This window comes from Rhizobium ruizarguesonis, from assembly GCF_017357285.1.
Lineage (GTDB): Bacteria > Pseudomonadota > Alphaproteobacteria > Rhizobiales > Rhizobiaceae > Rhizobium > Rhizobium ruizarguesonis.
Genome location: NZ_CP071678.1, coordinates 1,198,130 through 1,253,666, shown reverse-complemented (window position 1 = coordinate 1,253,666; position 55,537 = coordinate 1,198,130). Strand labels below are relative to the sequence as shown.

General features: G+C 62.0%; 59 protein-coding genes (2 of these 59 cut by a window edge). 25 read left to right on the top strand and 34 right to left on the bottom strand.

The window, feature by feature from the left end; genetic code table 11:
* Window positions 1–503 carry the 3' portion of an ArsR/SmtB family transcription factor gene (locus J3P73_RS06040; protein WP_207579796.1) on the top strand. It extends 184 nt beyond the left edge of the window, so 503 of the gene's 687 nt are visible here — the last part of the coding sequence; its start codon lies off the left edge, out of view; the stop codon is at window positions 501–503.
* 3 nt (window positions 504–506) lie between these two features.
* Here J3P73_RS06040 and J3P73_RS06035 read toward each other — a convergent pair whose 3' ends face one another.
* Window positions 507–2,819: an autotransporter family protein gene (locus J3P73_RS06035; RefSeq protein ID WP_130665452.1), complete on the bottom strand. Its 2,313-nt coding sequence runs from the start codon at window positions 2,817–2,819 to the stop codon at window positions 507–509.
* An 813-nt stretch (window positions 2,820–3,632) separates the two neighbouring features.
* On the bottom strand, window positions 3,633–4,064 hold the full coding sequence (locus J3P73_RS06030; RefSeq protein ID WP_245002715.1) for a hypothetical protein: 432 nt from the start codon (window positions 4,062–4,064) through the stop codon (window positions 3,633–3,635).
* A gap of 313 nt (window positions 4,065–4,377) precedes the next feature.
* On the opposite strand from J3P73_RS06030, the gene J3P73_RS38255 reads away from it, so the two are divergent.
* Together J3P73_RS38255 and J3P73_RS38250 are read left to right on the top strand one after the other, a co-directional pair.
* Window positions 4,378–4,803, top strand: coding sequence for an IS5 family transposase (locus J3P73_RS38255; RefSeq protein WP_207579795.1), 426 nt, complete (start codon window positions 4,378–4,380; stop codon window positions 4,801–4,803).
* Window positions 4,722–5,174, top strand: coding sequence for a hypothetical protein (locus J3P73_RS38250; RefSeq protein ID WP_425328904.1), 453 nt, complete (start codon window positions 4,722–4,724; stop codon window positions 5,172–5,174). The genes J3P73_RS38255 and J3P73_RS38250 overlap by 82 nt, the downstream gene beginning before the upstream one ends.
* On the opposite strand, the gene J3P73_RS06020 is transcribed toward J3P73_RS38250, so the two are convergent.
* Window positions 5,169–6,284 carry an IS110 family RNA-guided transposase gene (locus J3P73_RS06020; protein WP_130772323.1) on the bottom strand — a complete coding sequence of 372 codons (1,116 nt, stop codon included), beginning with the start codon at window positions 6,282–6,284 and terminating at the stop codon, window positions 5,169–5,171. The two genes, J3P73_RS38250 and J3P73_RS06020, sit on opposite strands and share 6 nt — an antisense overlap.
* A gap of 117 nt (window positions 6,285–6,401) precedes the next feature.
* On the opposite strand from J3P73_RS06020, the gene J3P73_RS06015 reads away from it, so the two are divergent.
* Window positions 6,402–6,629, top strand: coding sequence for an IS5/IS1182 family transposase (locus J3P73_RS06015; RefSeq protein WP_024319366.1), 228 nt, complete (start codon window positions 6,402–6,404; stop codon window positions 6,627–6,629).
* A 126-nt stretch (window positions 6,630–6,755) separates the two neighbouring features.
* Here J3P73_RS06015 and J3P73_RS06010 read toward each other — a convergent pair whose 3' ends face one another.
* On the bottom strand, window positions 6,756–6,965 hold the full coding sequence (locus tag J3P73_RS06010) for a hypothetical protein (protein ID WP_003557162.1): 210 nt from the start codon (window positions 6,963–6,965) through the stop codon (window positions 6,756–6,758).
* 262 nt (window positions 6,966–7,227) lie between these two features.
* Here J3P73_RS06010 and J3P73_RS06005 point away from each other — a divergent pair, with 262 nt between their 5' ends.
* Both J3P73_RS06005 and J3P73_RS06000 read left to right on the top strand, forming a co-directional pair.
* Window positions 7,228–9,060, top strand: a complete 1,833-nt coding sequence (locus J3P73_RS06005; RefSeq protein ID WP_130681157.1) for a methyl-accepting chemotaxis protein — start codon at window positions 7,228–7,230, stop codon at window positions 9,058–9,060.
* Between the two features lie 187 nt (window positions 9,061–9,247).
* Window positions 9,248–9,937 carry an HAD family hydrolase gene (locus tag J3P73_RS06000; RefSeq protein ID WP_130681155.1) on the top strand — a complete coding sequence of 230 codons (690 nt, stop codon included), beginning with the start codon at window positions 9,248–9,250 and terminating at the stop codon, window positions 9,935–9,937.
* 65 nt (window positions 9,938–10,002) lie between these two features.
* Here J3P73_RS06000 and J3P73_RS05995 read toward each other — a convergent pair whose 3' ends face one another.
* Both J3P73_RS05995 and J3P73_RS05990 read right to left on the bottom strand, forming a co-directional pair.
* Window positions 10,003–10,725 (bottom strand): PDZ domain-containing protein, encoded by a 723-nt coding sequence (locus J3P73_RS05995; RefSeq protein WP_018069133.1) that lies wholly within the window; start codon window positions 10,723–10,725, stop codon window positions 10,003–10,005.
* A gap of 543 nt (window positions 10,726–11,268) precedes the next feature.
* Window positions 11,269–11,916, bottom strand: a complete 648-nt coding sequence (locus J3P73_RS05990; protein ID WP_130681153.1) for a hypothetical protein — start codon at window positions 11,914–11,916, stop codon at window positions 11,269–11,271.
* 263 nt (window positions 11,917–12,179) lie between these two features.
* On the opposite strand from J3P73_RS05990, the gene thrC reads away from it, so the two are divergent.
* Genes thrC through J3P73_RS05970 form a run of 4 tightly spaced genes read left to right on the top strand, consistent with a single transcriptional unit; the run spans window position 12,180 to window position 18,459 of the window.
* The gene (gene thrC, locus J3P73_RS05985) at window positions 12,180–13,604 is read left to right on the top strand and encodes a threonine synthase (RefSeq protein WP_130785651.1); all 1,425 of its coding nucleotides are present in this window, start codon (window positions 12,180–12,182) and stop codon (window positions 13,602–13,604) included.
* A gap of 3 nt (window positions 13,605–13,607) precedes the next feature.
* On the top strand, window positions 13,608–14,906 hold the full coding sequence (locus tag J3P73_RS05980) for a M16 family metallopeptidase (protein WP_017963152.1): 1,299 nt from the start codon (window positions 13,608–13,610) through the stop codon (window positions 14,904–14,906).
* 29 nt (window positions 14,907–14,935) lie between these two features.
* Window positions 14,936–15,550 (top strand): GNAT family N-acetyltransferase, encoded by a 615-nt coding sequence (locus J3P73_RS05975; protein ID WP_024323039.1) that lies wholly within the window; start codon window positions 14,936–14,938, stop codon window positions 15,548–15,550.
* Window positions 15,547–18,459 carry a sensor domain-containing phosphodiesterase gene (locus tag J3P73_RS05970; RefSeq protein ID WP_024323038.1) on the top strand — a complete coding sequence of 971 codons (2,913 nt, stop codon included), beginning with the start codon at window positions 15,547–15,549 and terminating at the stop codon, window positions 18,457–18,459. The genes J3P73_RS05975 and J3P73_RS05970 overlap by 4 nt, the downstream gene beginning before the upstream one ends.
* A 25-nt stretch (window positions 18,460–18,484) precedes the next feature.
* On the opposite strand, the gene J3P73_RS05965 is transcribed toward J3P73_RS05970, so the two are convergent.
* The 5 genes from J3P73_RS05965 to J3P73_RS05945 all read right to left on the bottom strand — a co-directional run bounded on the left by J3P73_RS05965 (window position 18,485) and on the right by J3P73_RS05945 (window position 24,672).
* The gene (locus tag J3P73_RS05965) at window positions 18,485–18,994 is read right to left on the bottom strand and encodes a DEAD/DEAH box helicase family protein (protein WP_130760547.1); all 510 of its coding nucleotides are present in this window, start codon (window positions 18,992–18,994) and stop codon (window positions 18,485–18,487) included.
* A 376-nt stretch (window positions 18,995–19,370) separates the two neighbouring features.
* Entirely contained in the window at window positions 19,371–19,997 is a 627-nt protein-coding gene (locus J3P73_RS05960) for a class I SAM-dependent methyltransferase (protein WP_024323036.1), read from the bottom strand.
* A 517-nt stretch (window positions 19,998–20,514) separates the two neighbouring features.
* Complete coding sequence (locus tag J3P73_RS05955) at window positions 20,515–21,759, bottom strand: phosphatase PAP2 family protein (RefSeq protein WP_245002714.1); 1,245 nt, start codon at window positions 21,757–21,759, stop codon at window positions 20,515–20,517.
* Window positions 21,760–22,566: 807 nt separating this feature from the next.
* Complete coding sequence (locus tag J3P73_RS05950; RefSeq protein WP_130691466.1) at window positions 22,567–23,760, bottom strand: IS91 family transposase; 1,194 nt, start codon at window positions 23,758–23,760, stop codon at window positions 22,567–22,569.
* Between the two features lie 3 nt (window positions 23,761–23,763).
* On the bottom strand, window positions 23,764–24,672 hold the full coding sequence (locus tag J3P73_RS05945; RefSeq protein ID WP_130691464.1) for a tyrosine-type recombinase/integrase: 909 nt from the start codon (window positions 24,670–24,672) through the stop codon (window positions 23,764–23,766).
* A 335-nt stretch (window positions 24,673–25,007) separates the two neighbouring features.
* Between J3P73_RS05945 and J3P73_RS05940 the strand changes: the two genes are divergently transcribed.
* A complete protein-coding gene (locus J3P73_RS05940) occupies window positions 25,008–25,358 on the top strand; it encodes a DUF2200 domain-containing protein (RefSeq protein ID WP_130664140.1) in 351 nt (116 codons plus the stop codon).
* A 76-nt stretch (window positions 25,359–25,434) separates the two neighbouring features.
* On the opposite strand, the gene J3P73_RS05935 is transcribed toward J3P73_RS05940, so the two are convergent.
* Window positions 25,435–26,133 (bottom strand): TetR/AcrR family transcriptional regulator, encoded by a 699-nt coding sequence (locus J3P73_RS05935; RefSeq protein WP_024323033.1) that lies wholly within the window; start codon window positions 26,131–26,133, stop codon window positions 25,435–25,437.
* Window positions 26,134–26,325: 192 nt separating this feature from the next.
* Here J3P73_RS05935 and J3P73_RS05930 point away from each other — a divergent pair, with 192 nt between their 5' ends.
* The 3 genes from J3P73_RS05930 (at window position 26,326) to J3P73_RS05920 (ending at window position 27,828) form a co-directional block, all read left to right on the top strand.
* The gene (locus J3P73_RS05930) at window positions 26,326–26,814 is read left to right on the top strand and encodes a RidA family protein (RefSeq protein ID WP_024323032.1); all 489 of its coding nucleotides are present in this window, start codon (window positions 26,326–26,328) and stop codon (window positions 26,812–26,814) included.
* Between the two features lie 142 nt (window positions 26,815–26,956).
* A complete protein-coding gene (locus J3P73_RS05925) occupies window positions 26,957–27,382 on the top strand; it encodes a hypothetical protein (protein WP_032989569.1) in 426 nt (141 codons plus the stop codon).
* 137 nt (window positions 27,383–27,519) lie between these two features.
* Window positions 27,520–27,828, top strand: a complete 309-nt coding sequence (locus J3P73_RS05920) for a Dabb family protein (protein WP_003557126.1) — start codon at window positions 27,520–27,522, stop codon at window positions 27,826–27,828.
* 38 nt (window positions 27,829–27,866) lie between these two features.
* Here the strand turns inward: J3P73_RS05920 and J3P73_RS05915 are convergent, their stop codons facing one another.
* The 9 genes from J3P73_RS05915 to J3P73_RS05875 all read right to left on the bottom strand — a co-directional run bounded on the left by J3P73_RS05915 (window position 27,867) and on the right by J3P73_RS05875 (window position 36,503).
* The gene (locus J3P73_RS05915; protein WP_024323030.1) at window positions 27,867–28,766 is read right to left on the bottom strand and encodes a metal ABC transporter substrate-binding protein; all 900 of its coding nucleotides are present in this window, start codon (window positions 28,764–28,766) and stop codon (window positions 27,867–27,869) included.
* A gap of 16 nt (window positions 28,767–28,782) precedes the next feature.
* Complete coding sequence (locus J3P73_RS05910) at window positions 28,783–29,655, bottom strand: metal ABC transporter permease (RefSeq protein ID WP_207579794.1); 873 nt, start codon at window positions 29,653–29,655, stop codon at window positions 28,783–28,785.
* Complete coding sequence (locus J3P73_RS05905; protein WP_024323028.1) at window positions 29,652–30,401, bottom strand: metal ABC transporter ATP-binding protein; 750 nt, start codon at window positions 30,399–30,401, stop codon at window positions 29,652–29,654. Before J3P73_RS05905 ends, J3P73_RS05910 begins: the two co-directional genes overlap by 4 nt.
* A 566-nt stretch (window positions 30,402–30,967) precedes the next feature.
* The gene (locus J3P73_RS05900; protein WP_011650777.1) at window positions 30,968–31,660 is read right to left on the bottom strand and encodes an amino acid ABC transporter permease; all 693 of its coding nucleotides are present in this window, start codon (window positions 31,658–31,660) and stop codon (window positions 30,968–30,970) included.
* Window positions 31,661–31,679: 19 nt separating this feature from the next.
* On the bottom strand, window positions 31,680–32,387 hold the full coding sequence (locus tag J3P73_RS05895) for an amino acid ABC transporter permease (RefSeq protein ID WP_024323027.1): 708 nt from the start codon (window positions 32,385–32,387) through the stop codon (window positions 31,680–31,682).
* Between the two features lie 56 nt (window positions 32,388–32,443).
* A complete protein-coding gene (locus J3P73_RS05890) occupies window positions 32,444–33,268 on the bottom strand; it encodes an amino acid ABC transporter substrate-binding protein (RefSeq protein ID WP_130664139.1) in 825 nt (274 codons plus the stop codon).
* 16 nt (window positions 33,269–33,284) lie between these two features.
* Window positions 33,285–34,025 carry an amino acid ABC transporter ATP-binding protein gene (locus J3P73_RS05885; RefSeq protein WP_024323025.1) on the bottom strand — a complete coding sequence of 247 codons (741 nt, stop codon included), beginning with the start codon at window positions 34,023–34,025 and terminating at the stop codon, window positions 33,285–33,287.
* The gene (locus J3P73_RS05880; protein WP_207579793.1) at window positions 34,018–35,508 is read right to left on the bottom strand and encodes an NAD(P)-binding domain-containing protein; all 1,491 of its coding nucleotides are present in this window, start codon (window positions 35,506–35,508) and stop codon (window positions 34,018–34,020) included. The genes J3P73_RS05885 and J3P73_RS05880 overlap by 8 nt, the downstream gene beginning before the upstream one ends.
* Window positions 35,505–36,503 carry a LysR family transcriptional regulator gene (locus tag J3P73_RS05875; protein WP_018069118.1) on the bottom strand — a complete coding sequence of 333 codons (999 nt, stop codon included), beginning with the start codon at window positions 36,501–36,503 and terminating at the stop codon, window positions 35,505–35,507. Before J3P73_RS05875 ends, J3P73_RS05880 begins: the two co-directional genes overlap by 4 nt.
* Before the next feature lie 161 nt (window positions 36,504–36,664).
* On the opposite strand from J3P73_RS05875, the gene J3P73_RS05870 reads away from it, so the two are divergent.
* From J3P73_RS05870 to J3P73_RS05845, 6 genes are all read left to right on the top strand, one after another.
* Entirely contained in the window at window positions 36,665–37,147 is a 483-nt protein-coding gene (locus J3P73_RS05870; RefSeq protein WP_130721596.1) for a CMD domain-containing protein, read from the top strand.
* Window positions 37,144–37,719, top strand: coding sequence for a peroxidase-related enzyme (locus tag J3P73_RS05865; protein ID WP_018069116.1), 576 nt, complete (start codon window positions 37,144–37,146; stop codon window positions 37,717–37,719). The genes J3P73_RS05870 and J3P73_RS05865 overlap by 4 nt, the downstream gene beginning before the upstream one ends.
* A gap of 75 nt (window positions 37,720–37,794) precedes the next feature.
* On the top strand, window positions 37,795–38,382 hold the full coding sequence (locus J3P73_RS05860) for a TetR/AcrR family transcriptional regulator (protein WP_207579792.1): 588 nt from the start codon (window positions 37,795–37,797) through the stop codon (window positions 38,380–38,382).
* 110 nt (window positions 38,383–38,492) lie between these two features.
* A complete protein-coding gene (locus J3P73_RS05855; protein ID WP_018069114.1) occupies window positions 38,493–39,227 on the top strand; it encodes an SDR family oxidoreductase in 735 nt (244 codons plus the stop codon).
* 143 nt (window positions 39,228–39,370) lie between these two features.
* Window positions 39,371–39,760 (top strand): nuclear transport factor 2 family protein, encoded by a 390-nt coding sequence (locus J3P73_RS05850; protein ID WP_018069113.1) that lies wholly within the window; start codon window positions 39,371–39,373, stop codon window positions 39,758–39,760.
* Window positions 39,761–39,771: 11 nt separating this feature from the next.
* The gene (locus tag J3P73_RS05845; RefSeq protein WP_130654794.1) at window positions 39,772–40,143 is read left to right on the top strand and encodes a DoxX family protein; all 372 of its coding nucleotides are present in this window, start codon (window positions 39,772–39,774) and stop codon (window positions 40,141–40,143) included.
* Window positions 40,144–40,437: 294 nt separating this feature from the next.
* Here the strand turns inward: J3P73_RS05845 and J3P73_RS05840 are convergent, their stop codons facing one another.
* Both J3P73_RS05840 and J3P73_RS05835 read right to left on the bottom strand, forming a co-directional pair.
* On the bottom strand, window positions 40,438–40,923 hold the full coding sequence (locus tag J3P73_RS05840; protein WP_011650769.1) for a peroxiredoxin: 486 nt from the start codon (window positions 40,921–40,923) through the stop codon (window positions 40,438–40,440).
* A 105-nt stretch (window positions 40,924–41,028) separates the two neighbouring features.
* Entirely contained in the window at window positions 41,029–41,880 is an 852-nt protein-coding gene (locus J3P73_RS05835; protein WP_131712382.1) for a protein-disulfide reductase DsbD domain-containing protein, read from the bottom strand.
* Window positions 41,881–42,021: 141 nt separating this feature from the next.
* Between J3P73_RS05835 and J3P73_RS05830 the strand changes: the two genes are divergently transcribed.
* The 3 genes from J3P73_RS05830 to J3P73_RS05820 all read left to right on the top strand — a co-directional run bounded on the left by J3P73_RS05830 (window position 42,022) and on the right by J3P73_RS05820 (window position 44,172).
* On the top strand, window positions 42,022–42,627 hold the full coding sequence (locus tag J3P73_RS05830) for a YqgE/AlgH family protein (RefSeq protein WP_018069111.1): 606 nt from the start codon (window positions 42,022–42,024) through the stop codon (window positions 42,625–42,627).
* A 115-nt stretch (window positions 42,628–42,742) separates the two neighbouring features.
* On the top strand, window positions 42,743–42,934 hold the full coding sequence (locus tag J3P73_RS05825; protein ID WP_003546001.1) for a CsbD family protein: 192 nt from the start codon (window positions 42,743–42,745) through the stop codon (window positions 42,932–42,934).
* A gap of 152 nt (window positions 42,935–43,086) precedes the next feature.
* Window positions 43,087–44,172 (top strand): zinc-binding metallopeptidase family protein, encoded by a 1,086-nt coding sequence (locus J3P73_RS05820; protein ID WP_130661051.1) that lies wholly within the window; start codon window positions 43,087–43,089, stop codon window positions 44,170–44,172.
* A gap of 281 nt (window positions 44,173–44,453) precedes the next feature.
* Here J3P73_RS05820 and rnhA read toward each other — a convergent pair whose 3' ends face one another.
* The 5 genes from rnhA to J3P73_RS05795 all read right to left on the bottom strand — a co-directional run bounded on the left by rnhA (window position 44,454) and on the right by J3P73_RS05795 (window position 48,135).
* Window positions 44,454–44,909, bottom strand: coding sequence for a ribonuclease HI (rnhA, locus tag J3P73_RS05815; RefSeq protein WP_003545999.1), 456 nt, complete (start codon window positions 44,907–44,909; stop codon window positions 44,454–44,456).
* Complete coding sequence (locus J3P73_RS05810) at window positions 44,906–45,871, bottom strand: homoserine kinase (RefSeq protein ID WP_130666655.1); 966 nt, start codon at window positions 45,869–45,871, stop codon at window positions 44,906–44,908. The genes rnhA and J3P73_RS05810 overlap by 4 nt, the downstream gene beginning before the upstream one ends.
* A 70-nt stretch (window positions 45,872–45,941) precedes the next feature.
* Window positions 45,942–46,943 (bottom strand): 4-hydroxy-3-methylbut-2-enyl diphosphate reductase, encoded by a 1,002-nt coding sequence (gene ispH, locus J3P73_RS05805; RefSeq protein ID WP_003545997.1) that lies wholly within the window; start codon window positions 46,941–46,943, stop codon window positions 45,942–45,944.
* 63 nt (window positions 46,944–47,006) lie between these two features.
* Entirely contained in the window at window positions 47,007–47,762 is a 756-nt protein-coding gene (locus J3P73_RS05800; RefSeq protein WP_018495493.1) for an SURF1 family protein, read from the bottom strand.
* Entirely contained in the window at window positions 47,755–48,135 is a 381-nt protein-coding gene (locus J3P73_RS05795) for a DUF983 domain-containing protein (protein WP_003557084.1), read from the bottom strand. Before J3P73_RS05795 ends, J3P73_RS05800 begins: the two co-directional genes overlap by 8 nt.
* 238 nt (window positions 48,136–48,373) lie before the next feature.
* Between J3P73_RS05795 and J3P73_RS05790 the strand changes: the two genes are divergently transcribed.
* Entirely contained in the window at window positions 48,374–49,015 is a 642-nt protein-coding gene (locus tag J3P73_RS05790) for a chloramphenicol phosphotransferase CPT family protein (protein WP_024324038.1), read from the top strand.
* Window positions 49,016–49,318: 303 nt separating this feature from the next.
* Here J3P73_RS05790 and J3P73_RS05785 read toward each other — a convergent pair whose 3' ends face one another.
* From J3P73_RS05785 to coxB, 6 genes are all read right to left on the bottom strand, one after another.
* A complete protein-coding gene (locus J3P73_RS05785; protein ID WP_018069105.1) occupies window positions 49,319–50,197 on the bottom strand; it encodes a cytochrome c oxidase subunit 3 in 879 nt (292 codons plus the stop codon).
* Between the two features lie 61 nt (window positions 50,198–50,258).
* Complete coding sequence (locus tag J3P73_RS05780) at window positions 50,259–50,867, bottom strand: cytochrome c oxidase assembly protein (protein ID WP_018485480.1); 609 nt, start codon at window positions 50,865–50,867, stop codon at window positions 50,259–50,261.
* Window positions 50,864–51,004 (bottom strand): hypothetical protein, encoded by a 141-nt coding sequence (locus tag J3P73_RS05775; protein WP_018069103.1) that lies wholly within the window; start codon window positions 51,002–51,004, stop codon window positions 50,864–50,866. Before J3P73_RS05775 ends, J3P73_RS05780 begins: the two co-directional genes overlap by 4 nt.
* Window positions 51,004–51,954: a heme o synthase gene (locus tag J3P73_RS05770; protein ID WP_130666932.1), complete on the bottom strand. Its 951-nt coding sequence runs from the start codon at window positions 51,952–51,954 to the stop codon at window positions 51,004–51,006. The genes J3P73_RS05775 and J3P73_RS05770 overlap by 1 nt, the downstream gene beginning before the upstream one ends.
* A gap of 66 nt (window positions 51,955–52,020) precedes the next feature.
* The gene (ctaD, locus tag J3P73_RS05765; protein ID WP_018069101.1) at window positions 52,021–53,721 is read right to left on the bottom strand and encodes a cytochrome c oxidase subunit I; all 1,701 of its coding nucleotides are present in this window, start codon (window positions 53,719–53,721) and stop codon (window positions 52,021–52,023) included.
* 17 nt (window positions 53,722–53,738) lie between these two features.
* The gene (gene coxB / locus J3P73_RS05760) at window positions 53,739–54,623 is read right to left on the bottom strand and encodes a cytochrome c oxidase subunit II (RefSeq protein ID WP_029768350.1); all 885 of its coding nucleotides are present in this window, start codon (window positions 54,621–54,623) and stop codon (window positions 53,739–53,741) included.
* Window positions 54,624–54,939: 316 nt separating this feature from the next.
* On the opposite strand from coxB, the gene J3P73_RS05755 reads away from it, so the two are divergent.
* A protein-coding gene (locus tag J3P73_RS05755; protein ID WP_197726896.1) for an invasion associated locus B family protein crosses the window boundary here: on the top strand, window positions 54,940–55,537 show its 5' portion. Its footprint extends 71 nt past the window's final position; only the first 598 of its 669 coding nucleotides appear in the window; its start codon is at window positions 54,940–54,942; its stop codon lies off the right edge, out of view.

The window sequence follows — 55,537 nt, the reverse complement described above, 5'->3', positions numbered from 1 at the left end:
CCCAGCGCAAGCAGGGGCGCCACCGTTATTTCACGCTCGCCGACGAGGCCGTTGCCCGGCTGATCGAAAGCATGATGGGCTTTGCCGCCGGACGCGGCCATCTGCGCCACCAGCCGGGACCGAAGGAGCCGGCGCTGCGCAAGGCGCGCATCTGCTACGATCACCTTGCCGGCGATTATGGCGTGCGCATGCTCGACAACCTGATTGCCTCCGGCTCGATCGACGCGGTCGGAGACGGCCTGGCGCTGACGGAAAAGGGCGAAGGCGATCTCAAACGCATCGGCATCGATGTCGGCGACCTCAGATCGTCGCGCCGGCCGCTCTGCCGCTCCTGCCTCGACTGGAGCGAAAGACGCGCGCATCTGGCCGGCAGCCTCGGCAAGGCGCTGCTCTCAAGCTTCCTCGACAAAGGCTGGGCGCGGCGCACGGCCGAAAGCCGGTCGATCCTGTTTTCGCCGGAGGGCGACCGGCAGTTCCTGAGGCTTTTTCCGGTCGAGGGCTGATCGCTACCACTTCACGCTGAAACCGATCTTTGCGCCGATGGTGTTGCTGTCGCCGAAGTCCTTGAGGCTGGTGCTGGCAAAGGCTTCGCCGTGGGCTGCATAACGCTCATCGGCCCAACTGAGTGAACCGCCCAGGCCAAGACCGCCCCAGAGGGCTTGGTTCACGTTGACGACGCTCGTCCCCGAGATGTCGGTCTTCGAGCCGTCGAGGAAGTCATAATAGAGATTGGCGATGCCGTAGACCGTCGAGTGGCTGGTCTTTCCGGAGGCATCCTTCCAATCGCTGTCAAAATCGGCCGAAATGCCGAGGCGGCCGGTCAGGCTGTCACCATCATCGAGCGATACATCGGCGCCAAAGGCATCGGTGAAGCTGTCGAAGCGCACCGAGGAATAGGCGAGTTGCGCCTGCGGCGTCAGCGACCACTGGCTCGTCAGAGCGATGTTCTGTCCGGCTTCGACGCTGAACCCATAACCGAGGCCGTCATTGCCGTCGGCAAGCGAAGTTTGAAGTGTCGACGATTTGAGATCGCTGTCATACCAGGTGACGGCAGCCTGCGTGTCGATGTAAAAGCCGCTCTTTCCGTACCAGGTCAAGGTGCCGTCGAAGCCATAACCCGTTGTGTCGATGTCGCCCTTGCCGAAGCGCGAGGAGATATCGGCCGAAGCGGTGTTCATATGGAAGCTGATCCCGCCGATCAGGGCACCTGCCCCGCTTTCACGCAGCATTCCGTCGACTCCGGCCTGCAGCGTCCAACTATTCACCTCATAGTCGGTGCCGGTGGTCGAGCTTTCCGGCTCGAAGTGCGAACGGTTACCGCCGATGCGGGTCTGGATCCCCGTGGCGGCGGTGTTGCCGTCCTGGTCTGCGGATCGATCACCGTCGAGCATCCACCCACCGGTGCGCTGGCGTAGCGTGCCGAACTGGTTGAGGCTCTGGAGCACGCCGGCATAGGCCTCGTAGACCGGCACACCGGGCGCATAGATCGGTCCGATCGCGACGCCTGCGGCATCGAGCTCGGTCGAACGCAGATACCAGTCGCCATCGGCAGGTGTGCTGACGCCGCCCTGGTAGAGGCGGTAGGCATATGCGCCGCCGACCACGGCCTGATCACCCTCGAATAGATAGTCGCCGAGCAGCGAAAACGTGCCGGCGGATATGCCGCCGACATCGATGATCTTGATGCCCTCGACCGTCTGAGCGCCGCCGCCGCCGAGATTGATGACCGTGACATTGGTCGTACCTGCGGTATTGCCCGTCACCACCAGACGATCGGATGGCGAGGCATCGCCGCCGAGGATTGTTTCGATCTCGAGGGTGCCGCCAGTGCCGGTATAGTTGCCTGCGATCGTCAGCGTGCCGATCGAATTGCCGGGTGCGACCACGCCGGCATTGGTCACATCGCCGAAGATCGTGCCGATGCCGCCGAGAATGCCGGCCCCCGATGTCGTGACCGGGCTGGTGATCGAACCGTTGACGGCAAGCCGGCCACCGGTCACGGCCGTCGCGCCGGTATAGGTGTTGACGCCCGACAGCGTCTGATTGCCTCCGGTGACGGTCAGTCCACCCGTGCCGCCGATGACGCCGCCGAAGGTGTCGTTGGCATTGGTGATCGTCAGAGTTTGGGCGCCGAGCAGCACGCTGCCGCTGCCGGCCAGGCTCTGGATGGTCGGGGTCGTAGCGGCCGAAACGTTGAAGATACCATCCGCGACAACCCGGCTGGAATTGGCAACGGCGCCAGCGCTGGATAGCGCGAGGCTGCTGCCGAAGTCGATCTGGGTTTCGCCGGTATAGATGCTGTTTGCCAGGAGGCTGAAGACGCCGCCACCGGTGACGGTCAAGCCGCCGATGCCGGTGAACCTCGACGCCGCATCGGTTCCCACAGCAAAGCCGGCGGTATCGATCGCCAGCCCCCCAGCGAGCAGGTTGAGTTCGGTTCCGGAGAATCCGTTTATGAAGGTCGCGTTAGCGGCCGTCGCGCGCAAAATACCATTGTCGAAATTGGCCTGGCTCGCGCCGGGGCCGCCCCGAAGGGATAGCGTCTGCAAGGTGCCGCCGCTGCCGATGTTGAGCGTGCCCGACGACGCGGCACCGCCGCCCAAGATTGTATTGGATCCCGTGGTGACTTGGCCGCCATTTTCAATGCTGAGGGTGCCAGTGCCTTGAAAGCCGACATAAAAAGTTCCAAGCGGTATGGTCCATTGCGATCCTGAGCCGGTGACTGTGACGGTCCCGGAGCTTCCGGCTACGACCGCAAGCCGGGCGATGCTTGTGCTGGTCAAACGGCTGCCGTTCTGGATCGTGAGTGCGCCAGACACACCGGCGACTTGGCCCACGTTTATGGCGCCTATCGAAACGACGCTTGGCCCGCCTATCCCGAGGACTGTATCCGGCCGCGTTGCACCCGCTCCGCCGATGTTGACAGTTTGACCTGCCACCGGAGCGGTCCCGGTCGACCAGTTGCTGCCGTTCGTCCAGTCACTGCTTGACGCGCCGGTCCAAAGAGCGACTTGGGCCGATGACGCTCCTGCGGAGAGTGCCACCAGCGCCGCCCCCAAGGCACCGATCAACAGACCTCGCAGAGTCAGAGATGTGGCGGCCATCTTGTTGATGGCTCGTCCCAGCATATTGCGGCCCATGATCGTCCCCGGAATCGTTTACGGAACAATACGGTAGGTGAGGCACAGAAGGATGACAACCTGCCGGCTCAACTAAATTCTCCTATAGCTTGAACATTCCTTGCCAATTTCAGGCAAGTTGTAAGGTCCCGAAAGATCGACCCAGCTCGCAAGATGAGTTCGGTCCTGGGGCGTCCGCTCAGTTCAAGCAAACCGCCAGGCGACAGTCAAAAGTGCCGCCGGCGATGGATTGCGCCATACATTGAAGCGCAAATTCGAGCATAGGCCTTTGGCTGTGACAGCCGCCACGATCTCGATCTCATTCCAACGGCGCATGTCCCCCGAGATCGCATGCGAAGCAGATGCAATGTCGCGCCCCATTCGTTCAACCATTCCGCGACAAGTGATCAAAAGTGAGATTGCGACGTGAACCCTTTTTGGAGCCGTCCCCTTGCCCGCGGATCTTGCCCGTTCACGCCGCTTACACGCGCGCCGCCCCAGCTTCCCGAGCGCTCAGGCTCCTGCCCTCTTTTCATCTTCCTGCCGCACATGCGCCCGCAGTGCCGCAAGCGTAAGGGCCAGCGCCGCGTGATTGCTCTCGGCTTCACCAAGGATATTTTCGTCCTCGCGGATCTCGCGCAGCTGCGCACCGTAAAGCGACTCGTCTGCTGTCTGGCGACCGCGGGCAAGGTGCCAAACCGCATCCGGCCGGACTTCCCGGCACAGGTCGATGGCGTGATTGACGTCGTGTGTGAAGGGTCGCGCCATCAGGAAGCCGTGCTCTGACTTGATGCTGCTCGGCAGGTAATCGTGAGGACCGTCGAAATCGTTGGGCTCGGCCGGCCGGAGTTGCTTCAACAGAAAGGCACAGGTGATGAAGGCGTCGATCCGGCTGTCGGGCATGTCAGTCTTTTCCAGGGTTTCGATGATGTCCTCGATCGTCATGCAGTCTTCCTCTTCGTCCATTCTCTAGACATGCCGCTTGTTCTCCTCCCAAGAGCGGCGGTGGCGTCCTCCTCGATCGCCATCTAGTGCATGAGAATGCCAAAGGTAGCCCCCGGTCTGCGGTTAGTCTGGCATGAGGCGGATTTGATGGATGTCGCGCTATCCTCAACGCGGTAACTGGCTCGCCTGCTTCCAGACCATGTTCTCTCGGTACTCGTGAGCTAGCGGCGACTTGCCTCTAGGCTCCAAACCCAATCAAGCCATTGATCAAAATGGATCGCTGTGATTCATTATGATGACAATGGGAGTTTTGATGATGGCAGGAGAGTTCTGGCTTGATGATCAGCAGTGGGCGGTGATTGCGCCTCTACTTCCCACGAACCAACCTGGTGCTCATCGCACTGACGACCGTCGAGTGATTAGTGGAATCATCCATGTCCTGCGATCGGGTTGCCGATGGCAGGATTGTCCCGCTTGCTACGGGCCTTCAACAACCATCTACAATCGCTTCCATCGCTGGTCTGCGAAAGGAATATGGCGGCGGCTGTTTGAAGCTCTGGCGCAAACAACCGATCGGGATCTTCATATGATCGACAGCACCACCGCCAAAGCCCACCGATCAGCCGCTGGCGGAAAAGGGGGGCGGATGCCGAGGCAATCGGCCGCTCGCGAGGCGGCAGATCGACAAAAATCCATGCTGTTGTCGATGGTTGCGGCCGTCCAATCGCGCTGCGAATAACGCCCGGGCAGCGCGGCGACGCACCCGTTGCCGTTCCACTGCTCACGCGCTTGCCTGCGAGCCGCCTATGTGCCGCAGACACCGCTCTGATGTCCGTTGTCAATGCTTTAGGCGCGAGGAACCGACCGCCCAAACGAACGGCTGTTCATGATGATGATCGCGTATGGGTGGAGGCGGAACTCAAGGACGTCGGTGATCAAGCTCTGATGCGCGGATTGGCTACCGCATTCCCGATAGTGCGTCCGGGGCTGCTCCGATCTTACTGCGGGCGTCGGTCAAATGCCGGCCACAAAGCGTCTGACGGGTGTTCCCCTGCCGTTGTTCCGCCCCCGCCCATGCGCGAGGTGCAAGTTCGATGTGGCGATCTATGATCTGATCGCCTGCGCCTCCCTTGCAACAGCCCACATGAAGCCGGTCAGCTCACGGGCAATGGCGGTACAAACCACCGTCGTTCGCTTTCCGCGTCCGGTCAACATTCGATAACGAGCCGTCAACCGGTTCTGAGCCTTCCATGCTATCTCCCGCACTTTCGGCGGCGCTTGCTCCAGACGGTACAGCTTCCTCGCGCCGACCTTTGGCGGATGGCGATAAGTCCAGGCGCTCTCGACCAACATGTGCCGAACCCGGCCGTTGCCAGCCTTGGTAATCGCACCTCGTCGAACCGTTTCACCCGTTGATCGCTCGCCAGGTACCAGGCCGAGATAGCCCATCAGTTGGCGCGGGCTTTCAAATCGGCTCACGTCGCCGACCTCCGTGGCAAAGGTGACGGCCACGATCAGATCGACCCCTCTTAGCGTCTGTAGAGATCGGACGACCGGCGCAAGAGACCAGTTCGGTACGAATTCCTCGATGACCTTCTCCAGTCGTTCGACGCGCTCCTTCGAGACGCGCACCGCCTCGACCATTTCCTGCAAAGCGATCTGATGCGCGGGGTGATCGAATTGTTGCTCCTGCAGCCAGCACAGATATCGCATCGTCCAGCCCTTCTTGCGTGGATAGATGCGACCATGCTTGAGCATGAAGGCGCTGATCTGTTGTCGGTGAACCCGCAACGTCTCGACTGCTGCAGCCCGGGCGCGAACGAGGTCTCGCATCGCCTCATGACCCTCATCGGGAACCCACACCGCTGTGAGCTCGCCGGCCCTCAATAGCCGGGCGAGCGCGAGTGCATCTCGACGGTTTGTCTTCACCCTGTCGCCTGGCTTCCTTGGAATCAATGACGGAGCGACAACCATGCATTCATGGCCAAGGGATTGGATCAGCCGATGCAGGCCGTAACCGGTTGGGCCAGCTTCGTAGCAGAAATGTACACGATCAAACTTCGCGGCTATTCGCTGGATAATGCGGCGCATGCTGGCATAGGATGCATCAACCTCGCCGAAATAGCGGACCTCTCCTTCCCGGCCAGATTCGGCAACAGCAATTGCATTCTTCAGCTTGGCGACATCGATTCCGACAAAAGCTTCTCTATAATCTGCCACGGCTCGTCCTCCTGTGATGAGGATCGGCTCGGCCTGTCCGAGCAACCCTCGGAAAACCAGTGTAGGGCGAGCCACCTCAGGCGCGAAGACGGACATACGGCCTTATGACAGCGACACATACGCGACTTCCTCACCGCCCGCGGCACGCAGCCGGTCATTCCCAACAATCCTACTCGAAAGCGCATGCAGCCCTTCGACCCCATTGCCTACAAGCGCAGGAATATTATTGAACGCACCTTCTGCCGCCTGAAGGATTGGAGGCGCATCGCAACACGATACGACAAGCTCATGATCAACTTCGAGGCAACTTGCTACATCGCTGCTCTCGTCATTTGGTGGGCATGATTGAGTCTGGAGCCTAGAGCATGATGCCGAAAAGTGTGAGCGGTTTTCGGACGACATCATGCTCTACTTTTTTGATTTAGATCAGGATTCAGATTTTAGGCCGATCGGGCCTAAAATCATCCTGATCTAGCAGCCTTTCTTCCTCATCTTCCTTTCGATCTTGGCTCTCTTGTCGGTGCCATCCCCGGCATGTTTTCCGCCGGTCAGGGCATTATCCTTCATCGCCTGCAGCTGCGCACAGCTTCGGTGCTTGCCCTTGGCGATGACGTCGGTGGATGTGAAGGCAAACAGCAGCACTACGGCTGCTGCCGGTCGGACGAAAGCTGAAAGCCTCATGGTCCCTCTCCCATTGCGCATGCACCGTACGCCCCAGCCGGGGAAGCAGCAATCAACCTCGACGAGGCGCCTGCACTCGCTCAGGTCCGTCGTTCTATCGGCATCGGGCCTCCGCGCGACCCACAAAGAGTTCAACTTTTTGTCGAAATTGAAATATACACCACAACCTCTTGTTTTTGCGCCGCTAAGCGACATGGTGCTGAGAAAATAATTAAGCATGTTCGGCTACTCTCACGTTCTAAATTAACGAGAGAGCCCTGTCATGGCGTCGATCCAGCATAAGATCATCATTGCGAGCATCGCGATTTTCGGGTTGGCGGGCGGCGCCACAGGCGTCGGTATCTGGTCAGCCTCCATCCTTTCTGCAAACAGCGCCGATGTCAGCCAGTCAGCGCAAATTCTGCGCAATCACATGCAGGCCGACATGATGCATGACGCGCTGCGCGCCGACGTACTCGCATCGATGCTGGCATCCAACCCGGCAGCAGGCATCGCCGCTGACGCGGTGAAGGCAGATCTGGTGGAGCACGAGGCGTCGTTCCGGGAGATGATTGACGCAAACAAGGCGCTTGCCTCCGACGACAAGACCAAAACGATCCTTGCCGGCGTCGAACGTCCCCTCCTTGCCTATATGGAAAGCGCCACGAAGATGGTCGATCTCGCCGGCAAGGATCCCACCGCGGCATTGAAGGCATTGCCGGATTTCATGGCGCAGTTCTCGACGCTGGAAACGGCCATGGAACAGACCGGGGACCAGATCACGGCGGCGTCGGACGATATTTCCAAGCACAGCGCCGAGATAAAAGCTTCGGTCGATATTGTTCTGAAGGCACTTCTCGCTGCGGCCGCGCTGTTTGCGCTCGGCCTCTATTTCCTGACCCGCAAGACCGTCACCAAACCGATCCTTTCGCTTTCCAATGACATGCAAAAGCTTGCCGGCGGTGACACAGCCATTGCCTGCACCGGGATCGGCCGCACCGATGAAATCGGAACGATGGCATCGGCCGTCGAAATCTTCCGCCAGGCGGCGATTGCCAATAAGCAGCTTGAGCAAGACGCCGAGGCAGCCCGATTGCAGGGCGAAACCGAGCGGGTCACGGCGCGCAAGCAGGCTGACGAAGATGCCGCCGAACGGCTGCGGGCGGCGACATCGGGTCTCGCCGCAGGCTTGAAGCGGCTTGCATCCGGCGATCTCGCCTTCCAGATCGAAGAGCCTTTCGCCCCAGACTTTGAGGGCCTCCGGCATGATTTCAACATGTCGATCAGGCAGCTCGATCAGACGCTCGGCGCGATTGCGACCGCCATTGCCGCGATCGACGAAGGCACCAGGGAAATCGCCTCCGGGGCCGGCGATCTGTCAAAACGAACCGAACAGCAGGCAGCCTCTCTCGAAGAAACCGCCGCAGCGCTCGATCAGATCACCGCCAATGTCTCGAACTCGAGCAAGCGGACCGATGAGGCACGCACCGAAGCGACCGATGCAAACCGCAATGCCGCCAAGTCTTCGGAAGTCGTGTCGCATGCCGAAGAAGCCATGCGCCGCATCGAGGCTTCGTCCCAGCAGATTTCCAGCATTATCGGCGTGATCGACGAGATCGCCTTCCAGACCAATCTGCTGGCGCTGAACGCCGGCGTCGAAGCGGCACGCGCCGGAGACGCAGGCAAGGGTTTTGCGGTGGTCGCCCAGGAAGTCCGCGAACTCGCCCAGAGATCGGCTCAGGCGGCAAAGGAAATCAAAGGCCACATCCAGAAATCGTCGGTGGAAGTAGATAGCGGCGTCAAACTGGTTCTCGACACCAGCCAGGTTCTGAAGGCGATCAGCGAGCAGATTGCCCGCATCAATCAGCACATGGATGCAATCGCCGTATCGGCCAGAGAGCAGTCGACCGGCCTTGCCGAAGTCAACACCGCCGTCAATTCCATGGACCAGGTGACCCAGCAGAACGCGGCGATGGTGGAGCAATCCACCGCGGCATCCGGCCAGCTTGCACAGGAAGCTGCCAAGCTGCGCGAACTCGTTTCCCGGTTCAGGCTTCGCGCGACAGCTTCGACGCAACCTGCAGCGGGACGCCGGGGTGGGCAGCTGGCGGCCTGACGGCTGCTATCTGCTCGCCATTGTTCATTCCTGCGCCAACCCGACACGACCGATCCGGCAGCAATGCCGGAGCCGGTCGTCTGCCGCATCGCAGCCATGCTTGAGATCAGGTTGAGCTTTGGCCGGGCATCGTGTAAAGCCGCAGCATTCCCGGACAAGGCCCAGACTTTCAGCAAGGCGTGAACATATGGACGGCTTCGACCTCATCATCTTCGATTGCGACGGCGTTCTCGTCGATTCGGAAATCATCGCGGCGGAAGTCGAATCCGCGCTTCTGACAGAGGCCGGATATCCGATCGGCGTCGAAGAAATGGGCGAGCGCTTCGCCGGCATGACATGGCGCAACATCCTGCTGCAGATCGAGCGCGAGGCGAGCATCCCGCTTTCGGCGTCGCTGCTGGACAAGTCGGAGCATATGCTCGACCTCAGGCTGGCGCAGGATGTCCAGGCCATTCCGGGTGTCGAGTTCGCCGTCTCCAGGCTGCCGATGAAGCGCTGCATCTGCTCGAATTCGAGCACCAAGCGGCTCGACATGATGCTGACCAAGGTGGGGCTGAAGCCGCTGTTTGCGCCGACCATTTTCTCCGCCAAGGATCTTGGCCCCGACCGCGCCAAGCCGAAGCCCGACATCTTCCTGCACGGCGCAAGCCAAATGGGTGTTTCGCCTGACAAGGTTGTTGTGGTCGAAGATTCCGTGCACGGCGTGCATGCGGCGCGCGCCGCCGGCATGCGCGTCATCGGCTTCACCGGCGCCTCGCACACCTATCCCGCCCATGCCGACAAGTTGACGGATGCCGGCGCCGAAACGGCAATCTCCCGCATGAACGACCTGCCGGGCGTCGTTGCCGCACTGGCGGCCTGGGACAACGTTCTCTGACGAGCCTAAGCGCAGTTCGTTTGTCGAATTCGGACGAGCGCTTCTCGCCGTCACGACGGCTGGATTCAGCCGTCGTCACCCGAATCATCCGAGCCGTCGTCGCCGGAATCGTCCGAGCTGTCATCGCCTGAATCGTCCGAGTTGTCGTCACTGCTGTCGTCCGCATCGTCGCTGGAATCAGCGTCCGCCGACTCGTCCTGGGTCAGGTCCTCTTCAACCGTCGTCTCCTCGCTCTCCTCGGAAGTCTCAATTTCCGTCGATTCCACCGAAACATATTCCTCGTAGGACGACGAGCTTACCGTCGTGTCAGTCTCCCAACTAGAGATTTCGCTGACCGCAATCGTGTCGTTGTAGGATTCGAGTGTGATAATTGCGGCAACGGCGATCACTGCCCCACCACGCGCGACGCTGAAGGACATATCGGAATGTCCGGCCTTCAACTGGCGGCGCACGGCAACATCGACGTCGATCGGCTTATGAACCTTATGGCCCTGTACTTCAGCCAAAACGTCGCCCGGCTTGATCCCCTGCTTGTCGGCAACGCCGCCGGGCTTGACGGAAAGCACCAGAACACCGTGCGCGCCTTTGTCGAGTTTGAACTTCTTGATCACGCCCTTGTTGATCGGCAGCAGCAGCGCATCGAGCGCCTTGGATATCATCGGCCCAGATTTCGCATGGGCCGCCGGCGGGGTTGCCGCGAAGGCGGAGTGAACCCCGGCAAACGGAGAAGCAATATGTGCGACGACGATCAGTGCTCGGAAGGCACGATACGAATTCTTCAAGACCATCTCCTGGGTTGGCGCGAACAAGCTCCTGCTTCGTTCCGCACGGAGACGGTAGTCGACGGCTTCTAAGGATGTCTTAAATGAAGCAATGACCCAGAAAATAAAATATAGAAAACACTATATACTTCACTTGCTTGGCTCAATATTGGCCGCGTCTCGGTGCAACACCAGCAGTACCCACTCACGGATATCCGCTTTAAACGGATCCGAGTGCTGTCGCCGATCGGCAAGAAGAAGCGATACCACGGATTGGATCTTACCGCCGTTCACGCAGCAGAGCCCAGCCCACCTGCCGGTCGCAAACGCATCGAGTGGAAGCTGCTGATCGATATATCGTGGCCGGACCTGTCCTCGTCATGGCGATAACTTTCGTTGGACGCGGTCGCGGGCTATGTGGAGGCATCTCCTTTTTCTCGCCACTGCTGTCGCCCTGGCGGCGATGGCTGCCCCCTGACCCTAACCTGCCGGAGTCGAGACACTTGGCTCGACCCGGGTCGCGGCGGCGGCCGGATGAGGAGCCGCCGTTAGGTCGAAGCCCGAATTGCCCTAGCTGCTCTTCTTGGTCTTTGCCGGCTGGGTGTCGAAGCCGATATTGATGCGCACCAGGGCGCCGGAGCCGACCGGCATCGTGATGCCGTCCTTGCGGAAGATCACCTGCGTGCCCGGCGCACCCGCCGGGATCTCGGTCGGGAACTTGGTGACCTCGGAATAGAGCACGGTCTCGCCATCGACGACGGAGATACGGATCGGCAACGTCACCGGGCCCGGCGTGCCGGCCGGGCCGGTGATCAGGCGCAGCTGGGCGACGACCGTCATCGTCAGATTCGTGTCGTTCAGCGTGCACTGGCGGGTGTAATCGCCGAAGGAGGCCTGGAAGACGATCTGCTGCGGATCGTCCTTCTTGCCCTTGGCATAGGTGCGGAAGATCGCATCCTGGTCACGCATGAAGATCTGCGGGCAGGCGCCCTGGACGACGGGGGCGACCGTGCCCTGCGCCGTCGTGGCCGTGCCGATCGAGGGATTGTTCGAGGACGGGTTGGCGGGCGCCAGCGGCATGATCTGGGCGGTGCCGTTCGGCTGCGTCGCCGGCGCCGACGACTTGCTGTCGCCGCCTATGCCGAGCGAGTTGCAACCAGTGAGCAGGGCAAGAAAAGATGCGGAGACGATGAGACGCGAGACCTTGCCGAGCACCATATTCCATCCCTTGTGCAAGCGTTTCTTGGAGGCCCCATGTCTTTTTCGCAGGGCCTTTCATGACGGTTTGCGATGGTCTATATCAGCGGCGTAAACAAAAATCGATTGGGTAAGCGCCGTTTTGATGCACTTTTCGCCGCCGGATGCGGGCAACGTCAACAGCATACCCGCGATGCCATGCCTGCAGGGCGGCGCCTCTTCGATTTCCAGCGGACCGAGCCACGGCTGCGGCGAGCCGGATTTCCTTCAGCGATAGATCAAGGATGATGAACGTGGACTATATCTCGACCCGCGGCGAGGCCCCTTCCCTCGGCTTTTGCGACGCCCTGCTGACGGGGCTGGCGCGCGACGGCGGGCTCTACGTTCCGCGCAAATGGCCGAGCTTTTCGAAGAAGGAGATCCGCGCGCTGCGCGGCAAGACCTATCAGGAAATCGCCTTCACCATTCTGTCGCCCTTCACCAATGGCGAGATCCCCGACGACACCTTCCGGGCGATGATCGATGAGGCCTACGGCACCTTCCGCCATCCGGCGATCGCGCCGCTCGTCCAGACCGGGCCGAACAGCTTCGTCATGGAGCTGTTCCACGGCACGACGCTCGCCTTCAAGGATGTGGCGATGCAATTGCTCGCCCGGCTGATGGACTATGCGCTCGAGAAGCGCGGCGAGCGGGCGACGATCGTCGGCGCCACCTCGGGCGACACCGGCGGGGCTGCGATCGACGCCTTCGCGGGCCGAGAGCGCACCGACATCTTCATCCTTTTCCCGCATGGCAAGGTCTCGCCGGTGCAGCAGCGACAGATGACGACCTCGTCGTCACCAAACGTGCATGCGCTTGCCGTCGAGGGCAATTTCGACGATTGCCAGAACCTCGTGAAAGCGATGTTCAACGACGTGGCCTTCCGCGACAAGGTCCGACTATCAGGCGTCAACTCGATCAACTGGGCGCGCATCATGGCCCAGATCGTCTATTATTTCACGGCGGCCGTGGCGCTCGGCGGCCCCGACCGGAAGATCTCGTTCACGGTGCCCACCGGCAATTTCGGCGATATCTTCGCCGGCTACTGCGCCAAGCGCATGGGCCTGCCGATCGACCGGCTGGTGATCGCCACCAACGAAAACGACATCCTGGCGCGGACGCTGAAGACCGGGCGCTACGACATGAAGGCGGTCAAGGCGACGAGTTCGCCGTCGATGGACATCCAGATCTCCTCGAACTTCGAACGGCTGCTGTTCGAAGCCTATGATCGCGACGCCTCGAAGGTGCGCGCGGCGATGGAAAGCCTCAAGCAATCCAACGGCTTCGAGATCGGCGAGCAAGCGCTGAAGGCGATCCGCCGCAACTTCCGCGCCGGGCGCGCCAGCGAGAAGCAGGTGGCCGAGACGATCCGCAAGACCCATGCCGAGACCGGCTATCTGCTGGATCCGCATTCGGCGATCGGCGTCTTCGTCGCTGCCAAGAAAGAAAAGCCGAATACGCCGATGGTGACGCTTTCGACCGCGCATCCGGCGAAATTCCCGGTCGCCGTAAAATCCGCCTGCGGTATTGACCCGGCGCTTCCGACGTGGCTTGCTGATCTGATGCACAGGGAGGAGCGTTTCCAGATCATCAAACCGGAGCTGAAAGCCGTTGAGACTTTTATCGGCCAGCATGCCCGCGGCGAGACGACAGCAGGCGCAGAAAGATAGCCAATGACAGTTGAGTGCACCCGGCTGAAATCCGGGCTGACAGTAGTCACAGAGACCATGCCGCATCTTGAAAGCGTTGCGCTCGGAGTCTGGATCAAATCGGGATCGCGTAACGAGACGGACAACGAGCACGGCATCGCCCATCTGCTCGAACACATGGCCTTCAAGGGCACGGCGCGCCGCACGGCCCGCCAGATTGCCGAGGAGATCGAGGATGTCGGCGGCGAAGTCAATGCCGCGACCTCGACCGAGACGACCTCCTATTATGCCCGCGTGCTCAAGGATTACGTGCCGCTCGCCGTCGACATCCTCGCCGATATCCTGACCGAATCGGCCTTCGAGGAAGAGGAGCTGGAGCGCGAGAAGCAGGTGATCCTGCAGGAGATCAACGCCGCCAACGACACTCCCGACGACGTGGTGTTCGACCGGTTCTCCGAGGCCGCCTATCGCGATCAGACGCTCGGCCGGGCGATCCTCGGCACGCCGGAGACCGTCGTCTCCTTCACGCCGCAGCAGATCCGTGGCTATCTCGGCCGCAACTACACGACCGACCGCATGTTCGTGGTCGCCACCGGCGCCGTCGAGCATGAAGAATTCCTGCGCATGGTCGAGGATCGTTTCGCAAGCCTGCCGACGACCCCTTCCGCCCCGCCGGTCATGGAACCGGCGCGTTATATCGGCGGCAGTGTGCGCGAACCGCGCGACCTGATGGACGCGCAGATCCTGCTCGGCTTCGAAGGCAAGCCTTATCATGCCCGCGATTTCTACTGCTCGCAGATCCTTGCCAATATCCTTGGCGGCGGCATGTCCTCCAGGCTCTTCCAGGAGGTGCGCGAGTTCCGCGGCCTCTGTTATTCCGTCTATGCCTTCCACTGGGGCTTTTCCGACACCGGCATCTTCGGCATTCATGCCGCGACCGGTGGCGAAAACCTGCCGGAGCTGGTGCCAGTCATCATCGACGAGCTGCACAAATCCGCCGATGCGATCCACCAGAAGGAAATCGAGCGCGCCCGCGCCCAGATCCGTGCCCAGCTGTTGATGGGTGCGGAAAGCCCGGCCGCCCGCGCCGGCCAGATCGCCAGGCAGATGATGCTCTACGGCCGGCCGATCTCCAATCCGGAGATGATGGAACGGCTGGAAGGCATCACCATCGAGCGGCTGACCGACCTCGCCGGCCGGCTGTTCTATGACACGGTGCCGACGCTTTCGGCGATCGGGCCACTGGAACAGCTCGCGCCGATGGAAGACATCACTGCCTCGCTTTCGGTGCCGGCGTCGAAGACGCTTCAGGCAAGCCGCTGAGCCGACGTCCGTCCTGCCGGGAGTGATCGATGCCAAAATCGGTTTTTCGGTTCCTGTCTCGGCAGCCGGAAGCGGTGGAGCTGGAGAACGACAGATACCTGCTGCGCCTGCCGCGCTATCAGGATTTCAACCAGTGGCACCGGCTGCGCGCCGAAAGCCGCAAGTTCCTGGAACCCTGGGAGCCGACCTGGCGACGCGACGAGTTGACGGAGGGCGCCTACCGCGCCCGCGTCGTCCGCGGCAAGCAGGAATATGCCTCGGGCCAGGCGGTGCCGCTGTTCATTTTCCTGAAAGACGACATGACGCTCGTCGGCGGCGTCACCATCGGCTACATCCGACGGGGTGCGGCACAAAGCTGCATGATCGGCTACTGGATGGGCGAACGTCATGCCGGCCAGGGGCATATGTTCGCCGCTCTTCAAATGGTTATTCCTTACATCTTCACCGGGCTTGAGTTGCACCGTATCGAAGCAGCCTGTATTCCAGATAACGCGCGCAGCATCCGTCTGCTTGAAAAAGCCGGGTTTCAGAGGGAAGGCTATCTGCGCGGATATTTGAAGATCAACGGTCAGTGGCACGACCATGTGATGTTTTCACGTCTCGCCACCGATACGGATAAAGGCAGGAAAACCGACAGCCGATGACAAGAGACCGCATGCTGCCCAAGTCACCGTCCGGACGAGTGATCGCGGTGATCGCAGCCCTTTTCCTGGCGGCCTTCGCCTTCATGGCGGGTGTTGCCCAGGCGGCCGAACCGGTAAAAATTTCCCGTGATGATACTGCGCTCGACCTGACGGCGACGACCGAGATCTACGCCAACCAGGGCGAGGCCTTCCAGGTTTCGACGGCAGCCGGCGCCGACGGCATCCGCCGCCGCATCGAGGTCAGGGCAAGTTCGGAGAACCACCAGGGCGACTGGGCAGTTTTTGCGCTTGCCAACGTCTCGGAAGAACAGCTCGAGCGCGTCATCGTCGCGCCGCATTTCCGTCTGGTCAATTCCAAGCTGTTCTGGCCGGATCTCGGCTCGCAGCGCATCAGCGCCATCACGCCCAGCGAAGGCTTTGCGCTCGATCGGCAGCCGAGCGACGAGGCCGATGTCTTCCGCATCACGCTGAACCCCGGCGCCGTCATCACCTTCGTCGCCGAACTGTCGACGCCGGAGCTGCCGCAGATCTATCTCTGGGAACCGGACGCCTACAAGGATACGATCAACGCCTTCACGCTTTACCGCGGCATCGTGCTCGGCATTGCCGGCCTGCTGGCCGTGTTCCTGACCATTCTCTTCGTCGTCAAGGGCACCTCGATGCTGCCGGCGACAGCCGCCCTTGCCTGGGCGGTGCTCGGTTACATCTGCGTCGACTTCGGTTTTCTCGGCAAGCTGATCAGCGTCGCCTCGGCCGACCAGCGAATATGGCGCGCCTGCGCGGAGGTGGCGCTGGCCTCGAGTTTCGTCATCTTCCTCTTCACCTATCTCAACCTCAACCGCTGGCATGCGCATCTGGGCTACGCGACACTTGCCTGGGTGCTCGGCCTTGCCCTGCTCTTTGGCGTCGCGATCTACGATCCGTCGATTGCCGCCGGCATCGCCAGGCTTTCCTTCGCGCTGACGGCGACGATGGGGTTGCTGCTGATCATCTATCTCGGCTTCAACCGCTATGACCGCGCCATCCTTTTGGTGCCGGCCTGGGCGCTGATCCTCGTCTGGCTGTTCGGGGCGTGGCTGACGGTCACCGGGCGGCTCGACAACGACATCATCCAGCCCGCACTCGGCGGCGGCCTGGTGCTCATCGTGCTGCTGATCGGCTTCACCGTGATGCAGCACGCCTTTGCCGGCGGCGCCTACCAGCAAGGGCTGTTTTCCGATCTCGAGCGGCAATCGCTGGCGCTGACCGGCTCCGGCGACATGGTGTGGGATTGGGACGTGGCGCGCGACCGCGTCGTCACCATTCCCGACGTCTCGATCAAGCTCGGCCTTTCCCAGGGCGCCATGCATGGCGCGGCGCGCAACTGGCTGCCGCGGCTGCACCCCGACGACCGCGACCGCTTCCGCGCCACGCTCGACGTGCTGCTCGAACATCGCCGCGGGCGGCTGAACCACGAATTCCGCATCCGCGCCGAGGACGGGCATTTCCACTGGCTGCTGATCCGCGCCCGGCCGGTGCTCGGCTCAAACGGCGAAATCATCCGCTGCGTCGGCACGATCGTCGACGTGACCGAGCAGAAGAACTCCGTCGAGCGGCTGCTGCACGATGCGCTGCACGACAATCTGACCGGCCTTCCGAACCGCCAGGTCTTCCTCGACCGGCTGCAGTCGGTGCTGGCACTGGCGCCGGGTGGCGATACGCTCAGACCGACGGTGATGGTGATCGACATCGACCGCTACAAGCTGGTCAATGATTCGCTCGGCGTTGCCGCCGGCGACAACATCCTGATCGCGCTGACGCGGCGCCTGCGACGACTGTTGAAACCGCAGGATACGCTGGCGCGGCTTGCCGGCGACCAGTTCGGCCTTATCCTGGTTTCCGAGCACAATCCGGCCAAGGTCGCCGATTTTGCCGATGCGATCAGCAAGGCGATCATGGTGCCGATCAACTTCTCCAATCGCGAGATCATCCTGACGGCCTCGGTCGGCCTTGCCTCCTGGGTCGACCGGCAGGAGAGCGCCACCGGCCTGCTCAGCGACGCCGAGCTTGCGATGTACCGGGCAAAGCGGGCCGGCGGCAACCGTGTCGAACCGTTCCAGCCGGCCTTCCGCGACTTCGGCACCGACCGGCTGCAGCTCGAAACGGATCTGCGCCGCGCTATCGAGCGCAAGGAATTGTCGATGGTCTACCAGCCGATCGCACGGCTGGAGGATGTCGAAGTCGCCGGTTTCGAGGCATTGATGCGCTGGGAACATCCCAAGCGCGGCAATATCCCGCCATCCGAATTCATTCCGATCGCCGAGGCCTCCGATCTTATCGGCCCGCTCGGCATGTTCGCGCTGGAACAGGCGACCAACGATCTGATGAGCTGGCAGCACCAGACCGGCGAACTGCCGATCTTCGTCTCGATCAACCTGTCGAGCGTGCAGTTGCTGAACAACGAGCTCTATGACGACGTGCGTTCGGTTCTCGCCAAGACGCATTGCCAGCCCTCGCGCCTCAAGCTCGAACTGACGGAATCCATGGTGATGGAAAATCCGGAACAGGCCCGGCTGGTGCTGCAGAAGCTGAAGGAAGCCGGCATCGGCCTGGCGCTCGACGATTTCGGCACCGGCTATTCGTCGCTCGCCTATCTCACCCGCTTCCCGTTCGACATGATCAAGCTCGACAAGACTTTGGTGCGCGACAGCAGCGACAAGAAGGCGACCGTGCTCCGGTCGGTGATATCCATGGCGCGCGAACTTGAGATGAAGGTGGTGGCGGAGGGGATCGAATCCAACGAGGATGCGATCGAACTCGCCAAGATGGGCTGCAACTACGGCCAGAGCTATCTTTTCGGGCCGCCAATCCCTTCGGAATCGGTGCTGCGGCTGCTTCGCGACCGATTTCCGCTGACGAAACGGGCCTGAGCGGAACGGCTGGTCTCATCGGTCGTCAGGCGAGGTGAGCGAGGAAATCGTCAACGACACTTGGGACAGTACCCGTCGTGTCGATATTGATGCCGATGGGAAGATATTCCCGGGTATGATGGTAGCGGAGCACCAGCGCCCGCTCGGCCGGCTCGAAGCCCGGCTCATTCGGCCGCCTATCCAATCGTCGGTTCAAGGTCTCAACGTCTATGTCGAGCACGAAAACCTTATCGAAAAGGTCCAGGAATTTGTGGAAATTGCGCGAGCCGCCACAGAAGAAAGTGGCAGGATGGGTGGTGTCGGCAGCAATAGCGCGGACCTTGTCGACGCGCCAGATCCAGTGGGCGTATCCCCAAACGATGCGGTCCGCGCCTTCGGGTGGTCCTGCGAGTGCCTGGCCCGTCTCGGGGGCGCCGACATAGGCCAAGACCCGGTCACCATGGACGACATGGTAGCCCCGCCGCTCCAGTTCGGTAGCGACAGACGTTTTCCCAGTGCCGGAACCGCCTTCGATCAGATAGTTCTTGATTCCCATAGGCGCCGCTTATCATGGACTTCGATCTGGTGAAAAGACACTCTACCTGGTAACGCTTCGCCAAAGAAATAACCGCCCCTCTCACTGCTCACGTACGTTTTCCAAGCGGCCAATCCTTGGCCGACGGGGGTGGATTTTGAGGATGCACTGGAATTAGCGGAGCATACAGAGATTTGACATTGTGCGGCCCAGCATCCAACGGGGCCGTACTTCTCGGCGCAAATGTTCTCGGCCTGAACAATTCGACCGAGCTGCTTTGCGCCCCCTTGTCGGCCACAGAGGGGATCTTTGCCTTGGCCCGGAAGCCGACTTTGCGGTGACCACCTGGAGTTCATAGTCGCGCCACAACCGGCCATTCCCGCAAGTTCTATGTGCGTCACGCCCGACTCGCCCGAACGCTGAGCCACCGACCATGGGGTTTTCCGACGCACCGACGTACCTCGCTGACGATCCAGCCGGCGTCTGTGAGTGCGGACCGCAGGGCAAACTCGCGCCAGTACGTCTCGACGTAGCGCCGGGGCGCTGCAGCACTGCCATGTGTGGACACATCCTCGCCTTCGCCCTCTCTTACCGAGGCGTGCAATCGGCCACCGGTCCGGGTCGCCTCGGCAAGCCGTCCAAGCACCGTGTCGAAATCCTCGCGCGCGACATGAATCAGGCAGGCACAGGCCCAGATCCCGTCGTACGGCGTGCCGGGACGCTGCGGGTCGGCCAAGTCTTCGGTCAGCGGGTCCAACAGGTCGGCCTCGAAGCCATTTTCGCGAAGCAGTTCGACGAAACCCTTTGCAATGTCGGTGCGCCGGACGCTAATTCCCCGCTTCTCAAGCTCAAGGGCATCTCGCCCGCCACCGCTTCCGATCTCTAGCACCCTGCCCGAGCCGCCCAGCTCGGTCACGAACGCATCGATCTCTGTCGCGACCCATTCGGGCATCGCCGCGGCCTCCGCAGCGTACTCCGCCGCGACCGTATCATAGGACCGCACGGTATCCAGGTCGGTGCTCATCCTAGCGTTCCTCCTTCAAGACAAGAGGCCTGATGAGCGAGAGGCCCATCAGTCCGTTGCGCCCTTCACACTTCGGCAGTTGGTGACATCGCGGGCGATTTGCTTCCGAGCTTTAGCAGAAATGCGGTCAGAGACACCACCGACCGAGCCAATGCTGCCGGGCGGCAATGCGCCCTCATGTCAGCCGTAGAGATGAACTTTGTCGCTGCCCGGAAGCAGACATCGCCGGCGACGGCACCAGAGGTCGCGGTTGCGCCTCCTGCTGACGTTTGCGCCGGACGCAGCCAATGTCACGAGTCGACTCCGAAGCGGTCTATAGATCGGGACGCAGGGGAACGACAACTTGGAAGCCAATTTCGTTATTGTTGCGTCTCAGGTCCACAAAGCATCAGGAGATGAAAGCGCGCGGGGCCTGCAACTTTCTGATACCTGGCGAACAAAGTTCCGTTCCATCCTTTGACCTCGACCGGCGATCGGCAAGAAGGTTCCGATCCGGTCGAGCAGGTGTCCTCTTCCGCTAGTCTGCTCCGTCCTTTCTCGCCCGCTCGATGAATTTCCCTGCGACTGCTTTGCCGAGGGTGACACCTGCACGGTTGTCCATTTCGTAGTGGATGCCAGCCCAGATGCGGGAATCTCCGGCCTCTTTGCCGACCGCGCGGATGAACTCCGCATGGCTGGGGAACAGGTACGCAAGGATCTCGCAACGCGCCGTCGAGAGAGTGGAGTGATTTGACGGATAACTCGGAAAGGGCGGCACCGCGAACAGGGGAGTGATGCTCGGGTCAAGCTGGTTGGGCCGGAGGTACCAATAAGCGAACTTCCCGTCGTTGCTTGCAATGAACGCGTCGTAATGGACCGTTGCGAGCATCGAGTAAGCCCGTGCAGCCCGCGGGGGGTTCGAATCCGTGTTGTCCTCGAACATCCACTTGCTGGCATAGTCATACCAGCTGGTAAACAGGCCGGATGGACTCTGCCAGTAGAAGGCTTTGTAGTTGTTTGGAAATTTTCGCTCAAACTGCCGAACTGCATCCGTCTCGGCCTTTACGGTCGCCGACTGACAGTCGGGCGGAGCCGGCGGCCTGAATTCATCGGCTGATGCCAGCACGATCGGTTTCCAGTTGGGCATGGTTACATTGCCGGGTTTGTCTCCGACCCACATGCACGGCCCGGTCGGGACCGTGCCGGTCCACACTGCGTCGGAGCCATCGGCTTTTGCTCGCGCAATCACCTGCTCCGCGACTCGTCGCCCCAACTCGAGGCCGGCGGAAGAGTCGCTCGGGAACTGGACACCGGCAAGGACACGCGACTGAGCCGCTTCCTCGGCCATTGCCTGGAACGACGACGCCTCGTCCGGAAAGAAATAAGAAAGAACCGTCGCGGCGGCTCCGGCGGCTGCCGCGTGTTCAGACGGATAGGAAGGACTCCGAGGTGTAGGCAGCGCAGTCGGGAGTGTCGCTTCCGCCTCGCTCGGGCGCGGGCGATTGTAGAAGTACTTCGACTCCCAGGCCGCGATGGTGGCGTCGTACATCGCCATCGTCAAATAAGTGTAGATGCGGTGCGCATTGGGGATCGGCTGGCCTGTGAGAACACGATTGTTGACCAGGTCGATCCATCGATAGCCGGGCGAGCCGGCGTCCCAGAACGTGATCTTGGCGGCGACCTGCGCGTCGTTCTTTGCGACAAGATCGTGGAGTTGCTCCAGCTCGGTTGCGGAAGTATCCGGTGGGGGCGGGACTCGGAAGTCCTTGCCCGACGTGATCACCCACGTCTTCCACGTTCCAGCATTTGGCTCTATCAGGTCCGATTGGGCGAAAGCGCAGTTCCCTGACAAAAGGATCACTGCGCAGGCCTTGCATAAGGCGCTGAGCATGTTGGGCCTCCCATGGTTGGTCCCCCGGCCCAAAGGCGGAGGCCTTTCTACTTTACGGCTGCTCCGTCATAATTTTAGCGATCGCTAATTGTAGCACCGGACACCGCCGGGCAAAAGGATCAAATGTGAGAATAGGCAGCGTTGCTAGTGTCACATCGGAAGACCGCTGTCTTCCTGACTTGTGGCCCGATTGCCGCTGTGACAGCGGCATGAAATTCCCCCGCAAAGTCGATGTTTGACAACCGGCTTCTGCGGCAGGGCAACGTCAGCTTCCCAGCCCGTCGAGACGTTCCGGTTCGATTGCGGGACTGCCCACGTTGGGTCAGATCGCGACAATGGTTGTGCGGAAATGAATGTCTGCTCTGCCACATCGGGAAATCAGAACCGGTCGGTCCGTTTCCGTGAAGAGTTTCGGGCGCCGGCAGGCGTACGAAAGTCCCCGAGGAAGGAACCCGCGGGCCACAGTCGGAGGCTATGGGGATTTCGATCTGGGGCTGATATCGGCGATGGCGCGACCGCGGCCAGGAAGTGGGGTGCTGGATGCGGACAGGCCGCTTCGTTGCGCCTCCGCGCGGTTTAGCCGGCCCGGCAGCCGGCTCGACGCGACCCTGTTGGCGGCGATAATCACCATGAACGCGCGTGGGTCGGTTGCCGGAGGCGGGGCGCCCGCGGCTGAGGTCTGGATCATGCCATGCCGGGTCATGAAGCAGTCTCCCGGTTCGTCGCCGTCGCATCCGGCGGTCCGCGCGGCTGCCTCCGGCGTTCGAACACCTCGATGACGATCATTCGTCCGCCGCAGCAGGGGCATGGCGGGCGGAAGTCATCCGGTTCGCCTGGTGTGTTGTCATCGGCCGGTGCGGCGACGTCCAGGAGTTCGCGGGCGAGCGCCAGATTGGCCTTGCGGGCGGAGCCGGCGAGCAGGCCGTAGTGCCGGATGCGATGGAAGCCGCGCGGCAAGACATGGAGCAGGAAGCGGCGGATGAACTCATCGACCGCGAGCGTCATGATCTGCTGCCGGTCGCGGCCGTCGCGGCGGTAGTCCTTATAGCGGAAGGTGACGCCAGTTTCGTCGAAGGTGATCAGGCGGCGGTTCGAGATTGCGACCCGGTGGGTATAGCGCGACAGATAGGCAAGAACGGCCTCAGGACCCGCGAACGGCGCCTTCGCATAGACCACCCAGCGTTTCTTTCGGACCGGCGATAGATGCCGCAAGAATGCCTGCCGCTCGGTGAGATGAGCAAGTGCGCCAAAGAAGCAGAGCCGCTCGGCGTCGTGCAGAGCGACCAGCCGGGTGAGGAACAGTCGTCGGAACAGTTTGCCGAGTACGCGTACGGGAAGCAGGAAGGCCGGGCGCGACGAGATCCATCGACTTCCGTCTGGCGTGATGCCGCCGCCCGGAACGATCATGTGCACATGCGGATGGTGCGTCATCGCCGATCCCCAGGTGTGGAGCACGGCGGTGATGCCGATGCGCGCGCCGAGATGCTTGCGATCGGCCGCGATGGTCAGCATCGTCTCCGACGCCGCCTTGAACAGCAGGTCGTAGACGAGCGCCTTGTTCTGGAACGCTATGTCGGCGACCTCGGCCGGCAGGGTGAATACGACGTGGAAGTAGCCGACCGGAAGCAGATCGGCCTCGCGTTCGGCAAGCCATGTCCGTGCCGCCGCGCCCTGGCACTTTGGGCAGTGCCGATTGCGGCAGGAGTTGTAGGCGATCCGCCACTGGCCGCAGTCCTCGCAGGCCTCGACGTGACCGCCGAGGGCCGCAGTGCGGCAGTTCTCGATCGCCGACATCACCTTCAGTTGCGGCAGGCTCATATGTTCAGCATGCGCGCGCCGGTACGCCGCGCCGGCAGCACGGAAGATGTCGGCGACCTCGATCGAGGCACGCAAGGCTCAACCGTCGGGGAAGGCTTCTTCCGGCTTGAACAGGCCGAGTTTGTCGAGCGGACTCGTAACTGTGCGGACCGTCCTGGTCGCCACCTTGGCGTAGAGGGCGGTGTTGTTGAGTTTTGCGTGCCCGAGCAGGACCTGGATGATCCGAATGTCCGTGCCGTCCTCCAGCAGGTGGGTGGCGAAGCTGTGGCGCAGCGTATGCGGCCCGACCCGCTTGGCGATGTCGGCGGCCTGGGCCGCCTCAACGACGATCCGATAGAGCTGCCGCGTGCTGATCGGCTTCATTGCGTGTTGGCCAGGGAATAACCAGCCGTCGCGATGCATCACACCCTGCTGCCGGCCCACCTTCCACCACTGGCGCAGCAGGGTGAGCAGGTCCTCCGAAAGCATGGCATTGCGATAGCGCCCGCCCTTGCCACGCTCGACGCGCAGCAGCATGCGCTCGCTGTCGACGTCGGCGACCTTCAGCATCGACACCTCCGCGACACGTAGGCCCGCGCCATAGGCGACCGACAATGCCGCCTGGTGCTTGAGGCAGGTGGTGGCATTGAGCAACCGGGCAACCTCGTCGCGGCTCAGCACCACGGGCAGGTTACGCGGATGCGCCAGCCGGATGAGCCTGCGCGCCAGGTCCGGGCGGTCGAGGGTCTGGGTGAAGAAGAAGCGTAGCGCCGACACGACGCTGTTCATCGTCGGAACGGGAACGCCATCCTCCTGCTGCTCGATCTGGAACCGGCGCAGGTCGTCGGCGGTCGCCGTGTCTGGTGAACGCCCGAGGAAGGTCGCCAGGCGTCCGATGTCGCGGAGATAGTTGCGTTGCGTTTCGCGTGAGAAACGCCGCATGTTCATGTCGTCGATCAACCGCTGGCGCAGCGGGCTGACGGGCGTATCGAGATGGGGGTGCTGCATGGTCAGGCTCCTTGTTGAAGAAGCCCGTCATGCTCTGCCGTTGCCGGACGACGCTCAATGCAGGCGCAACGTCCGGCCTGTGCCCTCTACCTCAACCGCAGGCGCCCTCCCGCGCAGCGGGTTCGTTCTCCGGCCCCACACCGGTCGTCTACCCAAGCCGAGCCGATGTCCGTTGTTGGTGCAATCCGGTCGAAGATGCGCGGCGCTGTAGAGATGCCGCCTTTGCACCGATCTACTTCGCGCCCGCGGAAGCTTACCCATTATCGGCCGCTTGTTGAGGACTTGAAGTCAGCTATCTCAAGCCGGAAAATATCTGGAACGTTGAGGAGCACGCGATGACGAAGCATCGCATCTATTCAGTCAGCGTTGCGAGCGTCTATCCCCACTATGTCGCCAAGGCAGAGAAGAAGGGGCGCACGAAGGCAGAGGTCGATGAAATCATCCGTTGGCTGACGGGGCATAGCCAGCAGAGCCTGGACGATCAATTGGCTGAGAAGACCAACTTCGAGGATTTCTTTGCGCAAGCGCCTCAGATGAATTCCTCCCGATCGTTGATTACAGGCGTGATCTGCGGCGTCCGCGTGGAAGAAATCCAGGAAAAGACGATGCGGGAAATCCGCTACCTGGACAAATTGATCGACGAACTCGCCAAGGGGAAAGCGATGGAGAAGATCCTGCGGAAATAGCCAGTCGGGCTTGCATGAGCTCACCCAAGGCACGGGCGCAGAATCCGGCACCGCCTCGTCCAGGAGTGACGAATGTTCATTGTCGCGGGGCAAGGCCATCGAGCAGGAAGTCGAGGCCCTTCCTGAAAGCGCCGTCCCAATCATTGTCCAGCAGCAGACGAGAGCGCTCGATCGTCGGGTAGTCTTGGCTGAGACCTGTCAGGCGCTGTTGCGCAGCGGTCCTGTCGTCGTCCGAGAGGTCGAAGTTCGCCCGGGTGGTGGTCGCGCCGATCACAAAATTCCAGAGCGACCAGATCGCGACGTTCAAATCCGCATCGGCGACACCGGCTCCGGACAAAGTCTTGCTCAGCAGTTCCAGGCGACTGAGGGTGTTCGGGCCGAGCGCCCGGCGCGGCAGCAGCGATGCCGACCAGGGATGGCGCAGCATACTGGCGCGCCAGTCTTCGAGCATATGAACGATTTCCCCGCGCCAGTCTTGAGACGCATCGATTTCAGGCGGGCCGCGATATTCGAGCACCGAATCCAGCGCCAGATCGAAGACCTCCTCCTTGTTGCCGACGTGCCAATAGAGGCTCATCGCGCCGGCGCCGAGGCGATCGGCCAGCCGACGCATCTTCAAGCCGTCGACGCCCTCGGCGTCCAGCAGTTCCACCGCGGTCGCCACGATCCGCTCCAGGGAGAGAGGCGGCTCATTGCGCGGCGGCTGCCCGGACCGAGGTGATACACCTCTCCGGGCAGACCCTTTGCTCTCAGCGCCGCTGCGTTTGGCTGCCATTCGTCTCCCTTTACTCATCAGACGTCGATCTAAGCCGACAATGCGGGGAATGTCGATCCTGACCGATTGACTCGTACGTCGTACGATACAATTTAATCGTACGACGTACGAGTCAATCATATGGCGATAAAATTCCATCCTGCCGGCAGTGAGGATCCGCCGCTCGCAGCCTTCGGCGCCCGGGAGAAAGTCATGTCACGCGCAATCAAACATCTCATTATCGGAGGACTCATCATCATGACCATCAGCGTTCCCACCGCGGCGACAGCCAATGAGGACGATCTCAAACTTGATATCGTCAATCCAAAAAACCTCTACGACCCCTCGCCGAATGGCTACAGCACGGCAGTGATCGTGCCCCGCCAAGGCCGGCTGGCCTACATCTCCGGACAGGGCGGCCAGGACAGCAAGGGAGCCTTGTCGCCCGATTTCGCCGTCCAGGTGAAGCAGGCCTATGCGAATTTGCGCACCGCCCTCGATGCGCTCGGCGCAAGGCCGGATCAGGTCGCCAAGCTGACGGTCTTCGTGGTCGATCACGATATGTCCAAGCTTGAGGTGCTGACCAGCAACGTCAAGGACATGTTCGGCGCGTCGCTGCCGGCGCAGACGCTGATTCCCGTTCCCAAGCTGGCCATCGACCCCATGCTCTTCGAGGTCGAAGCTACCGTCGTTCTGGAATAGGCGGCGGCGCCGGATCGACATAATTTCGGATTTTCCGGTGGCGCGCCAACATCTACTCGGCGCGCCACGTTCGCTTTTATCGATGGCCATTGACCAACCGCCTGCGATGTGCGCCACTCATTCCTTGTACAAGGAAAATCCCATGCTCAAGTTCCTGCTCGCCCTCTCGATGGGTGTTTTTTGCGTATCGCCGCTTCAGGCCGGCGACATCACTCCCGTGATGAAAAGCTGCGTCTCGGCGGCGAAACCGGCGCGCTGCGAGATGTGGACAAAGGACTTCAAGGCGGCCCTGGAGCAAGCACAAAAGGGCGATCACGGCGCGCAGGGGATCGTCGCCTTCTGCCTTTCCACAGGTTGCCATGGTTCCGTCACCATCGACAAGGTCGCTTCCTGCAGCTGGCATCTCGTCATTGCCAATTCGGGCGCTGCGACAGTGCTCGACGCTTCCAACCTCAGGAACACCTGCCGGCCGATGACGCCGGCTGAGAAAGATCAGGCCCGCGCCTCGTCCCGCGATCTCGTCCAGAAGATCTACAAGCGCCCGATGGTCGCGACCGACCAGATGTAATCGGTTGGGGTGCCGGCTCCTGGCGCAACGTCTGCGTGAGAATAAATCTCATTGCTCTCCCGGCTTTCGCCGCTATTGTCCAGCCAAAGAAAATCGGGCCAAAGAAAATCGGCCAAAGAAAATCGGGAGGACCACTGATGATCCTGCACTGCGTATTCCTGCGGCTGAAGACCGCGGTGACGACCGAAGACAAGCAGTCGCTGTTTGCGGCGATCGTCGCCCTGAAACAGGTCATTCCCGGCATATTGGATATCAAATACGGGCCGAATGTTTCGCCCGAGGGTTTGCATGGCGGCTTCGTCGACGGGTTTGCCGTGACCTTTGAAAGCGCCGAGGCGCGCGATGCCTACCTCATCCATCCCGAACATGTAACTGTGGGCGAGCGCATCGTCTCGTCGACGGATGGAGGCCTTGCCGGCATCCTGGTCTTCGACCTTAATCTGTGAGAGCGACCGCAGGTTCAGCCTGCGGCCACTCTTAATCATCAGCTCGATTTCGCCATGGCGGCGGCGAGCTGGTCGACATTGTACTTGAACATCTTCTCATAGGTCGGCGCCGGCCCCTTGGCGTCGGACAGGGATTCGACATAGAGCTCGCCGCCGGGCTCGGCACCGGTTGCCTTGGCGACCTGCTTGACCAGGCGCGGATCGTTGGAATTCTCGAAGAAATAGGCCTTCACGTGCTCGCCCTTGATCTGTTCGATCAGCTTGGCGACGTCGGCGGCCGAAGCCTCGCTTTCTGTGGACAGACCAAGCGGGGCGAGGAAGCTGACATTATATTCGCGGCCGAAATAGCCGAAGGCATCGTGGCTGGTCAGCACCTTGCGGCGATCGTCGGCCACCTTGTCGAATTTCGCGTGGGCGTAGGCGTTCAATTCATCCAGCGTCCTGGTGTATTTCTCGGCATTGGCCTTGAAGGCGGCGGCGTCCGTGGGATCGGCCGATGACAGCGCCTTTTCGATATTGGCGACCCAGACCTTGACGTTAACGGGGCTGTTCCAGACATGCGGATCGGTGATTTTTTCGCCGTCCTCTTCCATGGTGCGGGTGTTAATGCCTTCGGAAACCGTGACCGGCTTGCCCTTGTAGCCCGAGGCGGTGATCAGCCGGTCCATCCAGCCTTCCAGCCCCTCGCCGCTGACGAAGGTAACCTGCGCCGCGTTCAAATTCTTCGCGTCGGCCGGCGACGGCTCGAATTCATGGGGGTCGCCGTTCGGCACGACGAGGCTCGTCACCTTGACGTGCTCGCCGCCGACCTGCTTGACGACATCGGCAAGCACGGTGAAGGAGGCCACAACCTTCAGCGTTTCGGCGGAGGCGGGCATGGCCGATAGCGCCATCAAAGCGGGGATTGCTGCGGAGAGAAGCAGTCTGTGCGATGTCATCGAAGTCTCCTTGGGATCAGCCCTTCAAATGCGGGCGGGGGAAGAAGCGCCGGGCCAGGCCGGAAGGCGCGAAAAGAATAGAAAAGCCGTAGAGGATCGCCGCCGTCATGATGATCGTCGGGCCGGAGGCGAGCTCGAGATGGTAGGAGGCGATCAGGCCGAGATAACCGGAGGCGGCGGCACTGGCGGCAGCGATCGCCATCATCACCGGCAGGCTGCGCGACCAGAGCTGGGCGACAGCCGCCGGCAGCATCATCAGGCCGACCGCCATCAGCGTGCCGAGCGCCTGGAAGCTGGCGACGAGGTTCAGCACCACCAGCAGCAGGAAGAGCACGTGATAGACCGACCCGCGCCCGCCGACGGCGCGCAGAAAACCCGGATCAAAACATTCGGCCACCAGCGGCCTGTAGATGAAGGCGAGGATGACGAGGGTCAGCGAGGTGATCGCGCCGATCAGATAAAGCGCAGAGGCATCGATCGCCAGGATGGTGCCGAAGAGCACATGCAGGAGATCGATATTCGAACCGCGCAGCGAGACGATCAGCACGCCAAGCGCCAGCGAGGCGAGATAGACGCTGGCAAAGCTCGCATCCTCCTGCAGCACGGTCATCCGGCTGACGGCGCCGGACAACAGCGCCACCGACAGGCCGGCAATGAGGCCGCCGAGGCCCATCGCCGTCAGCGACAGCGAGCCGGCGACGAGGTAACCGATGGCAGCCCCCGGCAGCACGGCATGGCTCATCGCATCGCCCATCAGGCTCATGCGCCGCAGCATCAGGAAGACGCCGATCGGGCCGGAGCCGAGCCCAAGGCAAAGGCAGGCGATGAGCGCCCGGCGCATGAAACCGTAATCGGCAAAAGGCGCCAGGAAGAGATCGTAAGCCGTCATGCCGCCGGCGCCTCTTCAGGTGCGCAGGCATTCGCATCCTCATCCCAGCGCTCGGCCATGGCGCGGGCCTTCAGGAGATTGACTGAGGACATGACGTCTGCGGTCGCACCCCAGCCGACCAGTTCGCGGGCGAGCAGCAGGGTTTGCGGGAAGTGGGCGCGGACCAGCTCGAAATCGTGCAGCACGGCGATCACCGTGCGGCCCTCGCCATGCCAGCGGGTGACGATATCGACGAGGTCCCTGGTCGTGCGGGCATCGATCGCCGTAAACGGCTCGTCGAGCAGGATGATGCCGGCATCCTGCAGCAGCAGGCGGGCAAAGAGCACGCGCTGGAACTGGCCGGCCGACAGCGACCCGACATGGCGGCGGCCGAAGCCTTCGAGGCCGACGGCGGAGAGCGCCTCGCCTGCCCTCCTCACCTCGCCCGCCGCGATGCGGCCGAAGGCGCCGGTTTTCTTCCAGGCGCCGAACATGACGGTGTCGATCACCGAGATCGGAAAGCGCCGGTCGATCTCGGCCGCCTGCGGGAGGTAACCGAATTCCGCCCGCCCCAGCCGGTGCTCGACCCTGCCTTCGGCGGGACGAAGCTCGCCCATGATCGCCTTCAGCAGCGTCGACTTGCCCGCCCCGTTCGGCCCGGCAATCGCCGTCAGGCTGCCTGAGGCGAAGGCGCCGGAGACATGGTGGACGGCAGGGTGCCTGTTATAGGCGACGGTCAAATTATCAAGACGGATCAGCGGCGTCATGGCAGCAGGACCGCCCAATGGATCGCCAGCCAGAGGAGCGCAATGACCAGGGCCATGCCGATCACCCTAGATAGAGCCGACTGTCCCAGCAGGCTGACGGAGGGGCGGTCGGGGCTCGGGGGCATGGCGCATCCTACAATGTAATAACATTACGGTTATGTTATAACAATTGCGGCGAGATTGAGGCGAGGCTTGGCAGTTATTCACACAATTGAAAAGGGCGACCGAATGGCCGCCGGCCCATTCCAAGGCGCGCCCTCTCTCCAGCCTCATCCTGAGGTGCCCCGCAGGGGCCTCGAAGGACGGGGCTGGCCACCGGCCCTCACAAATGCGGATATCGCTGGTGTCCAATCACCCGCCCCCGTGGTTCGAGACGGCCCTTCGTTTGTCACTGCAATCGATTCACTGGATCGATTGCCCCGCTCCTCACCCTCACCATGAGGGCTGATCGGCATACCGTGCCGTTGCCCACCCTATTCCTGTGCTCGTAACAGGAACGAGCCCAAGCCTCTGGCCGCTACATGCCGAAAACGACTGTGGAAATCCCGATCCTGGGCAAACGGCCCCTAGGCCCATACCCTTAGAGCCCGTTCCATCCGGTCGGCGGCGTAGGTGACGATATAGGCGATCACCATGTAGATGACGACCGCGATCAGGAAGGCTTCGAGATAGTAGAAGTTCAGCGCCGCGGTCAGCTGCGACTGGGCGAAGATGTCGACGACCTCGATCGCAAATCCCAGCGACAGCGCCTTCATGATCACCATGATGGAGTTGGCGAGATCGGGGATGGCCGCGACGATGACCTGAGGCAGCATCACCCGGCGGAACAGCTGGCTGCGCTTGTAGCCTAGGGAGTAGGCCGCATCGGCCTGACCGTTGTCGAAGGAGTTGAGTGCCCCCTTCACGACTTCAGCCTGGAAGGCTGCGACGCAGGCGGTCAGGGCGACGATGAGCGTGATCCAGTTCGGCGTCGAGTGACCGTTATAGTCGATGCCGACGAGCGAGGTCAGGAACTGCAGCGTCGGCGGCAGGCCGTAATAGGCGAGGAAGATCACGATGACCATCGGAACGCCCTTGAAGACGACCTTGTAGGCGACGACCAGTTCCCGAAGCAGCGGGACCCGCCGATATTCCACCATCGCGAAAAGGCTGCCGACGATCGTAGAGAAGACGAAGATTCCAAGCGCCATGGCGAGCGTCACCGGGACCGCGCCGAGGATATCCCAGAGATCGGGAAGAAGGACTTCGGAATCGAACATGTGATGACCTCCTATTCGATCAGACGCTTGCCATCATGGTGGCCTTGGCCGGTGCGGTATTGGGCGCGAATTTTGCGTTTCGCGTTTCGAAAAAGCGCACGACGATCCATGCCACGAGGCATAGCAGCGAATAGATCACCGCCAGCACAAGGTAGGTCTCGAACTGGTACTGGTTGTAGTCGCGCTCCATGACCAGATGGGCGGTCGCCATGACATCCGCGGCGCCGATGTACATCACGAGTGCAACGTTGTGGATGAGGTAGATGATCGAGTTGCCGTAACCTGGCAGGGCGATGTGCACGGCCTGGGGTCCGACGACCCGAAGGATCTTCTGAAGGAAGGTGTATCCGAGACTGTCCGCAGCATCGTGCTGGCCGCGTTCGACGGCGAGGTAGGCTGGCCGCAGAACCTCGGAAAGATAGCCTCCATGGTAGAGGCTGAGGCCGACGATCGCCGCGACGTTCGGGGACACGAAATCCTCGACCTCGAACAGAGCGACGACCAGCGGCAGTCCGTAGAAGGCGACGAACAACTGGAGCACGACGGGGACGCTCCGGGCATAGGACACGTAGAGGTCAGCCAGTTGGCTGACAACCGGTATCCTGCGCACCCGGAACGTCGTCGTTATCAAGGCCAGCAGGAAGCCGGCGATCATGGCCGTGAACGTGATCGCAAGCGTCAGCGGCAGCGCCGAGAGCAGCTCAGGGATCATGATGGATAGGTCCACTTCGGAACACTCCTTGTTTCGGTCTTGGGCCTGATCGCCGGTATCGTTGGCCGGCGTTACTTCATGTAGGTGGTGATGTCCTCGCCGAACCATTTCTGCGAGAGCTTGGCCAGCGTGCCGTCGGCCTTGAGCTCCTTCAGAGCCTTGTCGATGTCTGCGGAGAGCGCCTTGTTCTCCTCGGAGCGATGGATCAGGACGAAGGTGTTATTGATCGCAACCGGCTCGCTCGCCTTGACCTCGAGCTTCTGCTGGTCGATGACCGTCTGCTCGCCGAGGTTCGACGGCAGAACCAGCGCGTCGTATTTGCCGTTCTCGACCTCTTTCAGGCGATCCGGATAGGGAATGCCGGCGCTGGACGCGGTGATCTCGATTTTGGAGTCGGGGTTCTTTTCCTGCCAGGCAGTGGCGAATTTGTAGATGCCGCCGCCGGCCGTCACCGGCACGATCTTCTTGCCGACGAGATCCTTCATCTCGTTGATGCCGCTGTCCTTGCGGCTGTAGATCTTGATCAGGCTGGCGCCGATCGGGCTCTCCGGAATGAGGAACTGCTTTTCGCGAGCGGGCGCCCGGTAGTAGCCGCCGGTCGCGATGTCGTACTTGCCGGTGGCAAGGCCGGTCTCCTGAGCGATGTCGGCAGCACCCTCCATCTCGAATTTGTACTGCGGCAGCTTGGCGTTGATCGCCTTCAGCACGTCGGGCTCGTAACCCTGCGGCTCGACGCCGATGGCACCCCAGGAGAGCGGCTTGGATTCGGCAGCCGTCGCGATCTTGACGGTGCGCACGTCCTCGGCATGCGATACGCCTGCGGTTGCGAGGGCAAAGGCAACGCCGGCGACAGCGAGGCCGAAGCTGCGGCGGGAAGTCGACTTGATGGAAGACATGTCAGGCATCCTTTCTTTACTGGATCGAGTGTTCGGAATTCAGGAACTGGGCAAGGCGCGGGTTGGAGGGCGTGTCGAAGATCTCGGCAGGGCTGCCTTGAGCGGCGACGACGCCCCGATCCATGAAGACGATGCGGTTCGAGATATTCTTTGCGAACTGCATCTCGTGGGTGACGAGGAGCGAGGTGATGCCTGACGACGTGACGTCCCTGATCACCTTCAAAACCTCGCCGACGAGTTCGGGGTCCAGCGACGACGTCGGTTCGTCGAAGAGCATCACATCCGGCTTGACGGCCAGCGCCCGCGCAATGCCGGTCCGCTGCAGCTGGCCGCCGGAAAGCTGGGACGGGTAGCTGTCGACCTTGTTCGAAAGGCCGACCCGCTCAAGCTCCTGCAAAGCGATCGAACGCGCCTCGTCCTTCGACTTGCGCTGCACGACCACCAGCGGATCCATCACGTTCTGAATGACGGTCATGTTCTTGAAGACGTTGAACTGCTGGAAGACCATCGCCGTCCGCAGTCGGATCGCCTGGACCGCAGTGTTGTCCGGTTTCCGGTAATCCATCTTGACCTGATCGAAGGCGATCGTGCCCGACGCCGGCCTGGCCAGATAGTTGATGCACTTCAGCAACGTCGTCTTGCCGGTGCCGCTGGGGCCGATGATCGACACCACATCGCCGCGGTTCACCGAGAGATCGACGCCGTTCAGGACCTGGGTGTTTCCGTAGGACAGCTTTAGGTTTTTGATCTCAAGCATTTCGGGTCGGTGTCCTTTCGGCAGATAGGTCGGAAAACGTCGCGGTCTCGTCGTCGGCCCACTCGTCTCCAAGCAGCTCGGGCGTGTCGAAGGCCTGGAGATCGGCGAAATGACGCTCGCGGTCGGCGACGAACAGCGCCCTGACGATGCCGCGCGCGAGCCGGTCGGCGCCTTCGCTGATCGCCGGAATATCGCCCGTGAGCTTGCCGTGGCTGAGCGTGGCCGGGAAGTTGAAGCAGTGGATGCGGGCCAGCGCCGGGCAGGCGCCGGGCTCGGCCTCGAGGAACTCGAACGCGTCGCCGAGGTCGGGCGAGGTTTCAAGCTCGTCGTTTCGCATGTCCGCGGGCACGGGGAAGCGGTCGCGCCAGAGACGGATATGGGATGCGACGGCGGCGAGTTCCGGCCGGTTCGTCAGCTCGACCTTGAAGCCGGTGCCGAAGATCAGGAAATCGACGGGATAGCTGCCTTTCGGCGTCGTCACAACGATATGGTCACCTTGCTGCTGCAATCGATCGATCGGGCTTTTCAGATGGAGATGGGCCTGCGGGAATGCGCTGACACGCAGGACGCTCGGGCGCGGAGGCGGCGTCTGCGAGCGCATGGCATAGTCGAGAAAGCGCCACTTCCAGTCATCCGGCAGACCGGCAAAGCCGTGCACCACGCCCTGGCTGCCGATGCCGGTGAACTTGTTGATCCGTGGCAGGTCGGTCCTGCGCACGAACAGGTCGAGCCGGGCAGCGCCGGCCTCGAGCGCGGTGGCGGCGTTGTCCATCGCCGAGGCGCCGGCCCCGATGACGCCGACCCGCTTGCCGCGCAATGCGGCGAAATCGATAGGGTCGGCGGTATGGGCCCAGAACTTGCGATCGATATCGTCGGCGATCGACGGTACGAAGGGACCGCCGAGGCCGTCGCGGCCGGTTGCCAGCACCACATGGCGCGCGATCGTCGTTTCGGACCGGCCATCATGACGGCAGACGACATCGAGCAGGCCGTCGGCGCGCGGACGAATGACATCGACGGCGACCCCATTGCGCACCGGCAGGTCGAGCACGCGCCGGTACCAGACCAGGTAATCCATCCATGTCTCACGCGGCGCCCGGTCGAGCGCGGTCCAGGCATCGCGGCCATGACGCGCCTCGTAATAGGCGCGGAACGTCAGCGCCGGCAGCCCCATTGCCGGCCCGGTCAGCTGCTTGGGAGAGCGGAGGGTTCGCATCCTGGCGAAGGTGACCCAGGGACCCTCGCTTCCGGCGGGCGCCTTATCGAGAACGATATGATTGGCGACGCCGAGCCGCTTCAGCATGGCGGAGGCCACGAGCCCAGCCATGCCGGCACCGATGATCACGACGTCGACGACCGCTTGGCCATCGACGATGCGGGGCGGAACCCATGACTTGGCCGGCAGCTCCAGCCAGGCAAGGTCCTGGCGCAGGCGTGCCTCGAGCGCTTCGAGATTGTTCGGAAAGATCGAGAGGTCGCTCATGACGGCACGTCCTCGGTCATCGGGCTGCCGCCATAGACGGTGTCGGCCAATGCTTCGACGCCGCCTGCGTCATGCAGCCGGCAACCGGGCATCGCCAGCGCCACGGCGCGGGCCGCATCGATCACGGCGGCGACCGTCGGGGTCAGCGGCATCGCGGCAGGCGAGATGGCGCCGAACAGGAAGGGGATGGTGTGGTCGAGGACGCGCATCACGATCCCCTCGAGCGGAACGCCGCAGACCGTTGCCGGCTCGACGATGGCGACGCCCAATCCGGCCCGGACCATCGTCAGGGCCGTCAGCGAGGCGTTGACGTCGATCATCCGTTGCGGCGTCACACCCGCCCGCTCCAGGGCCTCGTCGATGCGGTGCCGCAGGCGGTAGGGATTGGCGAGCGTGATGATGCGGCGCTCGGCGAGATCGGAAAGACGCACCATGTCATCGTTGGCCAGCGGATCGTTGGCGGCGAGAGCGACGACGCAGGGCGCTTCGGCAATCCAGTGCACGTCGAGGCCGGGATGTTCCAGCGGCAGGCTTGAGATCCCGAAGTCCGCCGAGCGGGCGAGCACGGCCTGCACGACGTTCTCGGCCGCTAGCGCCTGCACATGGAGATGACGTGGTATCAGGCCTGGCGCGACGGCCGCGATCGCCTGCGGCAGCACGCCGGCCGCAAGCGACGGCGTGGCTGCGATCGTCAGTGACGGCGGCTCATCAAGACCGATGGCATTCGCCCGCTCGCGGATGTGGGCCAAGCTGGCGAGATGGCGTTCCACCTCGGCGTGAAAGAGCAGACCACGCGCGGTCGGGCTGATGCGCGGGCCGCTTCGATGCAGCAGCGCATAGCCGATATCGGCCTCCAGATCCTGGATGAGCCGCGTTACGGCCGGCTGCGACCGGCCGAGCAGTCGCGCCGCCCCGGTCACGCTGCCGGCGGACATCACCGCTGCGAAGGCTTCAAGCTGCCGGATATCGAAAGAGTTAGAATGCATAATGGACATCAAACACTCTCCTTCATGTCAGTAAAGCATGGCAATTCTCATTTGACGACTGGCTGTAGATAAAAAATTCACATCAAAGACTGTTTATCATTCCAGTTTGACATAATGAGAGGTCGGGCCTACCTAACACCTATGTCCGCTGACGTATTGAGGAGCTTGTTTTGACACTCATCGAAACTCTTGCCTCTGTGAGGCCGGGTTCCGCGCTCGCGGAAGCCATGGGCAAACGCGCCGAGATCCTGCGCCTCAGTGAAGCGGCCCACGACGCAGTGCTTCTGCCACGCGATCCCGGCGGACTGTCGCACGGCCTGAGGGCTGCGCTCGCCGCCCGCATGGCGCGCCACAACCGCAGCCCGGCGCTCGCAAGCCACTACGACACGCTCGTTGCCCGTGCCGACGAACCGGCGACAGCCTTGCTCGCCGAGCCGGACACGAACGTGTCGGACCCGCGCACCGCCGAGATCGTTCGCCATGCCGACCGGCTCACGGTCGCGCCGCGCGACGCCACGCGGACCCATGTGGAGACATTGCGCCAGGTCGGCGTGACCGACGCCGACATCGTCCGGCTCGCGGAGCTTGCGGCTTTCGTCAATTACCAGGTGCGGGTTCTCGCCGGCCTGAAGCTGCTGGGAGAGATGCGATGAGCGAGGTCGTCCACACCTTCACCACCACGGTGCCGCGCTGGCAGCCCTATGTCGTTCCGGTCGATTTCGCGACCGCCACCGACGAGCAGCATGCGGCGATGCAGACGACGCCGTCGAACAAGGGCATCTCGCCCTATGTGCTGACCCTGGCGCACGATCCCGAGACGCTCGCGGTCCGCTCACCCCTGTTCAACCTGATCATGTACGGCAAGGACGGACTGGCGGCCAGCGAGCGCGAACTGGGTGCAGTCGCCGCCTCCGTCGTCAACCGCTGCGTCTACTGCGCCGCCGTCCATGCATCCCGGTTCAACAATCTGACAAAACGCACGGATGTCATCGAAGCCGTGTTCGCCGATGGTCTCGAGGCGACGCTCGACGAGCACCTCCAGGAAATCTTCAACTTTTCGGCCCGACTGTCGACCACGCCGCCCGAAGCGGTCGCGGCCGACGCGCAGGCGCTGGCGGACGTCGGGCTCGACGAGTTGGAGGCTCTCGATCTCGTCCTCTCCTCGGCCATCTTCGGCTGGGCGAACCGCCTGATGCATACGCTCGGCGAGCCGGTGAAGGATTAGCGCATTTCTGTCGCTGGACGACAAATGGCATGATGTGCCAAAAGAACCGCGCCGCATGTCAGCGTGGAGACAATCTTGGGACTTCGGGAAGATAAGAAGGATCGCACGCGAGCGCAGTTGCTCGAGGCCGCGTTGGACCTGATCCACAAGCGTGGATTCGAAGAAACGACGGTCGCCGACATCGCGGCCGCCGTCAGCGTGTCGCCCCGCACCCTGCTTCGCTATTTCCCGACAAAGGAGGATGTGATCGTCAGCTGGGTGCAGGATGGCATGACGATCGTCCGTGCGGATCTGACGGAGCGGCTCGCCTCGGAACCGCCGGTTGTCGCACTTCTTGCCGCGGCGCGGACGATGCTTTTGGCGTTCGATGAAAAGTCGCGTTTCTTTCTCGCCATCGAGACGGCGATCCGCTCCAACAGGAGCATTTCCGCGCGAAAAGAACAGATGATCGCCGAACTGATCGACGAAGTCGCCCATATTCTCGCCTCGCCGGACAGGCGGTCTCCGCTCCCGGATGTTGTTGCCTATACGGTGGCGGGAACGGTTTTCGCGCTCATTCGGGCATCGATAAACAGCTGGGTGGATGGCGGAGCGGCAATGTCACTTACCGATCTCTTCGATCGCGCTGCCGGTATCGTCCATTTCGAGCAAAATGTCACTTAGTGTCATTTGTCATTGACAGACATAATTTCCCATGCAATTTCACGATGCGTTGCTGAGCAACGTCATTGCAAACAGCCTCGCCCTGCGAGCGCGCCTGCTTGGGAGATAGAATGTCCACACATCAAAAGATCGCGCTCGTCACCGGCGCGACCCGCGGCCTTGGTTTCGAAACGGCGCGCCAGCTCGGCCGGGAGGGCGTCTTCGTCCTTCTCGGCGCACGCGATCTTGCCGCCGGGCAGGCAAAGGCCGAAACATTGCGTGCGGAGGGATTGGCGGTCGAGGCGATCGAGATCGATCTCAATCGGCCTGAGACGATCGACGCTGCCGCATCGTCGATCGGCGAGCGGTTCGGCAGGCTCGACATCCTGATCAACAATGCGGGAATCCTGCTGCTCGACACCGACGATTTCCCCAGCGTGGCCTCCGTCGAAACCCTGCGTGAATCCTATGAGGTCAATTTCATCGGAATGGTGATCGTGACCCAGAAACTGTTGCCGCTGATCCGCAAGGCGGCCAGCGGGCGCATCGTCAATCTTTCCAGCAGCGTGGGTTCGCTTTGGTGGACGGGCGATGCAAACAATCCGTCCCCCGATGTCAAATGGCTTGGCTATGCCGCCTCCAAGGCGGCGGTCAACATGCTGACCGTGCAGCTTGCCCTTGAGCTGAAAGATACACCGATCAAGGTGAACGCCGTCTGCCCCGGCTATGTCATGACCGAATTGAACAGAGGCGGCGGCTACATCACGATTGAAGACGGCGTTCAGGCCCCGGTCAAATATGCTTTGCTGGATGATGCCGGACCGACCGGCCAGTTTTTCAACACCAATGGCCCGATCAACTGGTGACGGCCCGCGGCCCCGCGCTTGGATAACCCGGCATGCGCCGGACCGTTCAGCGACACGGGGATGTTGCGTCCTGAGAACGCGGCATCCGCCTTTTCGCCGCGATCGCGAATTCGCACCCCTTCCCCTTTCAAGGACCATGAAACATGAAACCAACGACCGATGACATCGTCGAGATCAACCAGATCCTCTCGCTCTGGGCACACCTCGTCGACAATCATGCGTGGGACAGGTTCGGTGAAGTCTTTACCGAGGATGCACATTTCGACGCGGGCGTTTTCGGCTTTGCGCCGGTCACAGGCATTGCAGCGATCTGCCATATGGCCAGCCAGGACGGCCATGCGACGGCCCATCACACGACGAATGTGCACGTTCAGGAAGGCGCGGGCGACGAGCTCGTCGCCGTCTCGAAGGGGCTTGGTCTGTTGCCGAGCGGCGCAGTGGCGAGCGTGACCTATACCGACCGGCTACGGCGGACGCCGGAGGGCTGGCGTTTGGCGCGCCGCACTCTCGCGCTCCAAGCGCCGTCGCATTGAGGTCGCCCCCTATGTCTCTCGTCAACCTATCCCTGGCAAACGTCATTGCCTGGCTGCTTGCTGCCTTCTTCTTCGTCGGCGCCTATGGCAACACCTTCGTCAGCCCCGAAATTGCCGCGGACTACGCCCGCTGGGGCTATCCGGAAAGCTTTCACTATCTGACCGCCATCTGTGAATTCACGACCGCCGTCATGCTCATCTTCAAACCGCTCCGCCTCTACGGTTCACTGCTCGGAAGTGCGGTGATGCTGGCCGCCGCGGGCACGGTTCTGTTCCACGGCGAATATGCGCATGCAATTCCGCCGCTGGTGGTGCTGGGTCTTTGTGGGCTCGTCGCTGTTCTGACGATGAGGCGGAGGGGATCGCAGTCGCTTCCATCCTAGTTGCGATTGGAGTCTCGGACGCTCCATCCGCCTGCCGGCACCTCTGCCTGGGTCGAGCCACGTATCTAGCCCCGTCCTTCGCCGCCGCTTGCCGGGGCTTTCCCCGTCCAGCTTTCGGACAACCCCTCCCCAACCCCTCCCCACAAGGGGGAGGGGCTAAGCTGTGGCACCCGCCTCGCAAACAAATAGACCAACCGCACAATCGACGTTCAATGGCGCGGACGACGAGCGCTGCACGTTAAGCCCCTCCCCCTTGTGGGGAGGGGTTGGGGAGGGGCAGATCTTGCTCGAAGCTCAGAGCTGTTCCAGCATTGCGGCCGCACCCGAGACGGTTGCCTGGCCGGGGCTTTCCTCGACGTTGAGGGCTTTGACGACGCCGTCTTCCACCAGCATCGAATAACGCTTGGAGCGGAGGCCGAGGCCGCCGGCGGAGAGGTCGGCGTCGAGGCCGACGGCCTTGGTGAAGCCGGCATCCCAATCGGCGAGGAAGTGGATCTTGCCCATGCCACCGGAGGATTGCGCCCAGGCGCCCATCACGTGCCAGTCGTTGACGGCGACGACGGCGATGTCGTCGACGCCCTTGCCAAGGATGGTGTCGCGGTTTTCGAGATAACCCGGCAGGTGGTTCAGCGAGCAGGTCGGCGTAAACGCGCCCGGCACGGCAAAGAGCACGACGCGCTTGCCGGCGAAGAGCTGATCGGTGGTGATTTCGACCGGGCCGTCAGCCGTCTTTTCCTTGAAGGTGGCGGCAGGAAGCTTGTCGCCGATCGCGATGGTCATGGTCTTCTCCTTGAGTTCTGGATTTGGCGGTTCTGCTTGGCGGCGGCGGGCGCCGCACGGGATCGGAGGCGACTATAGGAGCCCATCATTGAAAGGCAAGGCCGGTCATTCGAAGGCAAGCGTCGTCTCCATCGCCTTCTCGCCGTCGATCACCAGCACGTTCCATTGCTTGCCCGATATGTCGTAATCCTTCGGCAGCTTGCCGATTGGCACATCGACCTTGAAGGCGGCGCCGTCGCGTTTGCCGCCGATCTGCTTGGTGAAGGCATAGCCGCTCGGACCGGTGACGATGATATCGGGCGCGGCCCTGCCCTCGCCCGGCCCCCCGCCCGGCAGAGCCAACGTCAGCGACAGCGTCTTCCTGTCAGGCGACATCGCATGCGCCGTCACGCCGAAATCCACCGATGGCGGCTTCGGCAGGCTCGCATCGGCCGCCTGGAGGATCGCCTCCTCCTCAGGATGCGACTGCATGGCGGGGCCAAGCTTCAGCTGAAAATTCGCCTGGAAGGGAATGCAGATATCCTTGCAGATGCCGATGAAGGCGGAAGCGTCGATCGCAACCGGGCCTTTGCCGGCCGCCGTCAGCGACAGCGGCAGCGTCACCGGCGCGTCATAGGCGATATCCTCGATGCCGCCGTTGAAAAAATGTTTCGGAACGGGATAGGCGATGGCATCGAGCGTGACCCCGCTCTCCGCCGTGATGGTGATTTGCGGCGGAATGCCGCTGTTGCCGGGCTCTTTCCAATAGGTGATCCAGCCGGGTTTCGGCTCGATCTGAAGGGCGGCGCGGATTTTGCCGGCGGCATCGGGCGCGAGCGCCACGAGGCGCATGCGGCCGCCGTCGTTGTCCGCCCAGGCGCTCATTTCCGCATGAATGGTAGAAAACGGCACAAGGGCTGCGGCCATTGAGACGGCCGCAATTAAAAACCGGCGCGGGGCCAAGGAAATAATCATCATGGAACAAAGGTTTACCGAAACTGCTGTTTGGCCGCCAGAAGTCGCAGCGATTTAAATCTTCATTTTCAGTTGATTGATGTGTGACATTGGCCCATGTTTCTCTTGTCGAGGCCTTGGTGCGGTCTGGCAGCAGGAGGAACGATGTCCTTATCAACGCTGAAGAACAGACGGGAACGTGGCTTCTTCGATGGCCAGTTCCTCATCGCCATGCCGGGCATGGAAGACCGCAATTTTGCGCGCACTGTCATCTACATCTGCGCGCATTCGGATGCCGGCGCCATGGGCTTCGTCATCAACCGTCCGCAGAGCCTTACCTTCACCGATGTGCTGCTGCATCTCGACATGATCAAGCAGGAAGATTCGATCGTGCTGCCGAAACGGGCCCGCGAATTCCCGATTCAGACCGGCGGCCCGGTGGAAAGCGGCCGCGGCTTCGTGCTGCATTCGGACGATTATGCCAGCGACTCCTCGATCCCCGTCAGCGACGACATCTGCCTGACGGCGACGCTCGACATCGTCCGCGCCATCTCCAAGGGCGACGGGCCGACGCGGGCAACGATGCTGCTCGGCTATTCCTCCTGGGCCGCCGGCCAGCTCGAAAACGAGGTCGTCAACAATGGCTGGCTCACCTGCCCGGCCAACGAGGAATTGATCTTCGACCGCAGCCTCGACGACAAATACGAGCGGGCGCTCGCCGGCATGGGCGTGACCGCTGCCATGCTGTCGGCCGAAGCGGGCCATGCTTGAGAGGCTGGCCTGACGGCAGCTGACCTGACGGCAGCGGGAACGAATAGCCAAGAGTGACGTTTCATTTCGGCAAGCATGGACAAAAGGCCCATGCCGACCAAGGAGACATCACAAGATGGGTAGCACCAGCGACAAGATTTCCGGTAAGGCAAACGAAATTGCCGGCAAGACCAAGCAGGCCGTCGGCAAGGCGACGGACGATCGCGAGATGCAGGCCAAGGGCGCCGTCCAGGAAGCCAAGGGCAAGGGACAAGTCGCAACCGGCAAGGTCAAGGACAAGCTCAAGGGCGCCGTCGACCGGCTCTGAGCGACAGCGTCTCTTCACACACGCAAAGACGCTGTGATTCCGAGTTAAGGAATGCGCAGTAGACGCTCATCCTTTATCACCATGCCTGCTGCGCCCCTCGCGCGGCAGGCATTTTTGATCCCCCACCCTCATGCTTTGCAGAGATAGACAAGATGAAGCTTTTTGCCTGCGACAATTGCGATCAGGTCGTCCACTTCGACAACCGTCGATGCGTGCGTTGCAACCATCGCCTCGGCTTCCTGCCAGGCGATCTGGCGATGCATGCGCTGGAGCCGCGCGACGAGACGCTCTGGCAGCTCGTTTCCGATCCCGATCGCGACGTCCGCTTCTGCGCCAATGCCGGCCTCGACATCTGCAACTGGCTGGTGGACGGCGACGGCGAGAGTGAATTCTGCGTTGCCTGCCGCCATAACCGGCTGGTTCCGAACACCGATACCCAGGACGGCATCGATCGCTGGCGGCGCATCAGCCAGGCGCAGCGTCATCTGTTTTATTCGCTGCTGCGCTGGAAGCTGCCGCATCCGGATCGGGCGCAAGATCCGCAAGGCGGCCTGGTCTTCGATTTCCTCGAGGATTCGATAGAGAGCAACGGCTATATCGTGCCGGCCATGACCGGCCATGAGGAAGGCCTGATCACCATCCGCGCCGCTGAGGCCGACGATGCGACGCGCGAACAGGCGCGCAGCTCGATGAACGAACCCTATCGCACGCTGCTCGGCCATTTCCGCCACGAGGCCGGCCATTTCATCTGGAATAAACTGGTGCGCGATCGGGGCGGCCTTGCCGATTTCCGCACGGTCTTCGGCGACGAACGGCAGGATTATGCGACAGCCCTGCAGAACCATTATGCCGGCGGCGCGCCCTTGGGATGGCAGGACAATTTCATCAGCGCCTATGCGGCGTCGCACCCCTGGGAGGATTTCGCCGAATGCTTCGCGCATTACCTCCATATCGTCGATACGCTCGAAACCGCGCGCGCCTTCGGCATCGCCATCGATCCGAGCGGCCATGAGGAAATATCAGGCGAGGTGGATTTCATCCCTTACCGGGCAAGAAGCGCCGAACAGCTGGTCAGCGCCTGGGTGCCGCTCAGCCTGGCGATCAACGCCATCCAGCGCAGCATGGGCCAGCCGGACTCCTACCCCTTCGTGCTGTCCTCGCCCGTCGTGGCCAAGCTCGAATATTTGCACCGGCTGATCCAGGGCGCCGCGACGGCGCCGCAGCAGCAGGCGGCTTGAAAGAGGTTCGGGCGCGCTGCTGGCTCCCTCTTCTCCCCCGCGGGGAGAAGGTGGCCCGAAGGGTCGGATGAGGGGGCCGCACAGCACACCATTCATTGCCCTTCGCTAACGCTCAGCGCATTCGCGGCTTTGCCGCTCACCCCCTCAACCGCCTGCCGGCACCGACCGGGGTCGAGCCGCGGGTCTCGACCCGTCCTTCGGACCCCCGCTGGGGAGAAGAGGTGTGTGGCAGCGCCGTATTCCTCTCTTCTCCGTCAAGAGCTCGAGGAAACGGCCGCTACTTAAAACGAAACCGCCTTGCCCTTCTTGAAAGGCTCCATGCCCCGGCGGGCGAGTTCGTCGGCGCGTTCGTTTTCCGGGTGGCCGGCGTGGCCCTTGACCCAGTGCAGCGTCACCTTGTGGCGGTCGCGGGCCGCCTCCAACGCCTGCCAGAGCTCGGCATTCTTCACCGGCTTCTTATCGGCGGTCTTCCAGCCGTTTTTCTTCCAGCCGAAAATCCACTTGGAAATGCCGTCCTTGACATAGGCGCTGTCGGTATAGAGATCGACCTCGCAAGGGCTTTTCAAGGCCGATAGCGCCGAGATCGCCGCCAGCAGTTCCATGCGATTGTTGGTCGTATCCGCCTCGCCGCCGCAAAGCTCCTTTTCGACGTCGCCATAACGCAGCACGGCGCCCCAGCCACCGGGGCCGGGATTGCCGGAGCATGCGCCGTCGGTAAAAATATCGACGTGTTTCATAGGCTCAATCCATATTCGGCCGGCGTTTTGATCTGGCGGTGGAACCGCAGCTTGCGGAGATATTCGAGCGGGTCCTTCTTGGTGACCATGGCTCCCTCAGGCGTCGTCAGCCAGTCATAGAGCCGGGTCAGGAAGAACCGCAGCGCCGACCCACGCGACAGCACCGGCAGGGCAGCGATTTCGGCGTCGCTCAACGGCCGGACGCTCTGGTAACCCTCGAGCATCGCCGTGCCCTTGGTGATGTTATAGGCGCCGTCCTTCTCGAAGCACCAGGCATTCAGGCAGATCGAGACGTCATAGGCGAGCAGGTCGTTGCAGGCGAAATAGAAATCGATCAGGCCGGAGAGCTGGTCGCCGAGGAAGAAGACGTTGTCGGGGAAGAGGTCGGCGTGGATGACGCCGGCCGGCAGGCCACTCGGCCAGGCGGCGGAGAGGAAATCGAGTTCGCTGCGGATCTCATTCTGCAGGCCAGGCTCGACCTCGCCGGCGCGCGCCTCGGATTTCTCCCACAGCCCCCGCCAGCCGTCGATCGACAGCGCATTCGCCCGCTTCAGCTCAAAACCGTCGCCCGCCACATGCATCTCGGCCAGCGCCCTGCCGACCTCGCGGCAGTGCTTCGCCTCCGGCTTTCTCAGCCACATGCCTTCGAGGAAGGAGATCAGCGCCGCCGGACGGCCGGACAGCGAGCCGAGCAGCGCGCCGTCGCGGCGCGGCAGCGGCAGCGGGCAGGACAGGCCGCGAGCGGAAAGATGCTGCATCAGGCCGAGGAAGAAAGGCAGGTCGCTCTTTTCCACCCGCTTTTCATAGAGCGTCAGGATCAGCGGGTCCTTGGAGGTGTGAAGCAGGAAGTTGGAGTTTTCGACGCCTTCGGCAATGCCCTTGTAGGAAAGCAGCGTGCCTGCGTCATATTCCGTCAGGAACCATTTCAGATCGTCTTCGGCGATATCGGTATAGACTGCCAAGTGAGGTCTCGCCCTTCATGCCTTGTTGATATTGGATTTGCCGGAGTGGACGCCAGGCCGAAAGGCCGATCTAACCGTTGACGAAAGCCATGTCGGCCGCCGTCAGCTCGATGCTACGCAGTTCGCGGTTGACGAGGAAATTTTCGGTTTCCTGCACCGTTTCGGCCAGTTCGACGCGGGCGTCGAAGCGGGCGCGGAAAGCCTCGATGATCTCGTTGACGATGACCTCGGGGGCCGAGGCGCCGGCGGAGAGGCCGAGCGTCGAAATCGCGCCGATCTCGTCCCAGTCGAGCTCGGCGGCGCGCTGCACGAGAATGGATTTCTTCGCCCCTGCCCTGAGCGCCACTTCGACGAGGCGCTTGGAATTGGACGAATTCGGCGCGCCGACGATGATGAAGAGATCGCAGCCCGGGGCTGCCTGCTTCACCACTTCCTGGCGGTTGGTCGTCGCATAACAGATCGAGTCCGCTGCCGGCGCCGTCAGGTTCGGGAAGCGCTCGTGCAGGCGGGTGATGACGCCGGCGGTATCGTCGACCGACAGCGTCGTCTGGGTGACATAGCCGAGATTATCGGGATCAACAGGGACATAGGCATCGGCATCCTCAATCGTCTCGATCAGCGAGACGGACCCCTCCGGCAATTGCCCCATCGTGCCGATCACTTCGGGATGGCCGGCATGGCCGATGAGCACGACATGGCGGCCGAGGCGATTGTGGCGCATCGCCTGCTTGTGGACCTTGGAAACCAGCGGGCAGGTGGCGTCGAGATAGAAGAGGTTGCGGCTTGCCGCATCCTCCGGCACGGATTTCGGCACGCCATGGGCGGAGAAGACCACCGGCTGGGCGCGATGTTCGGCCGGGATCTCGTCCAGCTCCTCGACGAAGACGGCGCCCTTGGCCTCCAGCCCCTCGACGACATAGCGATTGTGAACGATCTCGTGGCGCACATAGACCGGCGCGCCATAGGATTTCAGCGCCAGCACGACGATCTGGATGGCGCGGTCGACGCCGGCGCAGAAGCCGCGCGGGCCGCAGAGCCTGATCGTCAAAGGAGGTTTCGCCGCAATATTCATGTCTGTTCCGGGTTGAGAGATTTAGCGACCTCTAGCCCAATATGGTCGAGAATTGAAGTGATACTATTGCTGAGGTGTCTTGGCGCCCTTGCGGAACCAGGAGATCGCCACCACGACGACCAGCACGGCGGCAAGCCCGTACCAGGTGAAAGCATATTGCAGATGGTCGTTCGGCAGATCCACCTGGGTGACGCCGCCGATCGGCAGGCCGGCCGGATTGGGGGTGGAATCGGCATCGACGAAAAAGGGAATGACGCTCGCTTTCTCCAGCCCGACGCTCGCGGCCATGACGTCGAGATCCTTCCAGTAGAAGATGTTCTTGGCGACGTCGTTGTCGGGCACCACCCAGGAGGGCTTGCCGGGAAGCTTTTCGCGCGCCAGGCCGGTGACGGTCTGCTGATCCGTCAACTGGCCCTGCATGCGCATTTCCGGCTCCTTGTTGTCAAAGGGAACGAAGCCGCGGTTGACGAAGAGAATGCGCCCGTCGGCAAGCTCCAGCGGGGTATAGATGTAATAGCCGGTCTGGCCGCGCCAGGTGGCGAAGAAGTGCCGCTCCTTGTTGTTGATATAGCGGCCGCTGGCGGTGACCTTGCGGTATTCGATGTCGCCGCCTGTCGCCGCCATAGCCTCGATGTCGGCAAGCGGCACGGGGCTTGCTGCCTGCCGCGCGGCGATATCGGCGAGCAGGCCTTCCTTCCAGTGGAGGCGTTCCACCTGCCAGGTGCCGAGCGAAATCAGGATGGCAAGGGCGATCAGCACCAGGATGCCGGTGAAAACTGGCAGCCGGCGGCGCGGCGTTACATGCACTATTTCAGTCACTCAGGCGTCCTTCGCGGGCATTATGACGGTATTGCATGGCGATCAGGATGCCCTTGAACCAGCGCAGCGTCAGCAGCGACAGGACGATCGTCAGTGGAGCAAAAAGCAGGATATGCACCCAGATGGGCGGCCCGTAATTCACCTGCAGCCACAGCACCATGCCGATGACGATGAAGCCGACGATGAGAATGACGAAGACGGCGGGCCCGTCACCGGAATCGGCAAAGGAATAATCGAGGCCGCAGGCGGCGCAGCGCGGCTTTACGCCGAGCAGGCCATCGAACAGCTTGCCCTGGCCGCAGCGCGGGCAGCAGCCCTTGATGCCAGTTTTCACCGGATCGACGGGCGGAAAATGGGCGCTGTCCTCGTTCATGGCATTCCTTATAGCGATCCTGGCGGCCGCGGCTTCTTCAATGCTGCCTTAACTCTCCCATAAAGTATTCGCAGGACGAAGGGAAATGCCTGCGTGATTTCGTCCCGCTGATAGTTCCTCACATCGGAATCGATGTGAGGAACTATCAGCAATTCAAAGTGTTACAGCGTCCTTGCTGCGTCTGAAAAGTCGCGCGGCGCTGTAGTGATTCGCGCCAAACAGAAGAAGAAGAAGACTGATGACCGATGATAGCCATTCCGTGCAGATCATTATCCTGAACGGCGCGCCGCGGAGCGGCAAATCAAGCATCGCGCGCGCAGTACAGGAACACTTCGAGGGGCCGTGGATCAACCTCGGCGTCGACAGCTACAATGCCATGACACCGAAGCGCTACCTTCCGGGCATCGGACTGCGGCCGGGCGGCGAACGGCCGGACCTGGAGGAACTGGTGCCGTTCTTTTATGCGGCGCTCTACGAATCGATCGCCATCCATGCCAGCCTGGGCCTCAATGTCATCGCCGATCTCGGCCACCATGACAGCTATTCGCAGCCGCTCGGCATCCTCGGCGATTGCGCCCGGCGACTGGAAGACTTTCCCGTGCTGTTCGTCGGCGTGCGCTGTCCGATCGAGACGATCATGCAGCGACGCGACATTGTCCAAGAAGGGCGCGAGACGCTTTATCTCAGCGCCACCGAAGACGTACCCGTCCCGGAACCGGTGCAACGCTGGCAGGACGCGGTGCATCGGCCCGGCATCTACGACATGGAGGTCGATACCTCAGTGCTGACACCGCTCGAATGCGCCGAAGCGATCCGCCATCAGTTGGATCTCGGTATTCCCGAGCCCTCGGCTTTCGAAAGGATCGCCGGGGCGCGCTGAGGCGATAAAAGCGGGCACGGCGGCCTTACCTCGACCGAAGAGATTGCCGAAGGCAGCCCCTCATCCGCCTGCCGGCACCGTCCTTCGGACCCCCGTAAACGGGGCGAAGGGACATGCCGCGCCCTCTCCGTCCCCCTCTCGCGTCTCGTATGGCACGTCCCCTCTCCCCGTTTTTACGGGGAGAGGGTTAGGGTGAGGGGCAGCCGCGCGAACCGAACAGCCGTGGCACGAGGCCAAGCAAAACGAGATTTGCCAACAAAAAAGGCGGGCACGAGGCCCACCTTTTCTCAAGTTTCGTTCCGATCAGCCGGCTGCGACAGGTGCGCCCCAGCCGCCCCAGACGTAGATGCAGAAGAACAGGAACAGCCAGACGACGTCGACGAAGTGCCAGTACCAGGCGGCCGCCTCGAAGCCGAAATGCTGCTTCGGGGTGAAGTCGCCGCGCAGCGCGCGGATCAGGCAGACACCCAGGAAGATCGTGCCGACGAGGACGTGGAAACCGTGGAAGCCGGTCGCCATGAAGAAGGTCGCGCCGTAGATCGAATTCTTGAAGGCGAAGGGCGCGTGGGCATATTCATAGGCCTGGACGCTGGAGAACAACACGCCGAGCAGCACCGTCAGCGTCAGGCCCTGGATCAGGCCCTTGCGGTCGTTGTGCAGCAGCGCATGGTGCGCCCAGGTGACCGTCGTGCCCGACAAAAGCAGGATGACGGTGTTGTAGATCGGCAGGTGCCAGGGATCGAGAACTTCGATGCCCTTCGGCGGCCAGGTGCCGCCGGTATAGAGCAGGCGCGAGGCCTGGATCGCTTCGTTCGGATAGAGGCTGGCGTCGAAATAGGCCCAGAACCAGGCGACGAAGAACATCACTTCCGAAGCGATGAACATGATCATGCCGTAGCGCAGGTGCAGCGAGACGACGCGGGTGTGGGCGCCCTCATGGGCTTCCTTCACCGTATCGGCCCACCAGCCGTACATCACGTAGAGAACCAGCGCGAAGCCGATATAAAAGAGCCAGGGATTGGCGAGTTCCGCACCGGCGACCTTGAACGAACCGCCGTTCAGGTAGCGCATGTAGCAGACGCCGCCGATCGCCATGATGAAGGCGCCGAGCGAAGCGATAATCGGCCACGGGCTCGGATCGATGATGTGATAGTCGTGATTCTTCTGGTGAGCATCGGCCATGTAGCTATCCCCGGATGTCTTCCTTCACTCCGCTCCCGGCATAGCCGGAAACGAGCCTTGATCAAAGTTTCTTTTCAATCTTCTCCGCTCCACCCTCATTCGAAGCCACCGGCTTCGGACCCTCTTTCGGGTAGAACGTATATGACAGCGTAACCGTATGGATATCCTTGGATTCCACGGCCTTGACGATTTCAGGATCGATGTAGAACACGACAGGCATGTCGAGCTTTTCGCCCGGCTTCAGGTCCGTTTCCGTAAAGCAGAAACATTGCACCTTGTTGAAATAGACGCCCGCTTCGCCAGGCGTGACGTTGAAAACCGCCTGGCCGCGCTGGGTCTCGTTGGAACGATTCTCGGCCGTGAAATTGACCTGGATCGTTTCGCCGATCTTCGGATTGACCTCGCGCTGGACCGGCTTGAATTCCCATTGCAGGCCGGGCGCGACATTGGCGTCGAAGGTCACGCGCATCGTGCGGTCGAGCACGACACTCGACACCTGGTCGACGCGCTGCGTCGTGCCGTTATAGCCGGTCACCTGGCAGAAGATGCGGTAGAGCGGCACGGCGGCATAGCTCATCGCGCCCATGCCGAAGACGAAGCTCAGGCACATCATCACGACGGCGCCGTTGTTGCGGCCCTGCTTCTTCGGTGTACCGGCGTTGTCGCTCATCCAGCCATTCCCCCGCCGATCTTCACGATGGTGATCGCGTAGAAGAGAATGACGAGGCCGGCAAGCACCAGGCCGAGGGCGACGTTGCGGTTGCGGCGCGACTTGCGCTGCGCTTCGGTAAGCTTGACCAATTCCATCAGAACCAACCTCCCGCATGCGAGACCAGCAGCGAGGCCAGCCGGTCGATCATCAAGGCGGAGAACACGGCGAAAAGATAGAAGATCGAGAAGCCGAAGAGCTTCTTCGCCGGGATCATCTTCAGATCGCCGTCGGGCATGCGCCAGACGGCGATGGAACAGTATATGAAGATCGCGCCGAGGGCGGCGGCAACGAGGCCATAACCGAAGCTCGCAAAGCCGAGGATGGACGGCAAGACCGCGCAGACGGCGGTCAGCACCGCATAGGCGACGATCTGATGCTTGGTCACCCGTTCGCCGGCGACGTTCGGCAGCATCGGCACGCCGACGGCCTCGTAATCGCGCATCTTGAAGAGGGCAAGCGCCCAGAAATGCGCCGGCGTCCACAGGAAGATGATGAGGAAGAGAACGGTGCTCTCGATCGTCACGCTGTTGGTCACGCAAGCCCAGCCGATCATCGGCGGGAAGGCGCCGGCGGCACCGCCGATAACGATGTTTTGCGGCGTCGAGCGCTTCAGCCACATGGTGTAGACGACGGCATAGAAGAAGATGGTGAAGGCGAGGATGCCGGCCGAGAGCCAGTTGACCGCAAGGCCGAGAATCACCACCGAAAAGCCCGACAGCACCAGGCCGAAGGCGAGCGCCTCGGAAGGCGCGATACGGCCGGCCGGGATCGGACGGTTGGCGGTGCGGCTCATGATGGCGTCGATATCGGCGTCATACCACATGTTCAGCGCGCCGGAGGCGCCGGCGCCGACGGCGATGCAGAGAATGGCGATCAGGCCGAGAACGGGATGGATGTGGCCCGGCGCCAGCACGAGACCGGCAAAGGCAGTGAAGACCACGAGCGACATGACCCGTGGCTTCAATAATTCGAAATAATCGCGCGCACTCGCTTCCGACAATTCGCCGTCCTTTGCAAGCACCTCGTGATTGTCGATGACCGTCATCATTCCGTCCTGAATGTCTTACCATCAGGACGCCGTATCAATGCGGCGTCCTGACGTCCGCGCAAATTACTTGATGCGCGGAAGCTGTTCCCACTGGTGATAGGGCGGCGGCGAAGGCAACTGCCATTCGAGCGTCGTTGCACCCTCACCCCACGGATTGTCGCCGGCGACGCGCTTCTTGGCGAAGGCTTCGAAGACGCCATAGAGGAAGATCAGCACACCGAAGGCCGAGATGTAGGAGCCGATCGAGGAAACATAGTTCCAGCCGGCAAAAGCATCCGGATAGTCGATGTAGCGGCGCGGCATGCCGGCGAGGCCGAGGAAGTGCTGCGGGAAGAACACCAGGTTGACGCCGATGAACATGATCCAGAAATGCAGCTTGCCGACCAGCTCGTTATACATGTAGCCGGTCATCTTCGGGAACCAGTAGTACCAGCCGGCGAAGATCGCGAAGACGGCGCCGAGCGACAGAACGTAGTGGAAGTGGGCCACGACGTAATAGGTGTCATGCAGCGAGCGGTCGAGACCGGCATTGGCAAGCTGGACGCCGGTGACGCCGCCGACCGTGAACAGGAAGATGAAGCCGATCGCCCAGAGCATCGGCGTGCGGAACGAGATCGAGCCGCCCCACATCGTCGCGATCCAGGAGAAGATCTTCACGCCCGTCGGAACGGCGATGACCATCGTCGCGAAGACGAAGTAGCGCTGCGCGTCGAGCGACAGGCCGACCGTGTACATGTGGTGGGCCCAGACGACGAAGCCGACGGCGCCGATCGCGACCATGGCGTAGGCCATGCCGAGGTAGCCGAAGATCGGCTTCTTCGAGAAGGTCGAGATGATGTGGCTGACCATGCCGAAGCCCGGCAGGATGAGGATGTAGACCTCGGGGTGACCGAAGAACCAGAACAGGTGCTGGTAGAGGATCGGGTCGCCGCCGCCTTCCGGAGAGAAGAAGGAGGTGCCGAAGTTACGGTCGGTCAGCAGCATGGTGATGCCGCCTGCCAGAACCGGCAGCGACAGCAGCAGCAGGAAGGCGGTGATCAGCACGGACCAGGCAAACAGCGGCATCTTGTGCAGCGTCATGCCGGGAGCGCGCATGTTGAGGATCGTGGTGATGAAGTTGATCGCACCGAGGATCGACGAGGCGCCGGCAATGTGCAGCGCAAAGATCGCAAGATCGACCGCCGGTCCCGGCGTGCCGGTTGTGGCCAGCGGCGGATACATCGTCCAGCCGCCGCCCGTGCCATAGGCGCCTGCCGGGCCTTCGACGAACATCGACAGCAGCAGCAGCGCGAAGGCGGGAACGATCAGCCAGAAGGAAATGTTGTTGAGGCGCGGGAAGGCCATGTCGGGGGCGCCGATCATGATCGGCACCATCCAGTTGGCGAAACCACCGATCATCGCCGGCATGACCATGAAGAAGATCATGATCAGCGCGTGCGCTGTCGTGAACATGTTGAACATCTGCTTGGCGCCGTCGATCGCGGCATCGCCTTCATAGCCGTAGACCATCGAGGCCAGGCCGTGGAAGATCTGGATGCCCGGCTCCTGCAGCTCCATGCGCATGGCAACCGACAGCGCGCCGCCGATGATGCCGGCAATGATCGCGAAGATCAGGTAGAGCGTGCCGATGTCCTTGTGGTTGGTCGAGAACAGCCAGCGATTGGCAAAGCTCGGCTTGTGCCCGTGATCGTGGTGATCATCATGCGCGTGGTCATGATGGGCGTGATCATGAGAATGATCGTCGTGAGCGGAAGGTCCAGCCATTGTCCCGATCCCCTTAATTACTGTGCTTCGGCGACGTCGAGGGTCTTTGCGGGACCATCGGTTGCTGCCATGAGTGTCTTGTAGGCGCCGGGCAGGTCGCTGGCGGCTGCGGTCAGCCACTGCTTATACTTGTCCTCGGAGACGACGCGGATGGCGATCGGCATGAACGCATGGTCCTTGCCGCAGAGCTCGGAACACTGGCCGTAGAACAGGCCTTCGCGCTCGGCCCTGAACCAGGTCTCGTTCAGGCGGCCCGGCACGGCATCGATCTTGACGCCGAAGGAAGGCATGGCGAAGGCGTGGATGACGTCGGTCGGCGCAGAGGTCACGAGAACGCGGACCGTCTTGTTGACCGGCAGGACCAGTTCGTTGTCGACGGCAAGAAGTCTGGGATAGATCGACTTGTCTTCCTTGCCGGCGGCCGCGCGGTCCTGATCCTTCAGCAGGTAGGAATCGAAAGCGAGCGGGCTTTCGCCCGAACCTTCATATTCGTAGTTCCACTGCCACTGGGTGGCGGTCGCCTTGATCGTCACGTCGGGATTTTCCGGCAGCGTCAGCTGCGCGGTCAGCAGGTTGAACGAAGGAATGGCGAGCAGAAGAAGCACCAGGACCGGCCCCACGGTCCAGGCAATCTCGATCATCGTGTTGTGGCTCGTCTTCGAGGGAACCGGGTTCGCGCTGGCGCGGAACTTGAAACAGACGACGATGAGCAGGACCAGAACGAAGAGCGTGATCGGAACGATAAACCACAGGGTATATTGTTCGAACCAGTGGATTTCCCGCATGATCGGCGTTGCCGCCGGCTGCAGCGTCGCCTGCCACGGCATGGGCTGGTCGGCATATGTGCCGGAAGCAAAAAGCAGACAGACCAGCGTGGTCAGGGCTGCATAAGCCTTCTTCATCACCTTATAATCTCCCTCGAGCGCTTGACCTGCAAAATAGAACGCAGAATCCTTGCCATCTTCAGCGCTTCAAACCACAGTTTGGCATTCGCCGCAACAGGTCAGAGCAATTGTCTATGCGGCATTTTTGCTCAAAGCATAGGCAGGCCAGAACGGCAAAACATCCCAAGTTTTTCATCAGCATATGAAAAATCGGCTTTCCGGCCAATCCGCGCGCGACACATTATTTCGCAAAGGTCCAATTTCCGCCGCAGTCCCCCGGTTTTCACGGGGTGGGGCTTTTCATTTTTGGTGGGCAGCTTCAACAATAGCCGCAATGATTCGATATCCAGAGGTTTCCATGGGTTTCCGTTCCCTCGCGCAGTCACTTCTCCTGACTGCCAGCATCGCGGCCGCAGCGACGACGCCCGTTTTCGCACAGCAGCAACCCACGCCGTCACAGGCCAAGCCCCCCGCTTCCGCGCCGGCGCCGACCCCTGCTCCGGCGCCGCAACAGCCGAGCGCCGCCAAACCGAATGTCGAACAGGTGATGCCCGGCCAGACGCAGCCGCCGGCGCCCGGCACGGTAAAGTCCAATCATGGCGCATGGTCTGTCGTCTGCGACAAGCCGGCAGGCGCTGCGACCGAACAATGCGCGCTGATGCAAAACGTCATCGCCGAGGATCGGCCGGAGGTCGGGCTTTCCGTCGTCGTCCTGAAGACGGCCGACCGCAAGTCGAAGATTCTCAGGGTGCTGGCGCCGCTCGGCGTGCTGCTGCCGAACGGCCTGGGGCTCAATGTCGACGGCAAGGATATCGGCCGCGCCTATTTCGTCCGCTGCTTCGCCGACGGCTGCTATGCAGAAGTCGTGCTCGAGGACGAGTTGCTCAAGACCTTCCGCAGCGGCGCCCAGGCCACCTTCATCGTCTTCCAGA

Bases quoted from the DNA above. Each gene is read 5' to 3' on its own strand.
- J3P73_RS05790 (WP_024324038.1), top strand. From the start codon at position 48,374: ATGACCGATGATAGCCATTCCGTGCAGATCATTATCCTGAACGGCGCG.
- J3P73_RS05945 (WP_130691464.1), bottom strand. From the start codon at position 24,672: ATGCAGCACCCCCATCTCGATACGCCCGTCAGCCCGCTGCGCCAGCGG.
- J3P73_RS05970 (WP_024323038.1), top strand. From the start codon at position 15,547: ATGACAAGAGACCGCATGCTGCCCAAGTCACCGTCCGGACGAGTGATC.
- J3P73_RS05850 (WP_018069113.1), top strand. From the start codon at position 39,371: ATGAAACCAACGACCGATGACATCGTCGAGATCAACCAGATCCTCTCG.
- J3P73_RS05960 (WP_024323036.1), bottom strand. From the start codon at position 19,997: ATGAGCACCGACCTGGATACCGTGCGGTCCTATGATACGGTCGCGGCG.
- J3P73_RS05780 (WP_018485480.1), bottom strand. From the start codon at position 50,867: ATGAGCGACAACGCCGGTACACCGAAGAAGCAGGGCCGCAACAACGGC.
- J3P73_RS05930 (WP_024323032.1), top strand. From the start codon at position 26,326: ATGTCACGCGCAATCAAACATCTCATTATCGGAGGACTCATCATCATG.
- J3P73_RS05875 (WP_018069118.1), bottom strand. From the start codon at position 36,503: ATGTCCATTATGCATTCTAACTCTTTCGATATCCGGCAGCTTGAAGCC.
- J3P73_RS05825 (WP_003546001.1), top strand. From the start codon at position 42,743: ATGGGTAGCACCAGCGACAAGATTTCCGGTAAGGCAAACGAAATTGCC.
- J3P73_RS05835 (WP_131712382.1), bottom strand. From the start codon at position 41,880: ATGATGATTATTTCCTTGGCCCCGCGCCGGTTTTTAATTGCGGCCGTC.
- J3P73_RS05965 (WP_130760547.1), bottom strand. From the start codon at position 18,994: ATGGGAATCAAGAACTATCTGATCGAAGGCGGTTCCGGCACTGGGAAA.
- J3P73_RS05935 (WP_024323033.1), bottom strand. From the start codon at position 26,133: ATGGCAGCCAAACGCAGCGGCGCTGAGAGCAAAGGGTCTGCCCGGAGA.
- J3P73_RS05785 (WP_018069105.1), bottom strand. From the start codon at position 50,197: ATGGCCGATGCTCACCAGAAGAATCACGACTATCACATCATCGATCCG.
- J3P73_RS05915 (WP_024323030.1), bottom strand. From the start codon at position 28,766: ATGACATCGCACAGACTGCTTCTCTCCGCAGCAATCCCCGCTTTGATG.
- J3P73_RS05880 (WP_207579793.1), bottom strand. From the start codon at position 35,508: ATGAGCGACCTCTCGATCTTTCCGAACAATCTCGAAGCGCTCGAGGCA.
- ctaD (WP_018069101.1), bottom strand. From the start codon at position 53,721: ATGGCTGGACCTTCCGCTCACGACGATCATTCTCATGATCACGCCCAT.
- J3P73_RS05910 (WP_207579794.1), bottom strand. From the start codon at position 29,655: ATGACGGCTTACGATCTCTTCCTGGCGCCTTTTGCCGATTACGGTTTC.
- J3P73_RS38255 (WP_207579795.1), top strand. From the start codon at position 4,378: ATGATGGCAGGAGAGTTCTGGCTTGATGATCAGCAGTGGGCGGTGATT.
- J3P73_RS05865 (WP_018069116.1), top strand. From the start codon at position 37,144: ATGAGCGAGGTCGTCCACACCTTCACCACCACGGTGCCGCGCTGGCAG.
- J3P73_RS05770 (WP_130666932.1), bottom strand. From the start codon at position 51,954: ATGACGGTCATCGACAATCACGAGGTGCTTGCAAAGGACGGCGAATTG.
- J3P73_RS05775 (WP_018069103.1), bottom strand. From the start codon at position 51,004: ATGGAATTGGTCAAGCTTACCGAAGCGCAGCGCAAGTCGCGCCGCAAC.
- J3P73_RS05940 (WP_130664140.1), top strand. From the start codon at position 25,008: ATGACGAAGCATCGCATCTATTCAGTCAGCGTTGCGAGCGTCTATCCC.
- ispH (WP_003545997.1), bottom strand. From the start codon at position 46,943: ATGAATATTGCGGCGAAACCTCCTTTGACGATCAGGCTCTGCGGCCCG.
- J3P73_RS05995 (WP_018069133.1), bottom strand. From the start codon at position 10,725: ATGGTCTTGAAGAATTCGTATCGTGCCTTCCGAGCACTGATCGTCGTC.
- J3P73_RS05795 (WP_003557084.1), bottom strand. From the start codon at position 48,135: ATGAACGAGGACAGCGCCCATTTTCCGCCCGTCGATCCGGTGAAAACT.
- J3P73_RS06000 (WP_130681155.1), top strand. From the start codon at position 9,248: ATGGACGGCTTCGACCTCATCATCTTCGATTGCGACGGCGTTCTCGTC.
- J3P73_RS05820 (WP_130661051.1), top strand. From the start codon at position 43,087: ATGAAGCTTTTTGCCTGCGACAATTGCGATCAGGTCGTCCACTTCGAC.
- J3P73_RS05990 (WP_130681153.1), bottom strand. From the start codon at position 11,916: ATGGTGCTCGGCAAGGTCTCGCGTCTCATCGTCTCCGCATCTTTTCTT.
- J3P73_RS05830 (WP_018069111.1), top strand. From the start codon at position 42,022: ATGTCCTTATCAACGCTGAAGAACAGACGGGAACGTGGCTTCTTCGAT.
- J3P73_RS05925 (WP_032989569.1), top strand. From the start codon at position 26,957: ATGCTCAAGTTCCTGCTCGCCCTCTCGATGGGTGTTTTTTGCGTATCG.
- J3P73_RS05840 (WP_011650769.1), bottom strand. From the start codon at position 40,923: ATGACCATCGCGATCGGCGACAAGCTTCCTGCCGCCACCTTCAAGGAA.
- J3P73_RS06005 (WP_130681157.1), top strand. From the start codon at position 7,228: ATGGCGTCGATCCAGCATAAGATCATCATTGCGAGCATCGCGATTTTC.
- thrC (WP_130785651.1), top strand. From the start codon at position 12,180: ATGATGAACGTGGACTATATCTCGACCCGCGGCGAGGCCCCTTCCCTC.
- J3P73_RS05900 (WP_011650777.1), bottom strand. From the start codon at position 31,660: ATGTTCGATTCCGAAGTCCTTCTTCCCGATCTCTGGGATATCCTCGGC.
- rnhA (WP_003545999.1), bottom strand. From the start codon at position 44,909: ATGAAACACGTCGATATTTTTACCGACGGCGCATGCTCCGGCAATCCC.
- J3P73_RS05885 (WP_024323025.1), bottom strand. From the start codon at position 34,025: ATGCTTGAGATCAAAAACCTAAAGCTGTCCTACGGAAACACCCAGGTC.
- J3P73_RS06030 (WP_245002715.1), bottom strand. From the start codon at position 4,064: ATGACGATCGAGGACATCATCGAAACCCTGGAAAAGACTGACATGCCC.
- J3P73_RS05905 (WP_024323028.1), bottom strand. From the start codon at position 30,401: ATGACGCCGCTGATCCGTCTTGATAATTTGACCGTCGCCTATAACAGG.
- J3P73_RS06010 (WP_003557162.1), bottom strand. From the start codon at position 6,965: ATGAGGCTTTCAGCTTTCGTCCGACCGGCAGCAGCCGTAGTGCTGCTG.
- coxB (WP_029768350.1), bottom strand. From the start codon at position 54,623: ATGAAGAAGGCTTATGCAGCCCTGACCACGCTGGTCTGTCTGCTTTTT.
- J3P73_RS05980 (WP_017963152.1), top strand. From the start codon at position 13,608: ATGACAGTTGAGTGCACCCGGCTGAAATCCGGGCTGACAGTAGTCACA.
- J3P73_RS05920 (WP_003557126.1), top strand. From the start codon at position 27,520: ATGATCCTGCACTGCGTATTCCTGCGGCTGAAGACCGCGGTGACGACC.
- J3P73_RS05890 (WP_130664139.1), bottom strand. From the start codon at position 33,268: ATGTCTTCCATCAAGTCGACTTCCCGCCGCAGCTTCGGCCTCGCTGTC.
- J3P73_RS05845 (WP_130654794.1), top strand. From the start codon at position 39,772: ATGTCTCTCGTCAACCTATCCCTGGCAAACGTCATTGCCTGGCTGCTT.
- J3P73_RS05855 (WP_018069114.1), top strand. From the start codon at position 38,493: ATGTCCACACATCAAAAGATCGCGCTCGTCACCGGCGCGACCCGCGGC.
- J3P73_RS05975 (WP_024323039.1), top strand. From the start codon at position 14,936: ATGCCAAAATCGGTTTTTCGGTTCCTGTCTCGGCAGCCGGAAGCGGTG.